At 37.3% G+C, this 41,055-nt stretch carries 39 protein-coding genes and 2 tRNA genes; 22 read left to right on the plus strand and 19 right to left on the minus strand.

The features are described 5' to 3' along the window. Positions 1-539: hypothetical protein (locus P4L16_08425; GenBank protein ID MDR3625142.1), on the plus strand; the 539-nt coding region annotated here is incomplete at its 5' end. Here P4L16_08425 and P4L16_08430 read toward each other — a convergent pair. Then, entirely contained in the window at positions 499-1,584 is a 1,086-nt protein-coding gene (locus P4L16_08430; GenBank protein MDR3625143.1) for a 3-deoxy-7-phosphoheptulonate synthase, read from the minus strand. The genes P4L16_08425 and P4L16_08430 overlap by 41 nt on opposite strands. Positions 1,585-1,660: 76 nt before the next feature. Between P4L16_08430 and P4L16_08435 the strand changes: the two genes are divergently transcribed. Continuing rightward, positions 1,661-3,259, plus strand: coding sequence for a hypothetical protein (locus P4L16_08435; protein ID MDR3625144.1), 1,599 nt, complete (start codon positions 1,661-1,663; stop codon positions 3,257-3,259). Positions 3,260-3,265: 6 nt separating this feature from the next. Further along, the gene (locus P4L16_08440) at positions 3,266-4,624 is read left to right on the plus strand and encodes a hypothetical protein (protein ID MDR3625145.1); all 1,359 of its coding nucleotides are present in this window, start codon (positions 3,266-3,268) and stop codon (positions 4,622-4,624) included. Positions 4,625-4,760: 136 nt separating this feature from the next. Here the strand turns inward: P4L16_08440 and P4L16_08445 are convergent, their stop codons facing one another. The 5 genes from P4L16_08445 to P4L16_08465 form a co-directional block, all read right to left on the minus strand. Then, the gene (locus tag P4L16_08445) at positions 4,761-6,104 is read right to left on the minus strand and encodes a hypothetical protein (GenBank protein ID MDR3625146.1); all 1,344 of its coding nucleotides are present in this window, start codon (positions 6,102-6,104) and stop codon (positions 4,761-4,763) included. A gap of 93 nt (positions 6,105-6,197) precedes the next feature. Beyond that, positions 6,198-6,767 (minus strand): YqgE/AlgH family protein, encoded by a 570-nt coding sequence (locus P4L16_08450; protein MDR3625147.1) that lies wholly within the window; start codon positions 6,765-6,767, stop codon positions 6,198-6,200. 13 nt (positions 6,768-6,780) lie between these two features. Beyond that, positions 6,781-8,115 (minus strand): MlaD family protein, encoded by a 1,335-nt coding sequence (locus P4L16_08455; protein ID MDR3625148.1) that lies wholly within the window; start codon positions 8,113-8,115, stop codon positions 6,781-6,783. 8 nt (positions 8,116-8,123) lie between these two features. Further along, positions 8,124-8,876, minus strand: coding sequence for an ATP-binding cassette domain-containing protein (locus P4L16_08460; GenBank protein MDR3625149.1), 753 nt, complete (start codon positions 8,874-8,876; stop codon positions 8,124-8,126). Next, positions 8,867-9,595, minus strand: coding sequence for an ABC transporter permease (locus P4L16_08465; protein MDR3625150.1), 729 nt, complete (start codon positions 9,593-9,595; stop codon positions 8,867-8,869). The genes P4L16_08460 and P4L16_08465 overlap by 10 nt, the downstream gene beginning before the upstream one ends. Before the next feature lie 430 nt (positions 9,596-10,025). Between P4L16_08465 and hemL the strand changes: the two genes are divergently transcribed. The 6 genes from hemL to P4L16_08495 are packed head-to-tail and all read left to right on the plus strand — an operon-like array spanning position 10,026 to position 15,372. Then, positions 10,026-11,327, plus strand: coding sequence for a glutamate-1-semialdehyde 2,1-aminomutase (gene hemL / locus P4L16_08470; GenBank protein ID MDR3625151.1), 1,302 nt, complete (start codon positions 10,026-10,028; stop codon positions 11,325-11,327). Positions 11,328-11,333: 6 nt separating this feature from the next. Then, the gene (locus P4L16_08475) at positions 11,334-12,899 is read left to right on the plus strand and encodes an NfeD family protein (GenBank protein ID MDR3625152.1); all 1,566 of its coding nucleotides are present in this window, start codon (positions 11,334-11,336) and stop codon (positions 12,897-12,899) included. Then, positions 12,896-13,375, plus strand: a complete 480-nt coding sequence (locus P4L16_08480) for an NfeD family protein (GenBank protein MDR3625153.1) — start codon at positions 12,896-12,898, stop codon at positions 13,373-13,375. The genes P4L16_08475 and P4L16_08480 overlap by 4 nt, the downstream gene beginning before the upstream one ends. A 20-nt stretch (positions 13,376-13,395) precedes the next feature. Beyond that, the gene (gene floA, locus P4L16_08485) at positions 13,396-14,355 is read left to right on the plus strand and encodes a flotillin-like protein FloA (protein ID MDR3625154.1); all 960 of its coding nucleotides are present in this window, start codon (positions 13,396-13,398) and stop codon (positions 14,353-14,355) included. Then, on the plus strand, positions 14,352-14,714 hold the full coding sequence (locus P4L16_08490) for a hypothetical protein (GenBank protein ID MDR3625155.1): 363 nt from the start codon (positions 14,352-14,354) through the stop codon (positions 14,712-14,714). Before floA ends, P4L16_08490 begins: the two co-directional genes overlap by 4 nt. Beyond that, entirely contained in the window at positions 14,701-15,372 is a 672-nt protein-coding gene (locus tag P4L16_08495) for a YggS family pyridoxal phosphate-dependent enzyme (protein ID MDR3625156.1), read from the plus strand. Before P4L16_08490 ends, P4L16_08495 begins: the two co-directional genes overlap by 14 nt. Position 15,373: 1 nt before the next feature. Here the strand turns inward: P4L16_08495 and P4L16_08500 are convergent, their stop codons facing one another. The 3 genes from P4L16_08500 to P4L16_08510 form a co-directional block, all read right to left on the minus strand. Further along, positions 15,374-16,816, minus strand: a complete 1,443-nt coding sequence (locus P4L16_08500) for a hypothetical protein (GenBank protein MDR3625157.1) — start codon at positions 16,814-16,816, stop codon at positions 15,374-15,376. Positions 16,817-17,199: 383 nt separating this feature from the next. Next, a complete protein-coding gene (locus P4L16_08505; GenBank protein MDR3625158.1) occupies positions 17,200-18,960 on the minus strand; it encodes an ankyrin repeat domain-containing protein in 1,761 nt (586 codons plus the stop codon). A 118-nt stretch (positions 18,961-19,078) separates the two neighbouring features. Continuing rightward, positions 19,079-20,239: an ATP-binding protein gene (locus tag P4L16_08510; GenBank protein MDR3625159.1), complete on the minus strand. Its 1,161-nt coding sequence runs from the start codon at positions 20,237-20,239 to the stop codon at positions 19,079-19,081. A 193-nt stretch (positions 20,240-20,432) separates the two neighbouring features. Here P4L16_08510 and ssb point away from each other — a divergent pair, with 193 nt between their 5' ends. Together ssb and P4L16_08520 are read left to right on the plus strand one after the other, a co-directional pair. Continuing rightward, on the plus strand, positions 20,433-20,894 hold the full coding sequence (gene ssb, locus P4L16_08515) for a single-stranded DNA-binding protein (GenBank protein ID MDR3625160.1): 462 nt from the start codon (positions 20,433-20,435) through the stop codon (positions 20,892-20,894). A gap of 11 nt (positions 20,895-20,905) precedes the next feature. Then, entirely contained in the window at positions 20,906-22,381 is a 1,476-nt protein-coding gene (locus P4L16_08520) for a leucyl aminopeptidase (GenBank protein MDR3625161.1), read from the plus strand. A 25-nt stretch (positions 22,382-22,406) separates the two neighbouring features. On the opposite strand, the gene P4L16_08525 is transcribed toward P4L16_08520, so the two are convergent. Genes P4L16_08525 through P4L16_08535 form a run of 3 tightly spaced genes read right to left on the minus strand, consistent with a single transcriptional unit; the run spans position 22,407 to position 24,135 of the window. Then, positions 22,407-22,634: a hypothetical protein gene (locus P4L16_08525; GenBank protein ID MDR3625162.1), complete on the minus strand. Its 228-nt coding sequence runs from the start codon at positions 22,632-22,634 to the stop codon at positions 22,407-22,409. A gap of 18 nt (positions 22,635-22,652) precedes the next feature. After that, positions 22,653-23,273: a guanylate kinase gene (gene gmk / locus P4L16_08530; GenBank protein ID MDR3625163.1), complete on the minus strand. Its 621-nt coding sequence runs from the start codon at positions 23,271-23,273 to the stop codon at positions 22,653-22,655. Further along, a complete protein-coding gene (locus P4L16_08535; GenBank protein MDR3625164.1) occupies positions 23,263-24,135 on the minus strand; it encodes a YicC family protein in 873 nt (290 codons plus the stop codon). Before P4L16_08535 ends, gmk begins: the two co-directional genes overlap by 11 nt. A 187-nt stretch (positions 24,136-24,322) precedes the next feature. On the opposite strand from P4L16_08535, the gene P4L16_08540 reads away from it, so the two are divergent. Then, positions 24,323-25,354, plus strand: coding sequence for a biliverdin-producing heme oxygenase (locus P4L16_08540; GenBank protein ID MDR3625165.1), 1,032 nt, complete (start codon positions 24,323-24,325; stop codon positions 25,352-25,354). 38 nt (positions 25,355-25,392) lie between these two features. Continuing rightward, positions 25,393-26,232, plus strand: coding sequence for a phosphatidylglycerol lysyltransferase domain-containing protein (locus P4L16_08545; protein ID MDR3625166.1), 840 nt, complete (start codon positions 25,393-25,395; stop codon positions 26,230-26,232). Here P4L16_08545 and P4L16_08550 read toward each other — a convergent pair. After that, positions 26,175-27,038 (minus strand): 50S ribosomal protein L11 methyltransferase, encoded by an 864-nt coding sequence (locus tag P4L16_08550; GenBank protein MDR3625167.1) that lies wholly within the window; start codon positions 27,036-27,038, stop codon positions 26,175-26,177. The two genes, P4L16_08545 and P4L16_08550, sit on opposite strands and share 58 nt — an antisense overlap. Before the next feature lie 130 nt (positions 27,039-27,168). On the opposite strand from P4L16_08550, the gene P4L16_08555 reads away from it, so the two are divergent. Together P4L16_08555 and P4L16_08560 are read left to right on the plus strand one after the other, a co-directional pair. Continuing rightward, positions 27,169-27,241, plus strand: a tRNA-Met gene (locus P4L16_08555). Positions 27,242-27,248: 7 nt separating this feature from the next. Further along, positions 27,249-27,322, plus strand: a tRNA-Met gene (locus P4L16_08560). A gap of 499 nt (positions 27,323-27,821) precedes the next feature. On the opposite strand, the gene P4L16_08565 is transcribed toward P4L16_08560, so the two are convergent. Continuing rightward, positions 27,822-28,067: a DUF2442 domain-containing protein gene (locus tag P4L16_08565; protein ID MDR3625168.1), complete on the minus strand. Its 246-nt coding sequence runs from the start codon at positions 28,065-28,067 to the stop codon at positions 27,822-27,824. Between the two features lie 643 nt (positions 28,068-28,710). On the opposite strand from P4L16_08565, the gene P4L16_08570 reads away from it, so the two are divergent. Continuing rightward, positions 28,711-29,541 carry a helix-turn-helix transcriptional regulator gene (locus P4L16_08570; protein MDR3625169.1) on the plus strand — a complete coding sequence of 277 codons (831 nt, stop codon included), beginning with the start codon at positions 28,711-28,713 and terminating at the stop codon, positions 29,539-29,541. A 47-nt stretch (positions 29,542-29,588) separates the two neighbouring features. On the opposite strand, the gene P4L16_08575 is transcribed toward P4L16_08570, so the two are convergent. Genes P4L16_08575 through zwf form a run of 4 tightly spaced genes read right to left on the minus strand, consistent with a single transcriptional unit; the run spans position 29,589 to position 34,738 of the window. Then, positions 29,589-31,346: a hypothetical protein gene (locus tag P4L16_08575; protein MDR3625170.1), complete on the minus strand. Its 1,758-nt coding sequence runs from the start codon at positions 31,344-31,346 to the stop codon at positions 29,589-29,591. Between the two features lie 12 nt (positions 31,347-31,358). Next, complete coding sequence (gene pgl / locus P4L16_08580) at positions 31,359-32,117, minus strand: 6-phosphogluconolactonase (protein ID MDR3625171.1); 759 nt, start codon at positions 32,115-32,117, stop codon at positions 31,359-31,361. Between the two features lie 2 nt (positions 32,118-32,119). After that, positions 32,120-33,181 (minus strand): glucose-6-phosphate dehydrogenase assembly protein OpcA, encoded by a 1,062-nt coding sequence (locus tag P4L16_08585; protein MDR3625172.1) that lies wholly within the window; start codon positions 33,179-33,181, stop codon positions 32,120-32,122. A gap of 9 nt (positions 33,182-33,190) precedes the next feature. Beyond that, positions 33,191-34,738, minus strand: coding sequence for a glucose-6-phosphate dehydrogenase (gene zwf / locus P4L16_08590; protein MDR3625173.1), 1,548 nt, complete (start codon positions 34,736-34,738; stop codon positions 33,191-33,193). A 94-nt stretch (positions 34,739-34,832) separates the two neighbouring features. Here zwf and P4L16_08595 point away from each other — a divergent pair, with 94 nt between their 5' ends. The 4 genes from P4L16_08595 (at position 34,833) to P4L16_08610 (ending at position 37,759) form a co-directional block, all read left to right on the plus strand. Further along, positions 34,833-35,540, plus strand: coding sequence for a dienelactone hydrolase family protein (locus P4L16_08595; protein MDR3625174.1), 708 nt, complete (start codon positions 34,833-34,835; stop codon positions 35,538-35,540). Positions 35,541-35,564: 24 nt separating this feature from the next. Further along, positions 35,565-36,050, plus strand: a complete 486-nt coding sequence (locus tag P4L16_08600; protein MDR3625175.1) for a DUF2937 family protein — start codon at positions 35,565-35,567, stop codon at positions 36,048-36,050. Continuing rightward, on the plus strand, positions 36,047-36,562 hold the full coding sequence (tpx, locus tag P4L16_08605; GenBank protein MDR3625176.1) for a thiol peroxidase: 516 nt from the start codon (positions 36,047-36,049) through the stop codon (positions 36,560-36,562). Before P4L16_08600 ends, tpx begins: the two co-directional genes overlap by 4 nt. 75 nt (positions 36,563-36,637) lie before the next feature. Further along, positions 36,638-37,759, plus strand: a complete 1,122-nt coding sequence (locus tag P4L16_08610; GenBank protein MDR3625177.1) for an ATP-binding protein — start codon at positions 36,638-36,640, stop codon at positions 37,757-37,759. Here P4L16_08610 and P4L16_08615 read toward each other — a convergent pair. Further along, positions 37,756-38,094 carry a peptide chain release factor-like protein gene (locus P4L16_08615; protein MDR3625178.1) on the minus strand — a complete coding sequence of 113 codons (339 nt, stop codon included), beginning with the start codon at positions 38,092-38,094 and terminating at the stop codon, positions 37,756-37,758. The two genes, P4L16_08610 and P4L16_08615, sit on opposite strands and share 4 nt — an antisense overlap. Positions 38,095-38,265: 171 nt before the next feature. Between P4L16_08615 and metG the strand changes: the two genes are divergently transcribed. Continuing rightward, positions 38,266-40,317 (plus strand): methionine--tRNA ligase, encoded by a 2,052-nt coding sequence (gene metG / locus P4L16_08620; protein MDR3625179.1) that lies wholly within the window; start codon positions 38,266-38,268, stop codon positions 40,315-40,317. Between the two features lie 73 nt (positions 40,318-40,390). After that, entirely contained in the window at positions 40,391-40,897 is a 507-nt protein-coding gene (locus P4L16_08625; GenBank protein ID MDR3625180.1) for a hypothetical protein, read from the plus strand. Positions 40,898-41,055 lie beyond the last annotated feature (158 nt).

A 41,055-nucleotide genomic window follows, 5' to 3' on the forward strand; every position in this document is an offset into this window, starting at 1 on the left:
TTGCCAATTGGTTGCATGATTATATCTTAGTACCTGTTGGAAGAAAGATTACAGATGTTGCTCAAGCTGTTTTTGTCACATTTCCTAAATGGGCTTATGATACTGTGTTAGTTCCTGTTGGAGAGAAGATCAAAATAATTGCCAATTGGTTGCATGATTATATCTTAGTACCTGTTGGAAGAAAGATTACAGATGTTGCTCAAGCTGTTTTTGTCACATTTCCTAAATGGGCTTATGATACTGTATTAGTTCCTGTTGGAGAGAAGATCAAAATAATTGCTAAATGGTTGCATGATTATATTTTAGTGCCTGTTGGAAGAAGGATTGCAGATGTTGCCAAAGCTATTTTTGTCACATTTCCTAAATGGGTTTATGATACGGTGTTAGTTCCTGTTGGAGACTATATGGAAAGAAGAAGAAAATGGACGCGTGAAAATGTCATTCTTCCTGCTTCTACTGCAGTAGAGAACTTTTTTACCGAGGCATTACCTGCTGCATTTACTGCAATAATGAATAAGCTAAATCAGGCCCATGCTTAACTTGCGTATGGCTTAAAAGAGTGTCATAAGCGCGCATGACAAGCTCTTCAGTTTCTTCCCAGTCGATGCAAGGATCTGTTAGAGAAATGGCTGGGTGGGGCTCTTTTCCTGATTTATGTTCTTGAGAGCCTGCATAAAGGTTGCTTTCAAGCATAGCTCCAGCAATCGAGTCATTTCCTAGACTTATCTGCTTTAGAACGGATTGAAAAGCCTTTTGCTGTAAGGAATGTTTTTTATGAGAATTTCCGTGCGCACAATCGATAAGAAGCTTTTCTGGTAGGCCTGAGTCCCTTAAAAGAGATACTGCATAGGCAATTGCGTAAGGATCGAAATTAGTGCGACCACCACCTCCTCTTAATACAATGTGCGAGTGAAGATTACCTTTTGAGTGGACTTGAGATATTCTACCATCTTCGTTGATGTTCATAAAGGCATGTTTGGATTTCGCTGCAAGTGCACCTTCAACTGCAACATGTAAATTACCATCGACTCCATTTTTAAAGCCTACTGGCATGGGTAATAGAGACGCTATTTGTCTGTGCGGTTGTGATGCTGCAGTTCTTGCACCAATACACCCCCAAGAGACGAGGTCTGCTAAATAGTTTGCGCTCATAAGCTCCAAAAATTCCATGGAACAGGGTACTTCTTCTTTTACAAGGTCTACAAGAAGGTTTCTTGCACAGCGAAGGCCTGCATTCATATCATGCGAGCCATTGAGGTAAGGATCGTGGAGAAGGCCTTTCCAGCCAAGGGTTGTTCTTGGTTTTTCTACATAGACGCGCATGGCAAGAAAAATGTGAGAATGGACCTTACTTGCAAGTTTTTTGAGCTTTGAAGCATACTCTTTGGCTGCATGAATATTATGAATGGAGCAAGGACCTAAAATGATGAGAAAGCGTTTATCTTCGCCTGAAAGAATGCTTTGAATTATATTTCTTGCGTTTGCGATAAAATGTCGCTCCTTTTCGAAGAGAGGGTATTCGCAAAACAGCTCTTTTGGAGTAAGAAGAGGCTCTAATTTTTCTGTATTGAGTAGGTCAGACATTGATACCTTGATTTTTAAGAGTAAAACGCTATTTAATCATTTGGGTGAGTAGTGGTCAATAGAGGAAATAATTACTTTGAAAGAGTCTTTTGCTAAACAGTTTTGGAAAGAGCATGAACAGTATGCGTTGCTACCTTTTATGAATTTTTTCTCGTGTGATAAAAATGAAAAGAGGGAGGATATCTTTTTATCAGAATGTGTAGATGGCATGCTTAAAGTTACTGGTAATGGAAAATTGGGTGCATTTTATGGCTCTTCACAAATGGCAAAAGCTCTTCTTGCAGGCCATTTGGCTGAAAACTTGGGAGAGCACACACCGCGCTTTAGCTTAAGACCTCTTTGGACTTCATCTGTAAAAAGCTATCAGCTAACACCTCTTTTTTTTCTTGGGATTTCTCGCTTCATTGATTGTGAAGAGGAGTTGTTATCATTTTTTTGCAAAAGAACAATAGAACTTGGGTTTAATGCAGTTGTAATTGGCTCTTTAGAAGGAGCTGTAGAAAATATAGTACCTTGTTTGATGGAAGCAGTTGTAAATATATGTAAAGAGATCAAAAGCTATGGATTAAAAGTTGTTATTGCTCTGTCCGTTAAAAAAGAGCAAGGGATCTGCCCATTAGATCCTTTATTTGTAAAGTTATTACAAGAAAATATGTGTTTACTAGAGCTTCTATTAAAAGAAGTCGATTATCTTTTTTGGGATAGTTTGCATCTTAGAGAGGGATTTGAGATACATGTAAATGGTGCTGATCACACACATTATGAGCTTATTGTAGAAGAATTAAAGCTTTTAGAAACATTTAAAATTCCGCTTATTTATTTTCTTTCGACTTCTAAGTTCTATTTAGGGATGATTTCCTCATGGATTCAGCGTTTATTGGATGAAGCATCATTTAATACAATCATTGCGTTTTCTGCAGAGTCTTATATATCTGTTTTGGAAAAAGAGCAGTTGCATCCACTTTTTTATGAGCTTAGAAAAAGTCCTGATTGTTCATCTACAAAACTACTTCCTCTGGCTAATATAGGTTGTATTCAAAAAGGGGAGGGACTTTGGCCAGTTCTTGGGATTAATTTTTTAGAAAAGGTTATAGTTCACATGTATAGGCATCCATTTGCAGGCCTTATTGCTTTAACAAATGATGTTCCTCTTCGCACAAGCCTGCTTGATTGTAGTCTATGGATGGCTGCAGAATGTCTTTGGTATGATAGAGCACCTTGCCTGTTTTTAGAAACCTGGCTAAAGGCATTTAGGCCAAATTGGCACACATCTCTTGCAGAAGAGGCAATAAGAGAGGCTGAAAATATTTTAAAACGAGTTAATAACCTTTCTGATTATAAGAGAGAATTTTCCCAAGAAAGGCTGCGCTTTTATGTTGAGGCTCTTGCTGCAAGCCTTTATCTTTTTAAAGAACTTTCGTTGAGGGTGGATTTAGATGCTGAGCACCCTTTACTTTTTCAGGTGTATGCATCTGCTTTTCTTGTAGATGTTAAAAGGTTGATCCTCTCTAATGTTGGAAGTGTATCCTCTCCTCATTTTATGATCCAAGGCGATCAAGACTCATTTTGGACAAGCCCTGCAGAACATGCGCTTTTAAGGAGACCAAATCCTTGTAAGCAAGACTCACACCTTATACCTATTTATGAAGCCTCTTTTTTAAAAAATAATGGTTAGTATAAGATGGTGACTTTATGTGAAACAAATCGTTATCGCGCCTTACTACTACCGACTGTAAAGAAAAAGTCTTCTATAGAAGTTTGGAAGCGTGATATAAAAGGTAGCCTTGAAAAAAAGGTGCATTTGATAACTTGCTATGTGTTTAAGATAACTAAAACAATTTGCTTTAGAGCAGGTGAGCATGAGTACCTGAGACTTACAGAAAATGTTATAAAAAATAAGCAAATCTTTATAAAAATTAAGGATATTACTGAAAGATATGATGTAACAGTCGATATACTAAAGCAGATAAATTCTTCTGGAAAATTGTTGAGTTTTTTATGTCATAAGAAAAATGTTCATAAAACGGAAGGGAATAGTACGATGAAGTCTATGCCTAAAATATATTTAAGAGGGGATAATTTAATTTGTGATCTTAGGTATGGCCAAATAGAGGAAGATGGATCTCAAGAAAAATTTGGGTTTAGTTGGGCTAAAAGTGTTTTAGATTGGAAAAAACTAGATAAGGAATATAAGGCCTATAGATATATCTATAAGGAGATAGAAAAACTTCTTTTAGAAGATAGCTTAAATGATTTTATGGATAAAATTTGTCAGGAGGACAAGATAAATGGCTCTTTGATGCTTCCTGTTGTCTTAGCAGTAAGAGTAGCCTATTTTGAAACACCTACTTATACTAAATTTAAGAAACGCATTTTTACAGATGCTTGTAATGTAGTTAAGATTATCTCTGAGTGCTTCTCTCCAAAAAAATTTTATTTTATTGATCAAAAAGATCTTATCTATTCCCCTAAGAGGGGGTGTTTGGCAGATGTTGAACTTATTCATGAGCTGATAGAAAAGGCTTTAGATGATAATGTAGGTATTTCTTTAGATGATTTACATAAGAAAATTTTATGCCAATTTGAATCATTAGTAATGGAGTCTTATGACTCTGAAACTCATTTTTGTAGAGTACTTGATGAAAATAAGGCCACGATAGAGGAGATTAAAAGGTCGGTTTGTGGTATGCTCTGTCATATCCGTAACGAAGGTATTTCTTTAAGTGTAGATCAAGTTAATCAACTTAGAATGATTTTTATTAAAAGAGAGCAGCTTGATTCTGAATTTAAGATAGTTTTAGATCACATCTATTTACAGTCGATTTTAAGGGCATTTAAAGAAGTGGAAAAGAAATGGATATTCTCCATAGAAATTACGGACGAAGATTGTTGGTGTTGTGCGCATAAGATAGTGCAATCTGCAATTGCTGATAGCTTAGAGCGCAAAGTCAATTACCCAATGCAAGCTGCAGCTTACTTGCATTATTTATTTCGTATTTGGAAGCACAAGGCTTTGGATATATATACACAAACAAGTTAAAAAAATAATTATTGAACTTGTTTGTGTATAAATCATGTTACGCAAAAATTAATCGGGAAAGGGCGGGCACAGGCGGAGGCACGGGATTGTAGTTTCGAAAGAAGTTAAATAAATTTATAATGTGTTTTGGTATAGATTATTCTTCTTGCAGAAGAGCTTCTTCCATTATTATTAGTGATGGCGTTATTTCGAAGACATTATGCTTTTGTGCTATTTGCATAAATGTTTCGCGCATTTTTAGATGATTTGCTTTTTCATCTTCTAAGGCCATTTCAAAAAGCATTTTGGTCCCTTCAAAGTTATTTGATGCCATCATGGATTCGAGGTAGATATCTGTAAGGTCTTTGTCAGAATATCTTGTAATTGCTTTAACCATCTCAACAAATACTTTGCACATTTCCACTTTATCCATCTTTTCATCCTTCAAAGCATTAGTGAAAATTTTCCTGGTCTCTTGAAATCCCATTAACTGCATTGAAATGCCCATTAACTGAGAATGGAGGGCTGTAGAAGTATCTTTTCTTTCTAAAGCAGTTTCATAACCTATGTGAGCATATTTAAAATTACGTAAAAGAAGGCATATATTAAGGTATTTTTCATATACATAGGAGCGTTGCTCTTTAGCATCGGGGCATTCCTCTGTTAATTCTCTGAAAGTTAGTTCTGCAATTGCATCTTGAAAAATATCTTCAATTTCATGAATATAGGCTGTAGGATCGTTATAAAGGTAAAATGTATGAGGAAGATTTAAAGTTTCTGCTTCCAAAGCATTTATAAAGGATGTATAAATTTCTTCATTTATAAAATCTGAACATTTAGCATAAGAAAATGCTTTTCTTGCAATAGCAAACATTTTTTCGTTTGTTGCTATGTTAATAAAAGTTAAAACTAACTTGACGTCCTTAATACGATATCCTTCCATTTTATTATAGAAAATCGCTATGGCTTTATGATCTTTTGCTTCTTCTGCTCTTAAAACAGCATGAAGAAGTGCGTTTTTGCGGCTGGTATAATCTAGGTTTTGATTTAAAATAAAGTGTGCAAAATTTTTAATTTTTATCCAGGGAATTTTTGAATTAGATAGAAGATGGGGTATGGTATAATGATTGATTACTGTCTTTTTTAAAACACAAAGCACTTGGGTATAATTTTGAGCTCGAGTAAGTCTGGAAAAAATATTTGGGTGTTCACTTGCCCACCGCACATCAGGGTTCTTCTCTATCTTCAAAGTTCCATTTTTAAGTAATTCGCCAAATGAAAGATCTTCTTCTCTAAAAGATGATTGTTTTGGTTTAGATTGAGGTGAAATGGCTATTGTGTCTGCTCTTTCGGGAGAGGGTGTAGTGAATCTTGTTTTTATCATTCCGCCCCTATCACCATTATTGTTATTTCTTCTGCTGCAAGAAGAGTTTTCTTTGCTGTAGGGAGAGTTTTGATTATGTGTGTAGTGAGACCTACGAGGTATAGGAGATATAGACATAAAGATACCTTAATTGAATTAAAAAATGGGTCACGATTGTAATGATTATATATTAATAATTCAATACATAATTATTTTTGCTAACATGAGTTATTAATTTAATGAAAGATCTTCTGGAATCATGGAGAGTGTTGCATACTGACCGCCCATCTCTCTTAATATAGATTGCCACATTTTTTCTTGGGGCGTATGAAAGACATGTTTTTCGCTTGCAGGTGTTAAAAACCAGTCTCCATCTAAAAACTCTCGTTCAAGTTGGCCAGGTCCCCACGCAGTATAGCCAAAACAGAGCTTTACATTAGGTCCATCCTCTTTGCTGACGGCCTCTTGTAAAAATTGCAAGTCACCCCCTAGATAAACTCCATCACAAACATGTATGGACTGATGAGGTATTTTGTTAGAGGAATGCAAGAGCATCATTTGACTTGTTTGTGTAGGACCGCCTGCTTGTATGTTGATTTTTGAGTTGGCAAGTTGTTGTAAATTTAAAAGCTCTTCTGGTAGCTCTAGATTAAGGCGCTTGTTGATAATTAAGCCAAAAGATCCGGAACTATTGTGCTCACAGAGAAGGATGACTGCTCGAGAGAATAAGCCAGGTTCTGAATCTGGGGATGCAACCAAAAATGTACCCTTATTTAGGTTGGAATAGGGGAGCGGATTCATCTAATGTATTCTCCTAAGGCACGCATATAGAACTATTACATCTCAATCTTGATTCTATAAACTGCTGGCGATAAATCTGCAAGGTCTCTTCCACATCATTTAGGCGTTGTAAGAGCTCAGAAAAATCGGAGTTGAATTCTTTATTATCAAAGATAGCATTACAATTTCTGCTGCATGCAGCTTTTCTTAAGCTCATTTCAATACGAGAAAGTGAGAGCGTAATGCGGTTCATCTCTTCATCAAAGAAAAGAGTAAAGGCTTCTGGGCAGCGAAGTTTACTCAAGAGGTTCATGCGAATCATGCGCTCTCTTTGCCATGTTTTATTGAGGTGGAAAAGAACACCATAATTGTTGACATCAGCTAGTAAAATATTTGCTTTGGACATGAGGTTTGTGACTTGCAGGTAAAACTCGTCGTTTTTAAAGAGCTTGCCAATAGAGCCTGTAGGTGACATGGAGCTAGAAAAATTGCTTACATTGCATGCAATTCTTCTAAAATCTTGTAAAATTGTTGGAAAATGTTCTTTTGCAGAGTTACTGACTTCTCTTATATTTGAGACAATAGTTTGTAAATCCTCTGGCCTATTGATGGCATCTGTAATTTCCGATATATTTTTTGCAATTTTAGAAAGGGAAGAAACAACTTCTTTTTCATTGATAGCTCCTAAGAAGATGTCAAAGCGTTTAGATGTCTCTTTTATAGAGTGGATTGTTTCGTTTAAGTTTTCAATTACATGAGATGCGTTGATCGTTGCAAAGCTTGTTCTAATTTGAAAGGCAGCCTCTCGAATAGATTTTAGTACGTGTGGAATTTCTGCTTTGTTTTGCTGTAGAATCTCTCTTAGTTGATCAAATGTCTCTCCCGCTTTGTTCCCAATAGATGAGAGCTGATTGAGCATTTCTTCTACAGGATCTCCCGATTTACCATACATAATTTGGTCTGTAACAGGATATGAGGGCTGTCCTTTTTTTACAGCTCTTGGAATGATAGCAATGGTTCTCTCGCCAAGTAGCCCTGTAGTGTGTACAGTAACTTCGTCTGTATCGTAGACTACTGTATGGGAGTCAATTGCAAGCTCAAGTTCATAAAAACACACATGTCCATAGCGGCCAGTTGGCTGGCTTCTTGCATCATAAATAGGGTCGATAGCGATAACTTCACCAACAGCTTGTCCTGCAAAAGTGACTCTTGTACCAATTTGAATTTTTTCAATACTAGTAAAGCATACATATAGCTTTTTTTTACCATCACCGACAGATGGACGCAAGAAAAGCAGGACTCCAATTGTTGCAAGGCAAGCTATGATGATAAAACATCCAATCAAAATAGTTTTGGCTTTTTCAGTCATTTTATTTCCTAAAGCAGGGCATCTTGTAAAAAGTTTTTAATTAAAGGATCTTCGCTTTTCAAAAACAGCTCTTTTTCTGAAATATGAGCAATTTTTCCTTCATGGTGTAGTGCAATACGGTTACCTACAGTCATAGCTGAGCGAAGATCGTGTGTTACAACAATACTTGTTGCATTGAGCTCTTTTTGTGTTTGGACGATGAGCTCATTAATTTGCATTGCAGTAATGGGATCTAGCCCAGTTGTGGGTTCATCATAGAGCAAAATACTTGGACGATAAACGATTAGCCTAGCAAGGGCAGCTCGTTTTTTCATGCCTCCAGATAAGTCTGAGGGCATTTTATCCTCCGTATCCTTTAAGCCAACCATGGAAAGCGCTGTTTTAACACGTTCTTGAATCTCATCTTCCGACAGCTTTTTTTTGGTATAAGGATCACCGTGTTGTGTTAAATAAAAAGCAGTATTTTCACCAATTGTCATAGAATCAAAAAGAGCGCCTCCTTGAAAAAGCATTCCCATTTGGCTCAAAGACTTATATAATGTAGCTCCCTTTAGTTCGCAAATTGAAACATTATCTACGATGATAGTACCTTTGTCTGGCCTTTCAAGTCCCATAATTTGGCGAAGCAAAACGCTTTTTCCAACACCTGATCTGCCTAAAATAACAACGGTTTCACCCTTTTCAACATCGAGGCTGAGCCCTTTTAGGACATTGTTATTGCCATAGCTTTTCCAAATGTCTTTTGCTGAAATCATGACCATTTGTAAAACCAGATGCGAATAGTGTTTAAGCCAACGGTAAGTAAAAAATTGAAAATCAAAATGCAAGAATAACAGACAACAACGCTATTAGTTGTTGATTCTCCAACGCCTGCAGCGCCTCCTTTGGTATTCATTCCTTTATAACAACAAATGGTGCTGATGAATATACCAAATAAAAAGGATTTGATAAAGCCGCTTAAAAAATCAAATCGAGTAATGTAGATTTGCATGCCACCAAAATAAGTGACAGGTGCCATATCAAAATAGTAGGTAGAGATAAGATAACCCCCAAGCATACCTGTTAGCGTGCTAAAAAGGGTGAGTAGTGGTAGCATAAAAGTGCCTGCTACAACTCGCGGCGTTACTAAGCATTGAATGGGGTTTACAGCCATTGAGCGAAGAGCATCGATTTGTTCTGTTACATGCATAGTTCCAATTTCTGCACACATAGCAGATCCAACTCTTCCAGTGACCATGAAAGCTGTGAGTACAGGGCCCAGCTCTGTCATCATAGCTTTTCCAACCATGACTCCGGTTGCACCTGCAAGTCCCTTGTCTGAGAGCTGGTAAAAAGATTGTGCAGCAAGAACAAGACCTGTTGAAAAACCAGTGATAGCAACAACAGGTAGTGATAGAACACCGATACTATAGAGCTGATCACGAATCAGCGCCCAAGAAGGGGGTTTAGTAACTAGAATCCACACGGATTCCGCCGTCATAAGGACATATAGGCCAATAGAATAAAAAAAAGATTCCAAGGCCTGAAAAATATTCTGAAAAGGGGTTTTCATTAAAAATAATACTATACTTATATATTCCAAAGTCTAAGGTATAAAAGAAACGCCCTTTAGAGACAATGGTAAAAGTATAATTATTTCGGTTTCAGACAATCGCTTATAATTGTCCAGGAGTTTTTTTCTTTTGTATCCCTTCGAACCATACAGCGCGCAGAAACTTTATTTGTAGAAAGAAGTTGATACAGAGTTTTATCAAAAGATAATCTGCTCTTATCTTCTTCTTTCAACTTGATTATAAATGTTTGAGTGATCATAACAACCACCTTTGTTTGTAAAGTTGTTTAGCTATAAATCAGAATGTATAAGCTAAAAAAAGATTTGCATCAATAAATATTTTTTGTGGGGGAGAAAAATGCCTGAATTGACGAGAGATTTAAGCAAAAAAAATTATTCTAGACTTTGTTCATTAATTCCAGGAGGTGTCAATTCTCCTGTAAGGGCTTTTCATGGTCTTGGAATACCTCCTATGGTGGTTGCGTCAGGAAAAGGTGATACGATTGTAGATGTGGATGGAAATGCATTCATAGATTATTGTGGGTCTTGGGGCGCTTTGATTTTGGGTCATGCTCATCCAGAGGTGATAAGCAAATCTTATGAGAAAATGCAGCTAGGGACATCTTTTGGTATTACAACAAAAGTGGAAGCAGATCTGGCTGAAAAGATTATTCAAAGAGTTCCATCCGTTGAAAAGATACGCTTTGTCTCTTCTGGAACAGAGGCCACTATGAGCGCTGCAAGGCTTGCAAGAGGGTATACAGGACGCAGCATTGTCATCAAATTCTCAGGGCATTATCATGGGCATAATGACTCTTTTCTTGTGAAAGCAGGGTCTGGATTATTCAAAAATAAATTGGCTTCATCCTCTCTTGGCATACCAGAAGATGTTATACAAAATACTGTTTGCTTACCTTTTAATGACAAAGAAGCCTTGAAAACATGCTTTCAAGAGGAAAGAATTCAAAAAAATCTTGCAGCTGTAATTGTAGAGCCTATTGCAGGTAATATGGGAGTAGTTCCGGGAGATGAGAGCTTTTTTAGTCTACTTCGAGAAGAGACAAAAAAAATAGGTGCACTGCTTGTGTTTGATGAAGTCATCACAGGTTTTAGGGTCTCTTATGGTGGAGCGCAAGATATTTATTCAATAAAACCAGACCTTACCTGTTTTGGCAAGATTATGGGGGGAGGTTTTCCAGCAGCAGCTTTTGGTGGAAAAAAAGAGATTATGGATTGCTTGGCACCCCAAGGCTCTGTTTATCAAGCAGGTACATTATCAGGAAATCCTGTAGCCATGCAAGCAGGCCTTACAACGCTGACATTATTAGAAGAAGCTGGTTTTTATGAAAAATTGAAAGAAAAGACGGATCTATTGCTTTTGCCTATCAAAGAAAAACTTAAAGGGAAACTTGCGTGCCTTCAACAGGTCGGTTCTATGTTTACTCTGTTTTTTGGTAAGACTCAGATTACTTGTGCAGAGGATACAAAGGATCTTGATTTAGAAAGATTTGCACATTTTTTTCGCCATGCTTTTGAAAGAGGGGTCTACTTTCCTCCCTCTCAGCATGAGGCATCCTTTGTTTCTATAGTCCATACTCGTGAAAATCTAGAGAAGACAAGTAACATGGTTTGTGATTATATTGATCAATATCTTGTGTGATGGATTATGTGTATAAAACATTTTTTTATTTGTTTATTTTTATGCTTTGCATATGTATTACAGGGCGTTGAGCCGATCAACGATCAACTTGCGCACTTCATTAAATATGATAAAAATGGCCCAAATGTTGTTGGATACATTGGCATCAACAAAAAAAGTGAGATCGATCAATCCACGTGGGTTTATGTCAGATCCTCTCTTGAGCTATACAAGAAGATAAAGCCTGCTTTCATTATCTTGGACCTAAACACACCAGGAGGAGAGCTTTTTAGTGCAGAGCAAATTTCAGATGCTCTTCGAGATATCGATATCAATTATGAAATTCCTGTCGTTGCATTTATTGATAATTGGGCAATTTCTGCAGGAGCCCTGCTTGCTTATTCTTGTCGCTTTATTGGCGTTACTAAAGATGCTAGCATGGGGGCAGCAGAACCTGTGATCCCATCTGCATCTGGTGAGCTTACTTCAGCTTCCGAAAAGGTAAACTCTGCATTTCGTACAGACCTTGCAAATAGAGCGCGCTTTTTTGAGCGCAATCCTTTACTTGCAGAAGCTATGGTAGATAAAGATGTCATTTTGGTAGTTCGAGAAGGCGTAATTACAAAGCTTGAAAAAGAGGATCAAATTTTACCCAGCGATGAAGTCATCAATGGTAAAGGAAAGCTCTTAACCATGAGTTCAGAAGAGCTCATTAAGTATCATGTTGCTGATTTTCAGCTGCTTCCAACAAAGCTTATACCTATTACTGAAAGTGAAAAAGAAGAAGGCAAGTGGCCTTCTTCCAAAGAGCTTTTATTTCAATATCCCTTCTTTAAAGCGATACCTAATGTGACAATAGTTGCCTATGAGATGGATTGGAAGAGCGCATTTTTTGCATTCCTTGCAAAGCCATTTGTTTCCTCCCTCCTCTTTTTAGGGCTGTTGATGGGATTTTATGTCGAATTTAGCTCTGGAGGTTTTGGTCTTGCTGCGGCCATTGGCGTTATTTGTCTTGTGCTCATCATATTATCTAGCTTTTCTGTACAAGCTGTAAACTGGTTAGAACTTACCATCCTTCTTCTTGGTCTTCTGTTTATTGCAATAGAGGTTTTTGTGGTGCCAGGTTTTGGCATACCGGGCATATTAGGTATCGTGCTTACAATAGCAGGTCTTTTTCTTATGATGCTTCCACAGATTGGTTCATTTGAATTTAGTAGTGTGCCAGGAGAGCTTACAGTTACAGGAGAGCTTTTTTTAAAAAGATTAGGATGGCTTGCAGGAACACTTGTCGTGGGTGTTATTTTGATTGGGTTGTTAGCACGTTTTGTGCTACCAAGAGTATCAAGGTTTAGCAGACTGGTTCATTCTGGCGAGCAAGAAAGCTCTCAGGGTTATGTTGCAGGGTTTAATGTGCTAGAAGGTCCAAGGTTAGGGTCTATAGGGATCGCTTTTTCTCCTCTTCGTCCCTCTGGAAAGGTTATGTTTGACGACAAGGTTTTTGATGCAATGAGTGAGGGCGGATTTATAGAAAAAGGTACAAGGATAGAACTTGTTCGCTTTGATGGAAGCCGCATGATTGTGAGGATTTTATGAATTCGCAAGTGCTTTCTTCGGTTGTTGCATTGATTGGCATTTTTTTAATTTATGTAGAATTTTATTTGCCAGGGGCGGTTTTGGGAATATTGGGCGCTTGCCTCATGCTGTTTTCTGTGGTCTACTTTGCTATCAACAATACATTTGTAGAAACGCTCTTTTTCTTTTTGGGCTCTTGTATCCTACTTGGATTGGTTGTGAAATTGGCAATTGCGCGCATTCGAAAGTCAAAAGAGGGTGTAGGCATCTATCTTGGTAAAGATCAAGCGGGGTATAGTGCAAGTGGTTTTTCAAAAGATGCAATTGGAAAAATAGCTACGACTCTTTCTGACTTAAAGCCAGCAGGACATATTTTGGTAGATGGAAAAAAGTGGCAAGCGCTCTCTGTTTCTGGTTATATTGAATCAGGAAAGAAAGTAAAAGTAATTGGAGGAGAGGGCTCTCACCTCGTCGTTCAAAGTCAAAACTCAGGTTAATAAATTTTTTAGGAGTATTTGTGGAGTATTATTTTCTCATGATAGTTGTTGCAATCATCGCTATCATCATCCTTACTATTATCGGAAAATACATTGCATTTTGGTTTCAGTCGTTTGTGTCGGGAGCGCCCATTGCACTTTTTAATATCATTGGAATGAGTCTTAGAAAAATCCCTCCAAGACTTATTGTTAATGCGCGTATTAATTCATTCAAAGCAGGAATAAAAGATATTACTGTTGCTGACTTGGAAACGCACTTTTTGGCGGGAGGAAGAGTAGAAAATGTTGTAAGGGCTATGATTGCTGCAGATAAAGCAAATATTAAACTTACATGGCGCCAGGCAACGGCAATAGATCTTGCAGGAAGGGACATCTTAGATGCTGTAAGAACATCTGTAAACCCAAAAGTGATCGACTGTCCAGAGGAAAAGCAGGGGAAATTTGTTACGGCTGTTGCAAAAGATGGGGTGCAGCTGCTTTGCAAGGCAAGAGTTACCGTGCGCACCAACATACAGCAGTTAGTGGGCGGTGCAACAGAGGAGACAATCATTGCAAGGGTTGGAGAGGGTATTGTAAATTCTATTGGATCTGCAGAGACGCACCTAGATGTTTTGGAATCGCCGCAGCGTATTTCTAAACTCGTACTTGAAAAAGGGTTAGATGCACAAACAGCTTTTGAAATCCTTTCCATCGATATTGTAGAGATTAATATTGGTGAAAACATTGGTGCAAGGCTCAGGGCTGATCGCGCAGAGTCTGATAAACGCATCGCCCAGGCAAAAGCTGAGGAAAGACGAGCTATGGCTGTTGCTATGGAGCAAGAAAATAAAGCAAAGCTTGTTGAAGCAGAAGCCCTTATTCCAACAGCTATTGCAGATGCATTTCGAAGTGGTAATTTGGGTGTCATGGACTATACACGTATTAAAAACATGCAGGCAGATACGCATATGCGAAATTCTATTGCTAAAGGTGATGGATGATAGTCTTTGAAGTTCTTGGAATTGCGATCGCAATTTTAGTACTGTTGATGCCTTTATTAAGAGGGATCTTTAAGGAAAAAAAGAGAGAAGATCAACCTCAATTAGGAGAGACGCATTATCGTGAAGAGATGTTTCAAGAAGAAGATGATTATGAGGATGAGAGTGTCTTTTCCTATTTTTCAAGAAAGGATACGCCCTCTGTAAAGAAAAAGGAGAGGGAAGAGCTTGTTTTACCTACCAAAAAGACAATTCATCTTGAAGAAAAGAAAGTTTTAAAAAAGAGATCTAAGTTTGCAGAGATGATTATTTCTAAAGAAATTATGTCTGAGCCTAAGTGTTTGCACGATGACTCATTATAGAGAGGTTAAGAAAAAAGTTGATAATGCACTTGCCTTGGTTGGAAAAGATCCCTCTTCTGTATGTATTATAGCCGTTAGTAAAGGGCAATCAGTAGATAAAATATTAGAGGCATATAACGAAGGGTGCAGAGATTTTGCTGAAAACCGGGTGCAAGAGCTTTTAGAAAAAAGGGCTTTTCTTCCAGAAGATATTCGCTGGCATTTTACAGGAACACTTCAAAAGAATAAGGTCAACAAGGTTGTAGGTGCTGTAGCGCTTATTCATGCTGTAGATACGCAAGAACTCTTAGAAAAAATTGCAGAGATAAGCAGGCAAAAGAATTTACTCACACATGTGTTTTTACAAGTAAATATATCGGGGGAAGGCACGAAGCATGGACTTTCCATTCTAGAATGGGAAAAGATTTTAGATAAGTGCTTTTTGCTGGAAAATGTTTCTATTGATGGTCTTATGACAATGGCGCCAAAAAATGCAGATCCACTTATCATCAAAGAGTGCTTTGCAGATCTTAAGCATACTCAAGAGTATTGGAAGCAAAAGTTTCAAAGAACGCTTGCCTTCCTTTCTATGGGAATGTCTTCTGACTTTGTTCTTGCTTTGCAAGAAGGAGCCTCGCACATTCGCATAGGCTCCCTCATTTTCCAAGAAGAAGTTTAGGTTATGGTCTTTGCGGCAAGGGATTTGCAGCAATCATCGTACCGAGCTCTTTAATGATAGTTTCTAGGGTTGCTGGATTATTTGCGTTGTATTTTGTACAGATTGCATTCCATAAATTTTTTGATTCTTGTGCTTCAGTAGCGCTGTATGCATAAAAATTGATCTCATCAATTTTTGTATATTGAGCTGCAAGCATTTGAAGTACATAAACTGCGCGGTAATCATTTTGAAATGCACCACAACCCAATTTTCCTGTACAAATAGTGCAGGGTTTATTTTGATGGTTTGCATTCTGTTTAGCCAGGCTAAAGCCTGCAACCATTGTGTTAAATAAGTCTTTATTGGTATCGAAATCCGCATGCCTCTCTTTATTGGGTCTACGATCACGGAAGAGATTTGGAGCTGCCATTGCCAATAGATTAACTTCTTGTGGAAACTTATCATTAGGTGTAAATTTTGCTTTATTTGATATTAAGGCTTCTTTTCCATAGCCATCTATTTTTCCAAGTCTTCGCAAATTTGTAATAAGTAAGGGAGTAGGGTTCCCATTGCCTACCGTTTCTGCATCGACACCTTTTTTAACTGGTACACGCGTTTTTAGATTACTTCTTGAGAGATTATTTTTTTCTCGATTCATTAGTAGAAGTTCAGCAAAATCAGGCATTTCATGAGCCATAATTTCTTCTTGAACAAAGCCGTGGCTAAGAGCTCCTCCTCCTAAGTGTGCATTAGCAAAATCAACCCAGAAAGTTCTATTTAGGGAGTCGCCTTGTTTATAATCATATACTTCACTTTTAGTAGTAGATATTGGTGCTTTTGGAGTTAGAGTTGTTTGAAGGTAGGTTAAAGGTTTTGCGATGTCATATTGTGCCAAAGTAGCACGATCTGGTTGCACGGTTTCAATAGGATCGCCTCCTGTAAATCCAGCAAAACGCTCCGTTCTTGCTCTTAGTGCTTCTTGGAAAAGCTGACCTTTCTTTTGTTCCCTTACATCGTGGTGCGTTAATAGTTCATTGATATATGTAGTTAGTGTGGGCAAGCTTAGATCAACATATTTAGGAGTATCAGGAGGAGGAGGTGGGGGCGGTGGCGGAGGAGGTGGGGGCGGCGTTGATTGTACTTCTACTCGAAAGTTATGCAGCGCTACTTTAATGGTTTGTTCTGTGTCTTGAGAAGTGATTTCGCTACTAGCAAGGTTTCTTGTGTTAATCCATGCAATAAGTGCTGTCTGATCAAGATGTACCCATTTGTGATCTTGTGTTTGCAGATCTATAATCCCAGGACCTATACCAATAAAGGCTAATAATTTATAAACGATATATGTAAGTCCATTATAAGTTCTTATAGTGTCCGTAGGGGGGCTATGATAGGTATTTTTAATCTCATTACTTTTTAAGAAATAGGCGTGTTGGCCATCTATAGTTGTTATAATGTTAAATTCCATGATTAAGACCTTTTTGCTTATTTCCTAACTAATACCATTAATGCATTTAATTATAAATATTTTTTTACAATATTCTTTGTGCAAAGGCACTTAGATGATAGATTAAATCTCATGATTTTGGATCTGTTTATTGTATAAGTTTTTTATTTTACACCTATTGTTGCATTTAATTGTAAATTTTTTATAAATCTTAAAAATAAGATCAAGTATTTATGGAGAATATCCTGTTATTAGTTATATACAAACAATTATTGAACTTGTTTGTATATAACTTTCAGGCTGAAAGCCTGGCTTATAAAAGCCTATGGCAACGCCATAGGTGACATTTTAGGGTACCTTGCAGGCTGAAGGCCTGCATTATGGTGCTGCGCTGAAAGCGCAATTTAAAGCAATTCGTCTGCGATGCCATTGCCGCAAGGCAAACTTTCTTCAGAAGATCTTATAGCTTGGTTTCTGGCTTGATATTCTTGTATCATTACCAAAATCTCTTCGGGGGTGTGATCAGTAGAGGGGTATCGATAGTCTGGACTTCGTATTTGATTAGCAAGTCTACCGATGACTGTGAGGCCTTTCTGGTCTGTTGCATCTATATTTGCTCCTCGTTGCAAAAGTTCTTGCACAATCTCATATTGTTGGTTTTGAGCTGCAATCATTAGAGGAGTTAGCCCCGACCATCGACTTTCATTAATATTAGCTCCATACTTAAGTAGTAGCTTTATTAAGTCACCATTTTGAGAAAGGATTGCTGCTGGTAAGAAAGAATCACTGTTTGGATTTGCTCCATGCTCTAATAAAAATTGTACGTTTTGTGCTATATTAGGTTCCTTAAGGAGAGCAGATTGGACAGATTGAACAGAATGATTCGTAAATAAGGCGCAAAGTAGAATGGTTGGAGCGTTGATCCCGTACTTTGGTGGCGCTAAAATGAATGTATTTATGAATGATTTATATTTTGTGTTAAAGAGATCATGCATGCATTGCAGAAGAGGTATAAAAATTTTCTTAGATATATGTTGATCTATTGGATGTACTTTTGGCCATGCTGTTAGTTTCGTTTTTAATAAATTGATAAGATTAGCAATTTGCTCTTGCTGTATTTTGGGAAGGTTTTCATCGTTACCAATAAACGGTAGAGCTTTCATAAAAGCATCTATTACGTTGGTGTTGGTGATTTGCATTTTAACCATCTCAAGAAAGACATTGTAGTTAATCTTTAGACAGTATGGGTTTTCAGATAAGCACTCCCATAAATACTTGATTGATTGAGCTGTGCGCTCTAATAAGGGATTATTTGGTCGTAAATTATGAGACATTAAAAATGGAATAATATGATTTTCTGGATGATAATTGTGAGAAAGAGCCTGTGCACAAGCATTTTCTAGCTGAGAATGACCCAAGAAGTCAGCAAATTTATATAATGCAAGTAGCTTTTCTTCATTCATAGAACGTAATAAGTGCTGATCCGTTAAGTAATCCACAAAGCTATTAAAAACATCTTCTGAAAATAAGGGGCACTCTATACGATACTTTATGTCAGAGCCTGATGCTTCTGGCCCCTGACCTTCTTCTAGCTCTACTCCATCAAGAAAAGTAGCGTTTTTAAAGTATGTCGAATGAAGATAAATAGTGGTTCCATCTTTGGCAATCAGGGCTGTATCTTTACCATTGGGACTAAACCACTCTTCGCGGTTGATTGTGTTAGCATAGTTTCTAACTTGTCTTCGGTTAGGATTATTGAGTTGGGCAAGTTCTTCAACGCGTTCTTTGTATCGTCGTACAAATACAGAAAATGTTTGAAAGTTTATTGTTAATTCATTGTCTATTTTTGTAAATAACTGCAGCTTTTTTAGAATATTCAAAGCATTTGTTTCTGAACCTTTAATGAAGTTAAAGTGTTTTTGAAAAATGGCAAGTGCTAAAGATACCATTTTTTGATCACTGGGTAGGTAGCCAAAAAGATACTTGATGTATCTAATAAATCGCATGAGTAAATTGCCCTGATTTATAGTAGTAAGGGACTTTTTCCCCTCAGGAGTGGTTACAATTTCTAATATTTCATGATCATTCTTTCCGAGCAAAGCCAAATCATTAGTAAATCTTTGAAATCCTGTTTGAGTTAATTGACATGGTTTAATATTAGACATAATAACCTCTAATTAAAATCGATCGATTATATATAATAAATTATATTAATGTCAATTTTTAAAAGGTACTACGCAGGCGAAATTTATTGCTATAAATAAACATTTAAATTTTTAATTATTATTTTAATAGTGTGGAAAATGCTTTCCATCCCATGACATGAGCTGTCTCTCTTTTTTGGTTTTGTTCTCCGCCGTAGACAACGATTCCGTTGGAGGGTTCTAGTGTTATTTTGTTCCAAAAAGAAATTCCTTTAAAATAGTCGGGGGCAATTGTCTGTCCTGACTTGATTTCAAGAGGGGTCATGCGTCCATTGTTTTCAAAAAGACAATCTACTTCATTATCTTGTTGATCTCTCCAAAAATACATGTGGGGGATCTGTCCTAAATTCCATTTTTGCTTCATCAAATCAGCAATAACCATTGACTCAAAGAGGCCACCTTTCAGGTAGTGTGAAGCTACTTGACTTGCTGATTGAATTCCTAAAAGAGTACAAGCAAGACCGGTGTCATAGAAGTAAATTTTTGCAGATTTTACTAGGCGTTTATTAAAATTCTCAAAATAGGGGGGCAATAGGAAAAGGATGTAACTCATTTCAAGAAGAGATAACCACGATCTGGCCGTACGTTGGTCAATCCCACAGTCATTACCTAACGATACAAAGTTAACGAGCTGTCCTATTCTTCCAGCACAGAGCTTTAAAAATTTTTGGAATACCATTAAGTCAGTAATATTTTTAATCTGTCGCACATCTTTTTCTACATAGGTAAGAACATAATTGGCATACCAATCTGCAGGTGCCATTCCTCTTGCATAAATTCTTGGATAAAACCCAGTAAAAATTAATTCATCCGCGCTATTAGTCAGCTTTCCAGCACAACTAAGTTCATTGATAGAAAGTGGCAGAAGAGTCAAAATAGCAACTCTTCCTGCTAGCGTTTGAGAAATTGCTTGATGGACAAGAAAATTCTGAGATCCTGTCAGAATAAAGGCGCCAGATTGCTGATTTTCATCAACAATTGTTTGAATGTAAGAGAGAAGTCCTGGCACATGCTGAACTTCATCGATGATAACGCCTGCCTTATACTGGCTCAAAAATTGTCTGGGATCACTCTGTGCGAACTCTCTACTGTCTAAATCTTCTAGAGAAACGTATGCATAATTAGAAAACAAATGTTTTGCAAGCGTGGTTTTACCTGATTGTCTTGGTCCAAGCAGTGCCAAAACGGGATATTGTTTAGAAAGCTCTAAGGCTTTTTGGCTTATATTTCGGACAAACATGGGGCAACCTATGATAAAAATGACATGCCAATGTCATAAATAACAATATCAACTATTGTATTTATTGACAAATATAACATTACATGAGGAATTCCCGTTGTAGGAATTTCTGTATTTTATTTTGGCTCGCATTATTTCTTCTATTTTTATAAGATGATTGCGGTTTAATTTTTTGAATTTAAGGATGAGCTTTATGAATATTGTTGAGATTGCAGGACACCTTGGAGCAGATGCTGAAGTGCGTTTTACTCCTAGTAACTTAAAAGTTACAACTCTTAGAATGGCTGTGAACACAAGAAAAGGTGGCACAGATGTAACGATGTGGTGGCGCGTCACCATTTGGGGAGATCGTTTTGACAAAATGGTTCCCTATTTTAAGAAGGGTGCAGCACTTATTGTTTTAGGTGAAATGGCAAACCCAGAGATTTATACAGATAAAAATGGAATCCCTCAAGTTTCTTTAAATTTAACAGCTGATATCGTGAAGTTTAGTCCATTTGGCAAGAGTGATCGCTCATCACAAGAAGCAGGTAGTGGACAAGAAAGCTATGGCGCCGAGGCAAAAAGTAGTAGCACTCCTTTTGCAGGACAGGCACAGTATAGTTATGCATCATCGGATTCCGACTCATTTAAAGACGATCAACTGCCCTTCTGAGGAGCTTTTAAATGAAATTTTTGCAAGTAAATGCTCTTAGGGAAAAGGATGTTGAAATCCTTTTCCTTCCATTCATTCAAGAAAAAGCAGAGGCGAAGAAGGTCTTTGTTTTGGATGGTTTTGACGAGGCTTATAAATTTCCTGTCGATTCTTCAGACTTTACAGCAAAAGAGGGTGAAATCACTCTTCTTTATCAGGTAAAGGGGTTAAAGAGAGTTGCTCTTCTTGGGCTTGGTCCCAAAGATAAAGTTTCAGTAGAATCTCTTCGACGAGTATTTGCAGCTTGCATTAAGTATTGTAGGCAAAAACAATATGAAAATATCCATATCGCTTTTCCAATATTGCCTTTTTCTCAAGAAGAAGTTTGTAGAGGGATGGGTGAAGGGCTTTTGCTTGCAAATTATGCTTTTGAGCATAATCGCTTTGAGTCCTTGCAAAAGAATCAAGCTTCCCTTGTTAAGAAAGCTATTTTTCTAGCCCTGCCAAAGGGCTCTCTTGCCTTGTTTGAGAAATATACTTATATTGCCGAGGGTGTTTTTTTAGCGAGGGATCTTGTCAACGGTAACGCAGATGATATTACACCAGAGGCGCTCTCTTTTCTTGCACTTCAACTTGAAGAACGCTTTTCTCAAATAAAGACGAAAGTTTTAAATAGGAAGGCTATTGAAAAGGAGAAGATGGGGCTTTTACTTGCGGTTGCAAGGGGTTCTTACAGAGATCCTGCTTTCATTGTTATGGAATATAAAGGTAATCCAAAAAGTAAAGAGCACACTGTTGTTGTTTGTAAAGGAGTTACATTTGATACAGGGGGCTTGTTGATCAAGCCAAGGGGCGGTATGGAAGATATGCGCTCAGATATGGCAGGAGCTGCTTGTGGCTTTGGCACTCTTCTTTCTGTTGTCCTTTTAAAAATGAAGGTAAATGTGAGCATTGTTATAGGTGCAACAGAAAATGCAATAGGTCCAAATGCTTATAAACCAGGTGATGTCTACAAATCGATGTCTGGAAAAACTGTTGAAATTACAGACACAGATGCTGAGGGAAGATTGGTTCTTGCAGATGCCATTACCTACACAGAAAAGTACCTAAAGCCAACTCGCATCGTCGATGTTGCTACATTGACAGGTGCTATGATGGTAGCTCTTGGCGAGGAGGTTGCAGGGATTTGCTCTAACAATAAAGAGCTAGAAGAATTGCTTATCCATGCAGGCAACGGTACTTATGAGAGGGTCTGGCCACTACCTTTGTGTGAGGAATATAAGGAGCATCTAAAGTCGGATATAGCAGATCTTAAAAACACGGGCACTAAATATGCAAGAGCAATCAGCGCAGCTCTTTTCATCCAGGAGTTTGTTGCTAAAACGCCATGGGCTCATCTTGATATTGCAGGGCCTGCTTTCTATACAAAAGAGAGGCACTACATACCTAAGAACGGTACTGGCTATGGAGTGCGCCTTCTGATAGAGTTTTTAGAATTACTTCATTAACAATGTGTATAATTACGCAGGAAGTCTATTCTTCGTCGTCATCTTCGTCTTCATAATTTGTGAGAAAGTCTTTTTTCTCATAGATCTCTAAAAGTACTTGGTAGGCTCTGTTTTGAATAGGTGTTGCGACTCTACAGCCTCTATCCGTTTGAATCATATCCTTTGCAAGCTTTATAGCATAATTTACAAGGTCAAACGAGCTCTTAAAGTTTAGTTTAATATGTTCGTTGGTCAGGCAATCTTTTAGATGCATGAAAGTGTCTCCTTAAAGTTAAAAAGGGGCGTTAATGTGTATTGCTTTATGTTCTTCTGCAATTAAAATGCTTTTTAATACAGCATAAGCCACATTTAGGTCATTATTAATAATATGGTAGTTGTAGAAACTAGATTTTTTTTCTTCGTGCTTAGCCCAGCTCAGACGTTGTTCTGTAGAGGCTGGATTTTCTGTAGATCTGCTAGAAAGGCGCTTTTTCAGTTCATTAAAAGAAGGAGGGGATATAAAGATAGTAATGGCCTCTGGGTATACTTGAGAGATGTTTAGTGCTCCTTGTGTGTCGATGACAAGTATGGCATGATGTCCAGATAAAAGAAGCATTTCCAAGCTTTTTTTGCATGTGCCATAGTAGTGATCGAAAACTTTAGCATGCTCCAAAAACTCATTTTTATATACCTTTTCATCGAAAATTTCTGGTGATACAAAATGGTAGTGAACACCTTCTATTTCATTATTTCTTGGCTTTCTTGTCGTATAGGAAACGGATGCTTTGACACAGGCAAATTCCGCTGTTAGTTTGGAAACAAGTGTCGTTTTTCCAGTTCCTGCAGGGGCACTGATAACAAATACAAGACCTTTCTCTAGGTTTCCAAGTACTTTTGGCTCGTTATTCAACATTTTGTACCTGCTCTCGTATGCGTGCAAGTTCTGTTTTCATTTCTAAAATCAGTTTTGAGCTATCCAGGTCAGAAGTTTTTGCTCCAAATGTATTGAGCTCTCTTGCAAGCTCTTGAGTTAAAAAGTCTAAGTTTTTACCAATACCTAGTTTTTTTCCATCAAGAAGATCTTTGAATTGCGAAATATGAGAATAAAACCGTGTGATCTCTTCTTGGACGCAGCTTTTTTCTGCATAGATAATCATTTCACGCAAAAGCCGCTCTTCACTTTCAATAGAGTCTGGTAAAGATTCTTTAATACGTTGTAAAAGCTTTTGGCGGTATTTTTCTGGAGATGCTTGTACAAGTGCTGAAACTTTTTTCATGCTATCTTCGAGTAGTTCTAGACGCAAGAGAAAATCATGTTTTAGCGCTTTTCCCTCTTCTTCTCGCATGCGTACAAGTTGAGAGAGACCTTCACGAACAAGTAAGTCTATGATATCCTCGCACGTTTTTTCTAACTCCGTGTTTTCGGAGTAGGTAAGTATGTTAGGATTTTCAGATAGAAGTTTTAGATCAAAGGATTTGCTATCAAGGCCAAGTGTTGCGGCAATGGAGAGCCAGGCATTATAAATCTCTTTTGCAAGAAGAAGGTTGGGAGTTATTTTAAAGAGAGATGCCTGCTCAAAAGAAGCACGTAGAGTTAAGTTCACATGTCCACATACAAGTTCTTTTTGAAGAATTTTTCGCAAAAAAGGCTCGAAAGAGGAAAGCTCTCTTGGTAAGTTGATTTGAAGCTCTAAAAATTTTCTATTAACAGATTGTATTTCAAGGGTAAAGCAGCCCAGTTCATGAGTCAGATGTGTTTTACTATATGCGGTCATGCTTCTTAGCATTGTGAATTTGTGCTCTTTAGTATCTTCATAATTTCAGTGATCCTAGCAACTATACCATTGAATGTCAATAATTTTGAGTTGAAAATCCGATAACAGTTGACATGCTTTAAGAAATTGTTTAGCTTGCAATAACTTGAATAATATTTAATCATTCTTTAATACTAGGGAGGTTTATATGTTTTCAACGCAATTACCTACAGCAGATTTATCTGCAGAGAGACTATTACACCCAAGTTCTTTGGCTAGTGTCTCTTTGGCGAGTCTCTCTGGCAGCCCATCATCGGGTGAGAGTAATTCTCCAGCTACTCCAAGTAATATTAGTTTAGAAGAGGATCTAAGTGGTGCTAGTACATCAGCAAATCCAAGCGCTCCTTCGCTAAATGAGGCTCTTCTTTATGCAGAGCGCTTACGCAGGCATACGGAGCAATTATTTGATGTGACCAACAAAAGAACTTTGTATGGAGAGCTTTATGAAGTGAGCAACAGCTTACATTTTCAAATTTTGCATATGGAATTTATAAAGAAGTTGAGAATGGGAAATGATGCCATTATAGATGTTATTAAATATTTTAAAAACATGGTTGAAATTCACGCATACTTGGAGTCAGCCCAAGAGATATTTAAACAAAATCCTATTGTAAAAGCTTTTTATGATGATAAGTTACTTCGTGCAGAGTTAATTAAAAAAGATATTGAATGCTGGGTGGCCTTGCTACAGGTAAAACAAGTAGACATTGAAGAGCTTCTTTTATATGAGCCTGCAAAAGTTACTGAAGAGTATTGTTTGCGCCTCATTGGAGGGGAGGGCTCACCTATTAATGAAGATCCAGGACTTCTTGTTGCTCATATGTTTGTATTTTATAGTATGGTATTATCTGATGGAAATGGTATTAGAGGGGGACTAGAGCGGCTTCTTAAAAAGCAAGGGTTCACAAGTGAAAAGGAGAAGTATTTGGCAAGTTTTACTTTAAATTTGGATGAGAGTACAGATGACTATCTTCATAGGTGGTATGATCGACTAAATCGAGTTTTATCTCGTGTTCCAGAAGAAAAAAGAGAAAGTTTTATCGAAGGGTTAAAGAAAGAAGTTCGAGTTGCATTCCAAGTAGTGTCTGATTTTATTAAGCAAGACCTTAGTGTTAAGGAGCCTCAAACGCAAGTTAAGGCGCACCCTTTGCGATCTTGTAGAACAATTTACATTCATTAATTATGTTTATCGAACAAATAAACCTGCAGCATAGGGACGTGCTTAGTCAATGCTTTAAAGAGCTAGGTGTTACTCTTTCTACCTACTCTTTTGCAACGCTATATCTTTTTCGTAAAAAACATGATACGTGTGTCATTTTTACTGATAAAATATATGTCAAAGGTAAAACCTATGATGAAAAGACCTACTTAATGCTGTGCTATGCACCAAACACGCTTGATCAGCAGGAGATGCTCTCTCTTCTTAAGAAGTATGACTTCATCTATCCAGTACCAGAAGTTTGGCGCGCTTATTTTGATCCAGATAAATTTTCGATGCATTTTCTAGAGGCTAATAGTGACTATGTTTTTAGTGTTGAAAAGCTTGCAACCTACCCTGGAAGGGAACTTAGCTCTAAGCGTAATTTGGAAAAGCAATTTAAAGACCACTACGATGCAAAAATGTGTGTACTGACTGAAGCGCTTGCAACAGATGCAGAGAAAGTTCTTAACCATTGGCAGGATGAAACAAAAAAGCAGGAGGAAGAAACGGATTATGAGCCTTGCAGGGAGGCTTTAAAGCTTTTGTCTTTTTTAGAACTGGAAGGAAGAATTTTTTATGTTGGAAAAGAGCCAATTGCTTTTTTGATAGGAGAAGCAATTGGCAAGAAGACTTTCATCATCCATTTTGCAAAAGCGGATACGAGATATAAAGGAGTCTACCCTTATATTTATCAGACGTTTGCTGAGGAGTGCCTTGGTAAGTACCGCTATTTTAATATGGAGGAGGATTTAGGTCTTCCTACATTAATACAAGCAAAGAGAGCTTACTTGCCAGATTTTTATAATGTTAAATTAAGAGTTGTCCATTCGCCAAGAATTAATTCAGAGCGAAAATGAAATCCCTCTTTTATATAGGCTGCAAGAACTTCTTCCTTTTGTGTATTTAGAAGACCTGATAAAACAATTTGTCCATCCTTTATTAGATATGATGCCATTTCTTTTGCAAGAAGACAAAGAGGCTTTGCTAGGATATTAGCAACGATTAAATCAAAAGGGGCATGTTTTTGAAGTTCTAATGATGAAAAACCATCGCTTTCATAGACATTTATATTGTGAACATGATTAAGTTTTGCATTTTCCTTAGTGACGCGCACGCTTTCAGGATCAATGTCAGATGCAGTAACCTTGGTTGACATAGCTTTTGCAATAGCAAGAGCTAATATACCAGACCCACAACCAAGATCAAGAGGGTTTTTAAAGGAATATTCTTTGGAAAGATCTGCAATTAGCTCAAGACATCCTTTTGTGCTTTCATGATGGCCAGAGCCAAAGGCGCTTGCAGCGTCAAGAAGTAGGCAAGTTTTGTTTGTTGGCAGAGAAGATTTGATGTGAGAGCCATAGATATAAAACTCTTTTACTTCAATAGGAGGAAATGATTTTTGGTTTTCTGCAAGGTAGTCAATATCATTGGTAGATTTAAAAGAGATTTCTGGAACATCTATTCCCAAACTTATGGCCAAAATTTCTAGTCGCAGGGCAAGCTCTTGAGAGTTTTTACTTGTAACAACCCCTTCAAATTTGCGTGGCAAATGAATGCCTTTAATATCCTCTTGCCATCCAATCATTTCTACACAGTCTTCTAAAGCCTCTGCAATGGATTCTACATCAAGGTGATTCCAGTTGAAATAAAATTCTAATAACATCTTCTTGCCTCAGATTTTGGATACAGGAGTATAGCGAATTCTACGAATAAGAGACAGTAGAAGATTTGGCTTGTGATTAATGTCGACAAAAGGATATAGTCTTGCTTTCGCTTAGCGCAATCGACGTTATCGCGGGGTGGAGCAGTGGTTAGCTCGTTGGGCTCATAACCCAAAGGCCGGAGGTTCGAATCCTTCCCCCGCTATTTTTGAGGCGGTATAGCTCAGTCGGTTAGAGCAACGGAATCATAATCCGTGGGTCGTTGGTTCGAGTCCGACTACCGCTATCGTTCTCATTTTACCTTCAAAAATACTTGTAGAGTCATTTAGCAATTCTTCTCGGAATTGCTTTTTTCATCCATTGGATAACAAGATAGTTTGACATTGCTTTCAAAAAGAACTCCTTTAGAATATGCTGTAAGAGGAATCGAATATTCAACAGCATCGACATTCCGAATGTGCTAAACGCACTAAAAAGCGCTCAAGTGTGAGATTTTGCCAGAGATCAGCGGGATCGCGATTCTTTGAATGATTTTTCTAAATCTGATGTCATGTTGTATAAGCCAAAATGTAGGGGGTGATGTTTACACGCAATGCTTTTGCATATGTACCTATTTTTTTAGGATCTGGCTTATGTGTTGTGCTCTGAAAATACTTTCGAATTGCTTTAAGTATCTTGGCTCTTTCATTCCTTTGTTCTACAAAACCTACCCATTTAAGTCAATTGGGTAGGTTTTATAGAATTTTCGCAGAAGATCATCTTTGTATTTGCAATGTGTGGATTGCCTAAGTAGGAAGCCAATCATAGAGAAAGTTAGGTGAAACATCTGCACCATTTTCCCATTCAAGAGTGGCTATTCCATCAGAAATTTTAAATGTTTTAAAATAATTTAGATCTTTTAACGGCTGGAAAATAGGCCCGCGGAATCCATCCAACGCCTTTTCAAAATCAATAACTTTTGATTTCTGGTCAGTAAATTCAATTAACACTTCATAATTTTTTAGATATTTTGCTTTCTTTACTTCATGCATAATTTTACCTATACAAGGGGAGCTATTTTTTTAAGAGTTTTTTCTGCTTTTAATAGTAGCCAATCTTCTTTTAATTCTTCTTTATGTAATAAGGCCCATTCAGTAACTAAGCCAACAACTCTATCATTTTTTTGCTTTGCTTGATGTTATATTTAAATAGATCATGTCAATCAAAAGAATCGGTATTTTGTGATATGATCTGTTAGTTAACAACGCCAGTTTAATCTATAGAAAGATATTTTTGCTAGCTTTACGAGAAAAAATTACGCAAATGAGTGGAATTGTCTAGGAGAGATCAGTACCGGCAATGAGCTATTATGATGATGCTAGTTTGTTCGGATTTATGCTCAATACTTTAGGAATCATAATCCGTGGGTCGTTGGTTTGAGTCCGACTACCGCTATCTTATTATCGCGTTTACTTCTCTTAATCACCTCCCAAGCCATTAAACTCTATTTGTTAGAAAGATATTGGAATCATAGATTTTTGAAAGTCAGCTAAAGAGTAATGTGTGGATTTTCCGTTGTGAGAAGTGCTCTTAAAAGGATTTTGTTGAGTATTAAGCGTAATATACTGTATAAAGGTTGTTATATAATATAATAAATATGTATATTAGTTGGGTTTAAATTAAAAAAGGTGATGAATGTTGATTTGGAAAGAATTAGTTCAAAATCAAATTATCAAGCATTCTGATCAAATACTTAAAACGACTCAACCGTTAAAAGAGCATTTTGGCGCATCTGTCTTTGTGTACAATCGTATTCAAAATGATGGAAAATACATGACTCTCTGTGATTCTCCCACATTTAGTGAGCTTTATGTGGAAAAGAAAATGTTTTTATTAGACCCCTATATGCGTGAGCCAAAAGTTTATAAATCTGGGATGTGTCTAACAGAGCATCAAGGGTCTGATGAGTTTAAAACGGAGATGGTATGGTTTTGCAATGAAGTTCTTCAAATGGGTATCGACATTGTGTTAATTGAAAAACATGAGAATGAAGTAGAGATATTTAATTTTATAGGGCCAAAAACATGTTTTTTGCAAAATGTTTATACGAACCATCCTGAGCTACTTAGATCATTTGCTCATCATTTCAGGCAACAACAAAACGAGCTTATCAATAGGGTGTGGGCTGATGATGCACTATCACTTCCACTTCTAAAAGGTCCTGATTACTATGTGGAAGATCCTATTTATCCTGAGATTAACATTGACTTACGACTTGCTTTTCTAAAAGATTTAGGAATGAAAAACATAATAGAAAAGCTTGAAAGCTTATCTCCAAGAGAGCGTGCTTGCTTAAAATTACTGGCACAAGACAAAACGGCTAAAGAGACAGCTTTACTCTTGAACCTCTCTCCTCGCACGATTGAAGCCTACTTTGAAAACATTAAAAATAAGTTCTCATGTTGGAACAAATATGAGATTTTAAAAATTGCACGCGACTTGGAAAGTTTGGGAATACTAACCTGATAGAGTCTTAATACATATGAATTTGAATGAATTTATCAAAGTCCAATTTATGGAAGTCGTCGGTAAACTAGGTTTGTAGCTGTTGTAGAGAGCCTGTTCATAAGAGCAGAAACATCTTTTTCAAGAGAAACATCTGCATCATTGCACTTATACCAAGCGTTGTTGCTGCTAGAATAAGAATATGCTATGTAGTGTCCACCAGTTGCATCTCCTTCATGCTCAACAACTGCTACGAGTTCATATTTGATACCATAAACAGTTGTGATAGGCTCTATAGCAATAGGATTATTATTTTTAGTGAGACCATCGGAAGATCTTTGGATCATCACTCGAAGCTCTTTTGGAGAATTCTCTTCATAACCATCTTTAATATCAGCAGCAGTGTTATATGCACTTCTTGCTACCTCATCAAGATCTGATAACCTTGATTCATTAACGAGCGTTTCAATACTTTTGGGAGTATTATTATCAGGGGGGGCTCCCTTTATAGAGCCATTTATTGACTTAGAGTGATCTTCTCCTGGAAAAAGCGCATTCAATACTTGTAGTACAAAGTCATCAGGATCATTTTGCTTTGTAAAATCCCATTCTTTTAACGGATTGTCACCTGTATCAACGGCAAAATTTTTGCACATTGCTTGGAATTCTGTGACATCTTCTTCTTTAATAGGGGTGTTATCTTCTCCAGAAACATGTCTTTTAAATTTTAATAGCTGTTCTAAAAGTGTTTTTTGTGAAGGAGAAAGAGCTTTATGTGCAGTAGTATCTTTTTTGAGAACTTCTAATTTATTACCTAATGAGCGGGCCATCAAATGCATAGAAGAGCCAAACCAGCATGTTTGTTCACCAGTAGTTCTTGGAATGCCTTGTATTTTGTTTTTTGGTAAAAATAATGGCATAACTATAGTTTGTAAAACAACAGAGTGAAGGCGATTTAAATTGTCTCTAATACCCTCAAATTTTGTTGAAGAGACATCCTCTATTTTTATAGGATCTTTTAGATCCTCACCATATACTTTAAATTCGTGGATTTTTGAATCCTTAAAGGAAAATGTGATCTTTTGTACCGTTTCAGATGAGCCTTCAGCAGACTTTTGTGCAGCAGCTTGAACTGCAAGTAGAAATTCACGCCTCTTATTAGGAGGCATTGATTCAAGAGATACAGGCTGCCCACCCATCGTGTATTCAAAGGTGAATTTTTCGCCATTAATGACAACCTCATTGCTTTTTGTGTCAACGAGTGGATAAAAAGCGCCTTCTGGAGCTTCATGCTTAGATTTACAAACGATTTCATGATCTGCAGTTCTTGTAACTACACCCGATGTTGCACCTCTGCTCATCTCTTGAAGAGGATTGTATTTGGCATCGCCAAGTAATAAAGAAGCTGTGTTTACAAAACTTGGGGCAAGTTTATCTGTGGTTGTAAAGGCTGCTGGCGTCCCATTTCTTGCTGTAGTTATCATAGTCCGTACTTGATCTAGTGGGATCCATTTGGTTTTTCTTGTTGATGATGACCATTCTACACCTACTGGTAGTGGAGCTAGATAGACAACACTTCTACTGGGTTTATTCTCAAGCTTAACAACCCTTCCTCTAAAGTCTTGAATTGTTTTTAGAAGAGTTTCATAATTTCTTGGTCCAAGAACAGAGGCTGCAACTTCACTAGGATGCTGACCTTTGGGTACATTATCTGCAGTAATGGGTACAAGACCATCTTTTGTCTCTTCAAAAAGAATCTCTTGCTTACCATGAAAGCCTTGTCTGTAGAACAGGGCGCCTACATTATCTGGATTAACGCTGGACATAATTTTATATACCTAAATTTTTTGCAGTAGGGATGATGCATCTTTATCCACTATCCAAAGGGCTTTACAAGCGGGCGTACCTATTTTTTGGGCGGGGAATTCCTCTGGTTCATAGTGAGAGCTTAATACTTTTGCAAGCACTTTTGCTTTATTGGCTCCAATCACATAGATTGCCAAATTACGTGTATTATGAATACCTGTATAGGTAAAGCTCATGCGCCAGACATTCTTTTGTGGGATAAAGTTTGCAACAATTAAGCGATCTTCAATATCTAGTCCTTGAGTGTGGGGGAATAAAGAAGCTGTATGTCCATCATCGCCCATGCCAAGCATAATAAGATCAAAGATCTTTACTTTTCTATTAATGCTATCTTCATAAAGGATGGCATGTATTTCAATATCTCTTTCTGCTTTCATGCGAAAAACTTGATCTTTTTTGATAGGAAGTTTTGTAAGAAATGCATCCATTGCCATTTTATAGTTGCTATCAAGGTTGTCAGGGGGGACTGCTCGCTCATCACTCCAAAAAATACGCACCTTTTCCCAAGCAATACGTTTTGCATTTTGATCAGAAGCAAGCTTTTCAAAGATAGCTTTTGGGGTACTTCCACCCGACAGTGCAACAGCAAAATAGCCATGATCTTTGATAGCGTCATTAGCTGTTTTAATAAAGTGCTCTACACAAAAATGGAGAGTTTCATCTTTATTGCCAGGTATAACGATATCGCGTCTTTTGTCAAAGCGCTTTATAACAGAAACCGTAGTTGTCATAATTAATCATTCCAATGTTTTTGATAAAGTAGTCTTAACATATTTTTATAGTGAGAGCTTGTATTTTTCCAAAATAATTCATTCAAAACAAGCTGTTCTTTAGTAGGCTCTATCAGAGTAAATTGACTTGGAATCTCACAAAGTTCTGCAGAAGAGACCCAAAGTTTTACACTATTTTCATGTCCCTTTCTTTTTAAAAGAAAATGCAAGTGGTTAGTTACTTCAATTTCTATAGAAGCAATTGTGCCTACAGCGGATTCTTGTGTTGTTTCTTGAGGTATTAACAAAACAATGGTGTCATGGATAAAGCGCTCATAGCTAATACGTATATTCCCCTCAATTCTCTCTACATCACGAATTTTCCAATTAAGCTCTGCTGCAATCCATGCTTGTAAGTAAATAGCTGAGATTTCACTGCGCTCTTTATTGTTCTTGCTAGCATAGTAAGTGATGCGGATAATCTTTGTATGAAAGAGATCATCGATCCTTTTTGGAGTATCAAAGATATTTCCTAAAAGTTCGCGCCATGCACTTATAGAAAACCAGGCAAAGTCACTAACGCCGCATTTTTCGGTTTCAATATGCCCAAGAACATGCCTTGCAAATTCTTTGATATGGGTAGTAAGCCCTGGATCAAAGACGATCTTAGTTGCAATTTGCTTTAAATGGTCGAGTATAAAGTTTTCCTTACTTGGGTCTTGTTCCCATATAACATAGGTGGGAAGATCACCTAAAAGGTAGGTGAGAATTAAAAAAGGGATACGTTTTTTTCCATTTCCAGAAAATGTGATGGTAACCTGGTCGTAAGCACTCGGTACAACTTCTTTTGTTTCTTGCCCATTAATTGCAATAGAGCAACTCTCTTCTTTTTTATCTAGCTCTTCAACGATAAAGATGCTTCTACAAGGAAATTTTTTCTTTAAAAGGTCTAGATATTTCTGAAAATTTTGTGCGGCAATTTTTGATTCAACATAAAATACAATATTGAAGAGGCAGGCTGGAGAAGGCTTATTTTCCTGTTTATTTATCTTATTTGTCGTCATAGCAGTTACATCTTTTGTCATGTGTGAATACTAAAGGATTCTCCAAGATCTTCCTTCTTTATTGATAAGCTCATCTGCAGCCTTTGGCCCCCATGTTCCAGCTTGATAATTGGGGTAGTCAGAAGGCGCGCTCTCTTTCCATCTCTCTAGTATGGGAGTAAATAACTTCCATGAAGCTTCTACTTCATCTACTCTTGCAAAAAGAGTGCTTTCTCCGAGCATACAATCGCAGATAAGACGCTCATAAGCCTCTGGAGGGGCAACTCCAAAGTAGGAGTCGTAGCGAAAATCCATTTTGACAGGTTGAATGGGGCTGCTTGGTCCTGGGACTTTAGAATTAATTTTCAGGGCGATGCCCTCGTTTGGCTGAATGCGCATGGTGAGAACATTATTTTCATTTTTGGATCCATTTTGTTGAAAAAGAACCCCCGGTATATCTTTAAAAGTGACAGCAATTTCTGTCGTTCTCTTGGGAAGGCGCTTACCGGCGCGTAAAAAGAAGGGGACTCCTACCCATCGCCAATTGTCAATGTAAAGCTGCAAAGCAACAAATGTTTCGATAGAGGATGTAGAAGATACATTTCCCTCTTCACGATATCCACAAACAGCTTTCCCGTCGATAAGTCCGGGTGCATACTGCCCACGAACGACATATTTACCAAAATTAGCCATATCAATAGGCCTTAAAGATTTTAAAACTTTTACTTTCTCATCACGAATAGCATCTGCATTTAAGCTTACAGGTGGCTCCATGGCCATAAGAGCTAAGAGCTGCATCATGTGATTTTGTACGATGTCCCTTAATATGCCCGCTTCTTCAAAAAAATGCCCTCTTGAGCCAATTCCAAGTTCTTCTGCTACTGTAATTTGGACGTGATCGATATAGCGATTATTCCATATCGATTCAAATATTGAATTTGCAAAGCGAAAGACAAGTAAATTTTGTACGGTTTCTTTACCTAGATAATGATCGATGCGATAAAGTTGATTTTCTGCTAAAGATTGCATGATGGAGTCTTGGAGCTCGATGCTGGATTGTAAATCATGGCCAAAGGGCTTTTCAATGATTACTCTGGACCACTTATCTTTCACTTCTTTTTCATCATAGATGAGACCATGTTTATGAAGCTTTTCAACGACAAGAGGAAAGAAACTTGGTTGTATAGAGAGGTAGAAGACTCGATTACCCTTTGTTCCTAATTTTTGATCTAATTCTTCTAGTAATTTCTTAAGAGATTCATAACCTGCATCATCATCAAATTCCGATTTGTGATAGTAGATTTGTTCTCCAAAAGTCGACCAGATTTTTTCATCTACAGGTTTTGTTCTAGAGAAGTTATTTACAGCTTCATGCATCTCTTTTCTAAAAACATCATGAGTTTTTTCTCTTCTTGCAAAGCCAATGCAAGAAAAATGTGCAGGAAGCTGACCATCTAGTGCTAAGTTATAGAGTGCTGGCATAAGCTTTCTTGCTGTTAAATCTCCTGTTGCACCAAAGATAATAACGGCGCATGGCTCAGTAACCTTCGAGGTTTGAAACGACTCTTGCAGGGGGTTTTTAAAAGTTGGCTCTTTCATATGCGCTAAGGCTCCCATAAAATAATTAAACTTACGTGTTTGTGTATATACCTTCCTTGCATATTTAAAATCTAGTGTGTAAGATCCATATCTTATGAACAGAGAAATTAAAACATACTATACAGGCGATTTGGAAGTGTTTGCCGTGCAAGGTCATGATCCTTATGGGCCGCATGTTGTTTTGCTTCACGGCTTTGGTGCAAATGCGCATGATTTATTATCGCTCAGCGAAATGGTCAACGCGCCTTCCAACACTACGTGGCTGTTTCCTAATGCACCGCATCTTGTTCCTTTTTCAGAGAGTTATATAGGAAGATCTTGGTTTTCTTTCGATATGGCGAAATTAGAAAATGCTATGAGAGCATCTCGCTACGATGAGCTTGCAGTGGGTGTGCCTCCTGATTTATCTTACGCAAGTGACCTTATCATTAAGCTTTTAAAAAAAATACCCGTTTCTCCTGGTAATATTGTAATAGGTGGCTTTAGCCAAGGAGCTATGCTTGCAACAGATGTTGCCTTGAAAATGCAAGAAAATCTTGCTGGCCTTGCGATCCTTTCTGGTAGTGTTATTAATGAAGCTGAGTGGAAAAGTCATGCATTGAGACATAAAGGTCTTCATTTTTTTCAATCCCATGGCGATGAAGATACAATTTTAAGCATAGATCTTGCTAAGAGGTTAGAAAGTTTGTTTAAGGACTCAGGATTACTTGGGGCATTACAAGTCTTTCAAGATGGCCATACAATACCAGAAGAAGTACTAACTTCTTTTGGGGAATTTTTGTCTAAGCAACTGAACTTATAAGTTATGATTTCTTGGTTGAACAAAATGTGTGATCGCTTATTTTCTTTAGTAGGAGCACTTCTTTTCATGCAAATTCCTCAGTTTATGCAGCAGTACACCTATCTTCTTCAGGGCCATGTTTCAGAATTACATATTCAGGTAAAACAGATAGAACAGGTGGCTAAAGTAAGCCATAAATCATTAGGGGAATATATTCAAAAATTTGTCTCTAGCAACGATATAGATTTTTCCTCTCAAGGTGTTTTGCTTCAAAAGCTTGTTGAAAGAATGCAAGAGATGACAAGTTCACTTAAAAGCCTGCAAGAAGCATCTATTTGGGCTAAACCCTTCATTTTTTTTAAACAGATTGATTTGGGGATTTTTAATGAAACTCTTGCAGCCTTTAGGCTAGGAGTTTATTTATCCCTTGAAAGTCTAGTGTATATGCTTGTAGGCCTTTGTTTTGGTTATTTTTTCTATACAGGACTTTCAAGAATATTTCGAAAAAACAAACATAAGGAAAATGTATGACAACAGAAAATATGAGAAAAGGAGTGGCTACTTTTAAAGGTGCTCCCTTAACGCTTCTTGGTAAAGAAATTAAAGTAGGAGAAGATGCTCCAGAGTTTAAATTGACCTCTAATGATATGCAAGATGTCTCTTTAGAGGCCTTTAAGGGAAAAACGCTTGTACTTAGCGTTGTGCCCTCTCTAGACACAGAAGTGTGTAGCATTCAATCAAAGCGTTTCAACGATGAAGCAAAGAAATTGCCTTCCAATATAGTTGTAGTTGGGGTGAGTGTGGATTTGCCTTTTGCGCAGGCTAGATGGGTGAAAGAAGGGCATTGCACTACAATTCAAATGCTTTCAGACTATAAGGAAAGAAGCTTTGGCAGGTCTTATGGCGTACTTATTGATGAGCTTAAGCTTCTTGCTAGATCTATTTTTATTATAGGGCCAGACAAAAAAGTGCACTATGTTGAATATGTCAAGGAAGTCACAAACTACCCTGACTATGACAAAGCCCTAAAAGCATTGCTTTAAACTTAAAGCGACTATTTTGCACTAGAATTGAAAAAAGTCTTGACTTTTTTCAATTCTAGTGCAAAATAGTCGACTATGGAAAGAGCACAAAAACAAGCAATTATTCAAGATTTAAGTAAAAAAATGGTTCTTCTTGCAGGTCCTCGGCAGGCAGGCAAGACCACCCTTGCAAAGTCGATCGCAAAGGAATTTAGTTCCTCTCTTTATCTCTCTTTCGATCGGTTAGCAGATCGAAAAATTATTCAAGAAGAGTCTTGGCTTCCTTCTGTTGAACTTCTTATACTTGATGAAATTCATAAAATGAATGATTGGAAGAACTATCTAAAAGGTGTTTTTGATACAAAGCCCTCCCATCAAAAAATATTAGTCACAGGAAGTGCAAGATTGGAAATCTTTAACCAAGTAGGGGACTCTCTTGCTGGTAGATTTTTTCTTCATCGTCTTATGCCTCTTTCTCCTGCAGAGTGTGAAAAAATGAATGTCCCATACTCTGTTGATCATTTTCTTGAAAGAGGAGCATTTCCAGAACCCTTTTTTGCCAAATCACTCATTGATGCAAATAGATGGCGTTTACAGTATACAGATAGTTTATTAAGACAAGACGTGCTTGATTTCGAAAATATCCATAACATTAAAGCCATTCAACTAGTCTTTGAACTTTTACGAGAGAGGGTAGGCTCTCCTGTTTCGTACTCTTCGATTGCAGAAGATGCTCATATCTCTTCAACTACAGTTAAAAAGTATATTCAGATCTTAGAGGCTCTTTATATAATCTTTCTAGTAACGCCTTTTTCTAATAATATCGCAAGAAGTTTGCTTAAAGAGCCAAAAATTTACTTTTTTGATACAGGTCTTGTCAAAAAAGATCCAAGAGCGCATTTTGAAAATTTTATTGCAGGATGTCTTCTCAAGCATGTTTTTGGTAAAATTGACTATCTAGCTGAAAGCTATTCTCTTCAATATTTGCAAACCAAAGATAAACATGAAGTTGATTTTGCTCTCATCAAAGATAAAGAAGTTGAGAAAATTATTGAGGTCAAACAATCTGATCCAACGCCAACAGCTGGTCTTCGTTACTTTCATGAAAAATATGATCTTCCAGCTCTTCAGGTCCTCAAAAACTTAAAAAGAGAGAAGCTTGAAGGATCAATTGAAGTTGTAGAGGCAAGAAATTTCCTCAAATCGCTTTTTCTTTAAGATTGAGATGAGCGTCTGGTTCTTCTTTTCTTTTGCTTTTGAATTTTTTCTTGTTGCTTTTGACGGTCGTTTTTTTTGTTGTTAATCAAACTATCGTAAAGCTCACACAGAGTTCTTCTCGCAAAAAAGCGGTTTAACTCTCTTGATCGATCTTGTTGGCATTTGACTTCAAGACCTGTGGGAATGTGTTTTAAATAGACGCAAGAAGAGGTTTTGTTGATTTTTTGGCCGCCACTGCCAGATCCTAAAACAAATTTTTCAAGAAGGTCGGACTCATCAATACCAAGAGACTTCATCCTCTCTTCTAGCTCTTTTAGCTTCTCTTCTCGTATCATACGTGCTTAATTTGTCCTTTTTGCGTACTCAATCTTAGGGATCTTCTGGCAACTTTTCAATCTTTTTTGCTCGTTCATAGTTTTTGAATATGAACTTTATAAAAATGATTGAAAATTTATCCAGAATCCCCTCTAATCTTGCATAATTTAAAACTCAAAACTCAGGTTATTATGAAAGAAAGAGTGCTCATCACATCAGCGCTTCCTTATGCGAATGGTCCCTTGCATTTTGGACACATTGCAGGAGCATATCTTCCTGCAGACTGTTATGCTCGCTTTCAGCGCCTAGTGGGCAATGATGTACTGTTTGTTTGTGGATCAGATGAATATGGCGTTGCAATTAGTATGAGTGCCGAACTTGCAGGACGCACTCCTAAAGAACATGTGGCTATTTTTCATGAGATAAATAAATCTTTATTTGAAAAGCTTCAAATATCTTTTAATCACTTTTCCAGAACAACATGGGATGCTCATAAAATTTCAACGGTTCAATATTTTCAAGACCTTCTTGCAAATGGCTATATTGAAGAGCGTATTACCAACCAGCTTTATTCTGAAAAAGATCAAAAATTCTTGGCCGATCGCTATGTTGTTGGTACATGTCCTCGCTGTGGATATGAGGAAGCAAGAGGGGATGAATGCCAAAAATGTGCTGCAAGCTATGATGCAACTGACTTGAAAAATCCACGCTCAAAACTTACGAATGCACCGCTTGTTTTAAAACAGACCAAGCATTGGTTTTTACTTCTCGACAAATTCCAAGATAAAGTTAACGCATGGCTTGATACAAAAAAATGGAAGGCTAATGTCTTACAATTTGCAAAAAATTATAGTGAAAAGCTGCATCCACGCGCCATTACAAGGGATTCAAACTGGGGTATTCCGGTACCTTTACCAGATGCTGATGGCAAAGTTCTCTACGTATGGTTCGATGCGCCCATTGGTTATATTTCAGCTTCTATGGACTGGGCAGAGCATTCTGGAGATAGGGATAAATGGAAGGAATACTGGTGCAATCCGGATACAAAACTTGTTCAGTTTATTGGAAAAGATAACATTCCTTTTCATGCAGTTATTTTTCCTGCTATGACGATGGGACAAAACAAGCCCTATAAGCTTGTAGATGAGCTTCCTGCCAATGAGTTTTATAACTTGGAAGGAAGACAATTTAGCAAATCAGAGGGCTGGTATATCGATTTAGAAGATTTTTTCTCTAAATATTCTGTGGATCAAATTCGCTATACTATTGCTGCTAATGCCCCTGAAAATGCTGATTCAGAGTTTACTTGGAAAGACTTTCAGTCGCGCTCTAATGCTGAACTACTGGGTAAATATGGTAATTTTGCAAATCGTGTGCTCGTTTTTGCAAAAACGCATTTGGCATCGTGCGTTCCTAAGCTGGAAGCTCCATTAGAGATCGATTTGAAATTTTTAGCAGATATGCAAGAACTCGCTTTAGAGGCATATGAGAGCTTTAATCATTTTAAAGTAAGAAGATCTGCTCAAATTGTTATGGAAATGGCTCAGCTTGGAAATATTTATTTTGATGCGAAAAAACCCTGGCAGGAAGCAAAGCTTGAAGACAAAAATAAAGTTAATCTTACAATTGCATGTTGCATTGAATGTTTAAAAACACTTGCGCTTATTTCATGGCCAATTATTCCGGGTACCGCTGAAAAACTTTGGAAGATGCTTGGATATAAAAAGCCTTTGCTAGAACTTGGCTGGCAGCAAGTGGTAGGTGAGAGAGCTCCTGTGGCTCAACTACTTTTGGAACCAGAAATTTTATTTAAAAAAATCGAAGATTCTCAAATTGCTGAAGAGGTCAAAGCATTGCAAGAAAGATCTGCTAAACAAAATGTAGATGTTGCCAAAGAGGCAAAAACATATGCTCCACTAAAGGTAGCCATCGATATAGATCTATTTGGACAAATTGACTTGAGAGTAGGGCTTATTTTGGAAGCAACTCCTGTGCCAAAAAGCAAGAAATTACTTCAATTAAAGGTGGATCTTGGTTTTGAAGTAAGGACTATTGTTTCGGGTATTAGTAATTTCTATAAAGGCGAAGAGATTATTGGGAAAAAAGTCATTGTTGTTGCCAATTTAAAGCCTGTAACTCTCATGGGAGTAGAAAGTCATGGCATGATTTTAGCAGCAAGTCATGATAAAAAACTAGAGCTTGCAACTATTCTTGAAATGGTGCCAGGTTCAATAATTAACTAATCAATCGATTAATCTTTATTTAATCTTTATATAAAAAATATATAATGGATTATTGTTTGTTTGATGAGTAATTATGAATATTAATTCTGCTATTAATTTTGAGCGATTTTCAGAAGGCGCTATCATGCCCTTTGGTGGTAGCGATATAATTCCGGATAACACAAGCCTTAGTGATTGTTTTGCATATACAATGCAAAAAGGACTTCATGCGAGTGAGCGTTGGCATCTTTTATGGCTTTATCCACTAACTCAGTGTATAAATGGTATAATGGTTGCATGGCATGTATGTGCTTTTGCCGTAAATACAATAGCTGCGAGCGTTTTTGCTCTATCTGCATGTTTTGCAAGTGGTAAGCCTTATGAAGAAGGAGTCGTTGGTACTGCTCGTTGCCCTGCGTATGATAAAGACCCTATTCACTGGAGTTCAAACAGAGAAGGATGGGTTATAGCGGCAAAGGTAAATCTAGAAGTGGCTGTTGCAGGTCTTTTATATGCTTGCATACTTGTGCTCAGAGTGGTTATTCCAACATTAGGTCTTGGTATGGTAGGTCCTTGTGATCAGGTTCCAGAGCCAGCATAAGACTGAATTGCTTTAATAGACTTCTTGCGTAATTACATTTGCTTGTTAAAATTGTCTTTTTTGACATCTTTATCGTTAAATTTTTCAACCATATGCTCACATATGCTTGAAAAATTTATCAATAAATCTACTCAAAAAATTTCAATTTTTCTAAGCAA

The organism is Chlamydiales bacterium, from assembly GCA_031292375.1.
In the GTDB taxonomy this organism is placed as follows: Bacteria; Chlamydiota; Chlamydiia; order Chlamydiales; family VFKH01; genus JARLHF01.

What these genes read in the sequence shown, in the direction of transcription:
- P4L16_08540 (MDR3625165.1), top strand. Translation starts at nt 24,323, where the DNA reads ATGTTTTCAACGCAATTACCTACAGCAGATTTATCTGCAGAGAGACTA.
- P4L16_08565 (MDR3625168.1), bottom strand. Translation starts at nt 28,067, where the DNA reads ATGCATGAAGTAAAGAAAGCAAAATATCTAAAAAATTATGAAGTGTTA.
- P4L16_08505 (MDR3625158.1), bottom strand. Translation starts at nt 18,960, where the DNA reads ATGTCTAATATTAAACCATGTCAATTAACTCAAACAGGATTTCAAAGA.
- P4L16_08500 (MDR3625157.1), bottom strand. Translation starts at nt 16,816, where the DNA reads ATGGAATTTAACATTATAACAACTATAGATGGCCAACACGCCTATTTC.
- P4L16_08550 (MDR3625167.1), bottom strand. Translation starts at nt 27,038, where the DNA reads ATGTTATTAGAATTTTATTTCAACTGGAATCACCTTGATGTAGAATCC.
- P4L16_08490 (MDR3625155.1), top strand. Translation starts at nt 14,352, where the DNA reads ATGATAGTCTTTGAAGTTCTTGGAATTGCGATCGCAATTTTAGTACTG.
- P4L16_08480 (MDR3625153.1), top strand. Translation starts at nt 12,896, where the DNA reads ATGAATTCGCAAGTGCTTTCTTCGGTTGTTGCATTGATTGGCATTTTT.
- P4L16_08600 (MDR3625175.1), top strand. Translation starts at nt 35,565, where the DNA reads ATGTGTGATCGCTTATTTTCTTTAGTAGGAGCACTTCTTTTCATGCAA.
- P4L16_08520 (MDR3625161.1), top strand. Translation starts at nt 20,906, where the DNA reads ATGAAATTTTTGCAAGTAAATGCTCTTAGGGAAAAGGATGTTGAAATC.
- P4L16_08440 (MDR3625145.1), top strand. Translation starts at nt 3,266, where the DNA reads ATGGTGACTTTATGTGAAACAAATCGTTATCGCGCCTTACTACTACCG.
- P4L16_08465 (MDR3625150.1), bottom strand. Translation starts at nt 9,595, where the DNA reads ATGACGGCGGAATCCGTGTGGATTCTAGTTACTAAACCCCCTTCTTGG.
- P4L16_08510 (MDR3625159.1), bottom strand. Translation starts at nt 20,239, where the DNA reads ATGTTTGTCCGAAATATAAGCCAAAAAGCCTTAGAGCTTTCTAAACAA.
- P4L16_08610 (MDR3625177.1), top strand. Translation starts at nt 36,638, where the DNA reads ATGGAAAGAGCACAAAAACAAGCAATTATTCAAGATTTAAGTAAAAAA.
- P4L16_08575 (MDR3625170.1), bottom strand. Translation starts at nt 31,346, where the DNA reads ATGTCCAGCGTTAATCCAGATAATGTAGGCGCCCTGTTCTACAGACAA.
- P4L16_08430 (MDR3625143.1), bottom strand. Translation starts at nt 1,584, where the DNA reads ATGTCTGACCTACTCAATACAGAAAAATTAGAGCCTCTTCTTACTCCA.
- pgl (MDR3625171.1), bottom strand. Translation starts at nt 32,117, where the DNA reads ATGACAACTACGGTTTCTGTTATAAAGCGCTTTGACAAAAGACGCGAT.
- metG (MDR3625179.1), top strand. Translation starts at nt 38,266, where the DNA reads ATGAAAGAAAGAGTGCTCATCACATCAGCGCTTCCTTATGCGAATGGT.
- P4L16_08450 (MDR3625147.1), bottom strand. Translation starts at nt 6,767, where the DNA reads ATGAATCCGCTCCCCTATTCCAACCTAAATAAGGGTACATTTTTGGTT.
- tpx (MDR3625176.1), top strand. Translation starts at nt 36,047, where the DNA reads ATGACAACAGAAAATATGAGAAAAGGAGTGGCTACTTTTAAAGGTGCT.
- P4L16_08585 (MDR3625172.1), bottom strand. Translation starts at nt 33,181, where the DNA reads ATGACAAAAGATGTAACTGCTATGACGACAAATAAGATAAATAAACAG.
- P4L16_08615 (MDR3625178.1), bottom strand. Translation starts at nt 38,094, where the DNA reads ATGATACGAGAAGAGAAGCTAAAAGAGCTAGAAGAGAGGATGAAGTCT.
- P4L16_08595 (MDR3625174.1), top strand. Translation starts at nt 34,833, where the DNA reads ATGAACAGAGAAATTAAAACATACTATACAGGCGATTTGGAAGTGTTT.
- P4L16_08525 (MDR3625162.1), bottom strand. Translation starts at nt 22,634, where the DNA reads ATGCATCTAAAAGATTGCCTGACCAACGAACATATTAAACTAAACTTT.
- P4L16_08445 (MDR3625146.1), bottom strand. Translation starts at nt 6,104, where the DNA reads ATGTCTATATCTCCTATACCTCGTAGGTCTCACTACACACATAATCAA.
- ssb (MDR3625160.1), top strand. Translation starts at nt 20,433, where the DNA reads ATGAATATTGTTGAGATTGCAGGACACCTTGGAGCAGATGCTGAAGTG.
- P4L16_08625 (MDR3625180.1), top strand. Translation starts at nt 40,391, where the DNA reads ATGAATATTAATTCTGCTATTAATTTTGAGCGATTTTCAGAAGGCGCT.
- zwf (MDR3625173.1), bottom strand. Translation starts at nt 34,738, where the DNA reads ATGAAAGAGCCAACTTTTAAAAACCCCCTGCAAGAGTCGTTTCAAACC.
- P4L16_08475 (MDR3625152.1), top strand. Translation starts at nt 11,334, where the DNA reads ATGTGTATAAAACATTTTTTTATTTGTTTATTTTTATGCTTTGCATAT.
- hemL (MDR3625151.1), top strand. Translation starts at nt 10,026, where the DNA reads ATGCCTGAATTGACGAGAGATTTAAGCAAAAAAAATTATTCTAGACTT.
- P4L16_08535 (MDR3625164.1), bottom strand. Translation starts at nt 24,135, where the DNA reads ATGACCGCATATAGTAAAACACATCTGACTCATGAACTGGGCTGCTTT.
- P4L16_08460 (MDR3625149.1), bottom strand. Translation starts at nt 8,876, where the DNA reads ATGGTCATGATTTCAGCAAAAGACATTTGGAAAAGCTATGGCAATAAC.
- P4L16_08455 (MDR3625148.1), bottom strand. Translation starts at nt 8,115, where the DNA reads ATGACTGAAAAAGCCAAAACTATTTTGATTGGATGTTTTATCATCATA.
- gmk (MDR3625163.1), bottom strand. Translation starts at nt 23,273, where the DNA reads ATGTTGAATAACGAGCCAAAAGTACTTGGAAACCTAGAGAAAGGTCTT.
- P4L16_08570 (MDR3625169.1), top strand. Translation starts at nt 28,711, where the DNA reads ATGTTGATTTGGAAAGAATTAGTTCAAAATCAAATTATCAAGCATTCT.
- P4L16_08495 (MDR3625156.1), top strand. Translation starts at nt 14,701, where the DNA reads ATGACTCATTATAGAGAGGTTAAGAAAAAAGTTGATAATGCACTTGCC.